We start from the raw sequence: 56,282 nt of genomic DNA on the forward strand, positions 1-56,282 counted from the left end.
GGGTCCGGGTGCACCGGTCGGGCCGGGGCTGCCAGTGGGTCCGGGTGCGCCCGTCGGGCCAGGCGATCCCGTCGGGCCAGGAGGTCCAGTCGGTCCGGGAGGTCCAGGCGGGCCGACGGCGCAGGCCGGCCTCGTAATGGTGTTGTTGTCCATCGTGACCGCGGCCTCACGCGCCAGGGCGCGGCCTTCGATCACGGCGCTGTTGTTCAGCGTGATGGACTGCATGGCCAGGATGGTGCCCTTGAACTGGGTGGTCGTGCCGAGGGTGGCGGAGCTGCCCACCTGCCAGAACACGTTGCAGGCATTTGCTCCGTTGATGAATTCCACGGAACTCGACGAAGCCGTGATCAGGGTCGAGGGGGTCCGGAAGATGAAGACGGAGTTGGGGTCGTTCTGGCCGTCGAGGGTGACCGTCCCGGTGAGTTTCAGGGACGCCGGGTCCGCCGGGGCCGTGTAGACGCCGGGCGCCAGCGTCCGTCCGCCGAGCTCGTCCGAATCGAGAATGGTCCCGGGTCCCCGGCCTGCCGCGTCGTCGTAGGCGACGATGAGGTCGGACTTCGCCTGACCGGCGGCGGCGTTGGGGAATACGCGTCGCACTCCGTTGATGATGCCGGGCGGGAAGCCGGTCACGTCTGTGCCCGGATAGAGCCCCAGGTCGCCGTTGATGACGGTGGGGTTCGTGTTGGTGACCGTCGAACCGGCCAGGACCCCGTAACTGGCGGTGGTCCCCAGCAACACGGGGGATTCTGCGGCATAGGCGTGGGTCGGGACCAGGGCGGCCGCCAGGAGCGATGCGGGGAGCAGGGCGAAGGCTCCCCGTTTGAGCAGATTGAGTTGCAGGATCGAGACGGATGGAGCCCACCGGATGACATCCAATGCCATGGCAGAACCTTTCTTGTCGCTGGTCTGGGCCGCCGGCCTGCTGCCTGTGCCGACTCGCAGGCTCACTCCGGACAGGGGACGCAGATCTGCCCCTGCCGGAGGTGGTGATGCGGCGTCACATGGGAGCATTCCCGCATGTTTCACAGCAATAGACCGACAATCAGACAAATCGCCTGCATGGGTGACATGGCGTGAGGAAGTGAATCCGTCGTACGTCTGCGCGTATTTGTTGCGTCGCCCAAGCGGCCACGAGATCGTCACGGAAGATCAAGAACTGAAGGATCAACGAGTGACGGAGACGTTCAATCCCACCTACTCGCGCAAGTGCGCCTGCCGGGAGCCCGAGGTCGACCCCGACGGCAATCCGGTCCTGGACGACGAGGGCAAGCAGAAGAAGCGCCTCGTCGGCGCCGCCTGCCCGAGGCTCAAGGCAGACAAGAAGCACGGGACGTGGCACCTCTACTTCGAGCTGGAAGCCGGCGAGAACAACACCCGGCGCCGCGTCCGCCGTGGCGGCTTCCCCACCAAGGACAAGGCGAAGAAGAAGGCGGCCGAGCTCTACCGGGAGGCCGTCAAGGGCACGGACGTACTCAGCGACGCCACCGTCGGCGAGGACCTGGAAGCGTGGCTCAAGAGGAAGAAGAGCCTGACCCGCACGACGACCAACGGGTACGAGGACCACGTCCGCCTCTACCTCCAGCCGCACCTGGACCACATCAAGCGACGCGACTGCAAGCTCCGACACGTCGAGGCCATGTACGACGCCATCGAGAAGGAGAACGCTGAGCGCCTGATCCACCATGCGCGAATCGTCGAGTTGCAGGAGGCCCGCGACGCCGCCCTCCGCGAGGGCCGCAAGGGGAAGCGGAAGGTCACCAGCGCGACAACGATGCACCGCCTCAACGCCACACTCAGGTCGTTCCTCGGCAGTGTCGTGAAGCGTGGCGACTACACCACCAACTGGGCCACGATGGTCGAGCTGCCGCCGCCCAAGCGGTCGAAGGCGCTGGTCTGGACACCGGAGCGGGTAACTGACTGGAAGCGCACGGGCCTGAAGCCCAGTCCCGTGATGGTCCGGACCCCGGAGCAGACTGGCGAGTTTCTGGACTTCATCGCCGACGACAGGCCGGCCGCCATGTGGCACGGGTTCATCTTCCGCGGTCGCCGCCGCGGCGAGATGTGCGCGCCGCCCTGGAGTGACGTCAGCCTGAGCGGATCGTGGTTCCGTATCTCCGCACAGACCGTCGAGGTTGCCTACCGGACCTACAACGAGGCACCGAAGCAGGACAGCGTGCGCACCGTCACGCTCGACGCCCGGACCAAGGCACTGTGGATCGCCTGGAGCGAGCCCCAGCAGCAGGAACGCAAGCAGTGGTCCGGAGAGAGGCGCGGGTCGACAGCGGACGGGTCTGGACCCACGAGAACGGCGAGGCGCTTCACCCCGACTGGATCAGCCGGCGGTTCAATCGGCTCGTCGAGCTGTCCGGCCTGCCCCCGAAACGCCCACGCGACACCCGGCACCTGTCCGCGACGCTGGCGCTCCTCAGGAAGGCGGACATCAAGGTCGTTCAGGAGCGGCTGGGGCACAGTTCCCGCCAGATCACCTCGGACACCTACACCAGGGTCCTGCCGCAGCTTCTGACGGCCGAGGCGGAGTCCACGAGCGCGGTCGTCCCCAGGTCGAAGCAGCCCAGCCCGAACCCGGTGGAGAAGAAGGGGCCGTCAGCCGGGCCAAGGCCAGAAGCCCGAGCCGGGTTGCGGCCAGTCGCCAGGGGCCGAGGTCACGGCCGGAAGATCGAATGTGACGCGGGACACGGCTGCTGGTGGGCCGAACGAGGGAACCGAACGCGCCGCGTGACCCGCGTCCAAACTTTGTCCAAGCAGATGTGATTTCCTGCTATGGACGGGCCGCCAAGGCCTTCCGCACCCGGCCACCAAGCGTGCTGGTCAGAACGTCTTTCTATGGCGGGGCGGGTGGGACTCGAACCCATTTCAGTGACGCGTCTCACCTGCGACGATGTAAAAGGGCCGGACAAATCCATCCGATTCCCTCCGGCCGCGTCCCTGCTCGATCCCGCTCGATCGAGGACCGTGCAGCGTTCGCTGCACCGTTGTCGCCGCGCTCCCCGCGCCCGCGGATCTCAGGTCGACTCCGCCCGCCTGCGGCTCGCCATCACTCTGTCGGCCTGTTGTAGGCCGTCCACGCACCCGCCAGGTACCCGGCGGGCGGTCACGCTACGTAATGCATTTGCCGCTGGGACGCCGACTCGCTCCCGGTCACCAGCGGCGTGCTCGTCAGTGCGCGCCGGTCTCCGGTTCGGGCCGGGGCAGTTCGTCCAGGTCGAGGGTGAAGGTGCGACCGTCGGCCAGGTCGATGGGGAGCTTGCCGGCGGCTGCACCTCACTGATGGGGCGGTCAGGAGCATCCGCACCGCTCGCGGCAGCTGCCGTTGCTGTCCGTCGTCGCCTTTTCCAGAGGGAGCCCAGCCACCGATGCACCGGCGGCCGGCAAGACGGGCACAACCACGTCCCGAAAGAAGAAGTCGACCACCCCACGGCCCTGCCGCACAGGCTGAGAATCAAGTCAGCCATACTCCTCCGCACGTGAGCGAGGACGTTCACATGTACGCCGACACCCGGGCGCGCGGGTGCACTCGAAGCGGGTAGCGACAGGGGTCAGGCGGGTGCCTTGTGACCCGTGAGGATTTCGAGCGCGCGCAGGACGTGTTCGGGCCCGTCCTCTGCGGCAAGTTCTTTGGCGATCTGTTCGGTCTTGCTGCGGTGGACGGGGCCGTGGACGGCACGGATGATCGCATGGGCGAAGCGATCGACGGTCAGTTCGGCCAACGGCACGATCTCCGGCGCGACTCCGAGGGCTTGGAGGCGGCCGGACCAAAACGGTTGATCGTGAGCGATGGGTACGGGCACGGTCGGCACCCCTGCACGCAAACCCGCCACCGTGGTGCCGGTGCCGGCATGGTGGACGACCGCGGCGGTGCGCGGGAACAGCCACTGGTGGTCCACTTCCGAGACAGTGAGCACGTCGTCACCGTGCGCTTGGACGCCGGCCCAGCCGCTCTGCACGATGCCGCGGACGCGGGCACGGCGCAGTGCGGCGATCGCGATGTCGCCGAGTCGCTGCGCTCGGGCGGGCTGCATGCTGCCGAATCCGATGTAGACGGGCGGGAGGCCGGCGTCGAGGAAGTCGACGAGGGTGTCGTCGGGTTGCCAGTGCTGGGGGGGGTATGCGGCCACCAGAAACCGGTCATCTGCTGCCAGCGGGGCCATTCGGCGGGGCGAGGCGCGAGGCGGGGGCTGAATCCGTACCAGACCGGGACTCACCACAGGCTCGCGTCACGAAGCGGGTCTCGGGCCCGGGGCAGGCCCAGCCGTCGGCGTACGCGCCGGGCGAGCAAGGCGCATTCCGCCGTGGCCAGCTTCATGAAGGTGTGGGACGCCGCGAGGTTGCCGAGTCGGCCCCTGTGGCCTCAGAGCCCGCGGACCGCTCTCGTCCCACATCCGTCGTAACTCCTCGCGGAACTGCAGCCGTTCGGCGGCCAGCCCGCCCCTTTGTGGATACGGCATGCCTCGGTGATATCGCAGGGCGACGAGCCGTCAGCCCCTACGACTCCACGAGTTCAACCTCAGTAGGTGACGCTCGACGCTCTGGAAATCAACGGATCGCCGCTCGGGGTCTTATCTGCAGGCCATTTACAGTCAGTGCACCTTTGCATTCACCGGCATTCCCATTGCAGCAATTAAACGGCTTCGACCTGCGAAGTCGACCGTTCCCGGCCTCGAGTTGATTGACCCATGAATGAGCGAAACATAACCTTCCCCACGTCGGAACGCCAGGCGGTGCCTGTCGAGAAACGACTCCTCACCCCCCCAGCTCGTCCACCTTGTGACGGGCCGCAGCGCCCCTGCAACGCCACCGGCTCGCGGCCTCCCCCGACAGGCTGTGGGCCACGACGGGCCGTTCAGGCGGCGAGCGCGGGGGGCGCTTCGCGAGCCAGCCAACCTACAAAACAGGGGGTTTCATGATTGTCGTGACGGGTGCAACCGGGAACGTCGGTACGGAGCTCGTACGGATCCTCGTCGGAGTCGGCGAGCGGGTGACGGCCGTCTCTCGTCGCGTAGCTCAACTACCGTACGGTGTGCGGCATGTGGAGGCGGATCTCGCCGATCCGCCGAGCCTTGCCGCCGCGCTCGAAGGTGCAGAGGCGTTGTTCCTTCTCGTGGCCGGGGAGGATCCGGAGGGTATTCTCGGCCTCGCCAAGGCGGCTGGGGTGCGGCGCGTCGTCCTGCTGTCCTCCCAGGGCGCCGGGACGCGGCCCGAGGTCTACCGCCACCCCGTCGCGTTCGAGGACGCCGTACGCGGATCGGGTCTCGACTGGACGATCCTGCGGTCCGGTGGGCTGAACTCGAACGCCTTCGCCTGGGCCGGGTCCATCCGTACGGAACGAACGGCCGCCGCGCCGTTCGGCGATGTCGGGCTGCCCACCGTCGACCCGGCGGACGTGGCCGAGGTCGCGGCCGTGGTCCTGCGCGAGGGCGGCCACGCGGGCAGCACGTACGACCTCACCGGCCCCGCTCCGGTCACCCCGCGCGAGCGGGCCGAGGCGATCGGCGAGGCCCTGGGCACTCCCGTGCGGTTCATCGAGCAGACCCGCGCCGAGGCCCGCGCGCAGATGCTGTCCTTCATGCCCGAACCGGTGGTGGAGGGCACCCTCGCCATCCTCGGCGAACCGCTGCCCGCCGAACAGGAGACGAGCCCCGCCGTCGAGCGCATCCTCGGTCGGGCGCCGCGCCCCTTCGCCGACTGGGCCGCACGCACCGCCCCTGCATTTCAGTGAACTACCGCTGGAACTTGCACACTTGAAAGGCTCCGCCACCTTGCCCGTTCAGTCCGTGCTCGACTCCACCATGTTCCACCGGGAGCTCGGCGCCGGAGCGCCGATGGTCTTCCTGCACGGCAACCCCACCTCCTCCCACCTGTGGCGGGACGTCCTCCCCGCCGTCGGCGAACCGGGCCGACTGCTGGCCCCGGACCTGATCGGCATGGGCGAGTCGGGCAAGCCCGACATCGCCTACACCTTCGCCGACCAGGCCCGCTACCTGGACGCCTGGTTCGACGCGCTCGCCCTCGACGAGGTGGTCCTGGTCGGGCACGACTGGGGCGGCGCCCTCGCCTTCGACTGGGCCGCCCGGCATCCCGGACGCGTGCGTGGCATCGCGTTCACCGAGACCATCGTCAAGCCGATGGCCTGGGAGGAGTTCCCCGATGGCGGTCGCCCGCTGTTCGAGGCGATCAAGACGCCCGAGGTCGGCGAGGCCCTGATCCTGGACGACAACGCCTTCATCGAGCAGGCACTGCCCGGCACCGTCGCCACCCCGCTCGCCCCTGACGACCTGGACGTCTACCGCCGCCCGTACCCCACCCGGGAGAGCCGCCGCCCGCTGCTGCAGTGGCCGCGCTCGATGCCACTGGGCGGCGAACCCGCCGACGTCGTGGCCAGGATCCGGGCCTACGACACGTGGCTGGCGGCCAGCCCTGACGTGCCCAAACTGCTCCTCACCTTCGCGGCCGGCCCCGGAGCCATGATGGGCCCGGCGATCGTCGACTGGTGCGCGGCGAACATCGCCGGCCTGGAGATCGAGCACCACGACGCGGTCGCCGGCCACCACACCCCGGAGGACCAGCCCCGGACGATCGGCGCAGCCATCGCCGCCTGGGCCGACCGGCACGGGCTCCGCCGAGGCGGACGAACCACAGCACGACGAAGACCCCGAGACTGCTGCAGAGGAGCCATCGCATGACCGCACAGCGCAAGATCACGGCCGGGCTGTTCATCTCCCTGGACGGCGTCGTGGAGGCGCCGGACACCTGGCACTTCCCGTACATGAACGACGAGATGGAAGCCGCCGTCGGCGAGATGTTCGCCGGGGCCGACACGCTGCTGCTGGGCCGGAAGACCTACGAGTCGTTCGCCGCTGCCTGGCCGCAGCGGAGTGGCGAGATGGCCGACGGCATCAACGGCATCCGCAAGCTGGTCGCGTCCACCACCCTGACCGGGACCGACTGGAACAACTCCAGCCTCGTCGAGGGCGATGTCGTCACCGCGGTCAAGGACCTCAAGCAGCAGCCGGGCGGGACCGTCAACCTGACCGGCAGCATCGGCCTGACCCGCACCCTGCTGGTGGCCGGGCTCGTCGACGAACTGCGGCTGCTGGTCCACCCGATCGTGCTGGGTACCGGGCTGCGCCTGTTCCCGGAAGGTACCGCCCAGGTGCCGCTCCGGCTCGCCCGCTCGGCCACCTTCTCCACCGGCGTGCTGGACCTCACCTACCAGCCGGCCTGACCCGAACAGGCCGCCGGCGTCCGGGACTTCACCGTCCCGGACGCCGGACACGACATCACACTCAGGAGAACAGCTCGGCGAGCAGCTCGGGGCCGAGGGCGATGGGGGCAGGGCGGTAGGCCGGGGGCTCGGTGCCCATCAGCTCGCGGACCAGGAAGTCCCAGCTGCGCTTGCGGACGTAGGTGATGCAGTCGATGAGCGTGTGCTCGGCGCCGGGGACGATGAGCAGCTCGAAGTCCTTGTCGGCGGCGGCGAGCCGGTCGGCAAGCCGCAGGGTGTGGGCCGGGTGGACCTGGTCGTCCATCTCGCCGTGGACGAGCAGCAGCTTGCCGACCAGCCGGTCCGCGAGGTCCGCATTGGAGGTGCGGGCCCATGCCTCGGGGTTGTCCGCGCCGTCGTATGCCTCCACGAAGCCGAGGTTGAAGTGGGGGGCGTCGTGCGAGCCGGAGAGGGCGACACCGGCCTTGAACACCTCGGGGAAGTCCAGCATCGCCCGCGCCGCGGCGAACCCGCCGCCGGAGTGGCCGAACACGCCGATCCGGTCCGGGTCCATCCACGGCCGGGTCTCGGCCAGTTGCCGCAGCGCCGCGGCGTGGTCGGCCAGGCAGCCCGCATCGGCCAGCCGACCGTAGGAGGCGTCGTGGAATGCCTTGCTCCGCCCCGGGGTGCCGCGCCCGTCCAGCGCCACCACCACGAAGCCCAGCGCCGCGAGGGGTTCGGCGTCCATGCCCATCCCGCCGGGGTCGAAGCACGGGGCGACGCGGTTGACCTGCGGGCCGGGGTAGACGTTGTCCACCACGGCGTAGCGCTTGGCGGGGTCGAACCCGCGCGGCCGGTACAGCACGCCGTAGATGTCGGTCACCCCGTCGGCCGCCTTGACGCGGAACCGCTCCGGCGGCGTCCAGCCCGTGGCGGTGAGCTTGCCGATGTCGGCGCGCTCCAACTCGACCAGCACCCGCCCGGTCCAGTCGCGGACGCGGGTCACCGGCGGGGTGTCGACCGTGGACGCGGAGTCGATGAAGTACTCCTGGACGTCCGGGACGGTGGCGACGTGGTCCGACGGGTCGTCGGTGACCTTGGCGAAGCCGGAGCCGTCCAGACCGACACGGCACACCGTGCGGCGGTACGGGTCCTCGTCGACCAGCCCGGCTGCGGTGAAATACACCACCCGCTCGGCCTCGTCGACGCGCAGGATCTGCTGCACCGCCCACGGCCCGGAGGTGATCCGGCCAAGCGGCTCGCCGGTGCGCAGGTCGTAGCGGTACAGATGGCCCCAGCCGTCCCGCTGCGAGTACCAGAGCACCTCGTCGGCGAGCACCTTGACGATCGGCGGCTCGTACAGCCACTGGTTCGGCTCGACCCGGGTGTCGCCGGTCTCGCTGAGCACGGTGGTGACCTCGCCGGTCGCCGGGTCCAGCCGGTGCAGGGAGAGCGTGTGCAGGTCGCGGGGGCGGGCCAGGTAGTACACCGCCGAGCCGTCCTGGGACCACCACGCCCACTTGGTGGTGATCGGCGACATCTGCGGCATGAGCAGCGGCTCGGCCTGGGCGCGGACGACCGTGCCCGTGGCGACGTCCAGCACGACCAGTTCGGCCTGCGGCATGTGCTCGTCGCCGGGGTAGGCGTACCGCTGGGTGTGCAGGACGGGCGCACCGCCGTCGGCGGGACTGGCCTGTACGAGGTGGGTCTGCCGGACGGCGCGCTCGTCGGTCCGGTGCGCCAGCACCTTCGTCGAGTCGGGCGACCAGGCCACCGCAGGCGGCAGGTACGGCAGGCCGATCTTGCGCAGCAGAGTGGCGTTGCTCGTACTGTCCGGGCCGGTGCCGTACTGGTGGTCGGGCGCGCCGTCGGTGGTCAGGGCCCACTCGCGGCCGTCGGACAGGGAGCGTGCCCACAGGTCGTGTCCCCGCCGGGAGACCGCGAGCTTCCCGTCGGGAGACGGCACGTCGAGCGGGCTGCCCGGTGGCGTGAACTCCGCGGGCTCGCAGGTGTAGTCGTCGAGGCGGCAGCGCCAGTACGCACCGAACGCGCCGAACTCCACGGCGTTCCCTGCCGGTTGGATAGCGGGGAACGGCAGGGCCTCGGGGTCGACCTGCTGCCCGGAGGCGGCAGCCAGCGTGGCGGCGAGCCGGGCGTGGTCGAAGGCCGGCGCGCGGGTACCCGCTGCCGGGTCGACCAGGACGAACCGCCAGCCGGCGCCGTTGCCCACCGCGTACCAGAACCGGTCGCCGCCGTCGATCCACTGCGGCCTGACCTTGTCGCCGACGACGAGCTCGCCGGGGCGGGCGGGCCGCCGCAGGAGCTGCTCCGCGGCCTGGTAGTCCTGCGTGGTGCTCATTCTTCTCGTCCTTCCTGAGTGCCGTATCCGGGCATGGCGAGGCCACGGTGGTGCCGGCACGGCGGGGGTGTTGCGGGTCCGGGGAGGGCTCGGTGGAGGGCTCTGGCCGTCACGCGAGCCGGGCGACGTGATGCCGCGTCAGAGACTGCGTCAGAGGCTGCGGGCGAAGATGTCGCCGTGGGTGGTGGTGGCACGGATGGTCAGGGCGGGCGCGCCGTCGGTGTTCTGAAGGGCGTTGTGGATCCGGCCCAGCGTGGTGCCGGCGTCGAGGCCGACGGAGACTCCGTGGGCGGCGCCGACGGTCACGTCGCCGGACACGGTGCGCAGCGTCACCACGCCGTGCACCGCTTCGGCGATGTGGATGTCGCCCTTCTCGGTGGTGATCTCGCCGGGGCCGCCGAGACGGCCGACCGTGATGTCACCGGCGAGGAGGGCGAGGCGGGCGCTCGCGGTCTCGTCGAGCTTGACGGCGCCGTTCGAGCTTTCGAAGGTGACGTCGCCGAGCCGTCCTTCGCCGAGGAGTTCGGCGCTCGCCGACGTCGCCTGGACGTGGGAGCCGGCGGGCACCCGGACGGTCACCTCGACCGAACCGGAGCTGCCGAGGACCCGGTTCTTCGCGTCCGGCGCCTCGACCCGCAGGACGCCGTCGGCGTAGGCGATCCCGGTCTCCTCGGCCGCCTTCACGTCGCGGCTCTTCGAGGCGTCCAGGGGCAGGACCTCGACCGTGGTGTCGGTGCGGTCGGCGGCGATGGTCCGGATCCGTCCGGCGGGGATGTCGAGGACGACGGAGACCAGGGTGGGGGTGTCGAATTTCTGCATGGCGCTCTCCCGCATTCCGCTGTTTCTGATGATGGAAACGCTACGTTGCCTTCAATGTATCTACAACATCAAGGTTGCGGATTTTTTCTATCAATGCAGGTCAAGGCAGCTTTATTGTTGCAATGAAAATGGACCTCAATGCAACGAGAGCCTTGCGTTCGTTGCATTGAATGGACGGCGAACGCTAGGTTCGACGCCTCAGGGACACGTGAAGGGAGACCGCGATGCCGGGAGGCAGGCTCACTCAGCAGGAACGCCGGCGGATCGCGCTGGGGCTGGCCGACGGCCTCGCCTACGCGGAGATCGCCCGGCGTCTCGACCGTCCGCCCTCGACCGTCACGCGCGAGGTGATGCGCAACGGTGGTCCCACCGCCTACCGCGCCGACCTGGCCCACCGCGCCACCGAACGCCGGGCCCGCCGCCGAAGGCAGGGCCCGCCGCAGAGAACGCAAGTGCGCCCACCCGTCCACGGACGCGAAAGGGAAGCCGTCCGGGAGTACGAGGAGACGTTCACCAACGTCCTCGTGGCCACGGGCCTGCCCGCCATGATGGCCCGTGTCATGGCCGGTCTCACCCTCGCCGAGGCCGGCAGCCTCACCGCAGCCGAACTCGCCCGGCATCTCCAGGTCAGCCCGGCATCCGTCTCCAAAGCGGTGGCATTCCTCGACAGCCACGGCCTCATCGGCCGGGAACGCGGTGAACGCCGCCACGAGCGCTACACCGTCGACGACGAGGTCTGGTTCCGGACGATCACGGCGACCGCCCGTTCCACCGCCCAGCTCGTCGAAACCGCAAAGCAAGGCGTCGGTGTCCTCGGCGCCCATAGCCGGGCCGCCGCGCGCCTCGGGGACATCGCCCGCGTCCTCGACTTCGTCTCCGAGAGCCTCAATCGGACCGCGATGGAGGCCCGTGAGATCCTCCGCGGGCATGCCGAAACGACATCGGACGGCGCGACCTGACGGGCAGGGCGGAGGTCAGCTCCCGGCGGGGGGAATCCACTCCGCGAGCTGGACCACGACGCCGTTGGGGTCGGTGAGCTCCAGCAGCTGCTCGCCCCAAGGCTCGTGGTGCAGGGGGGCGGTGATGTTGGCGCCTTCCCGCCGCAGCCGCGCGTACTCGGCGGCGACATCGGTGACGGCGAAGGACACCAGCACCCCGACCGGACCCCGGCCGGGCGGCAGTTCGAGGTCTCGCTGCCGTAACAGGATGTCCGGGGCGGCGTCGTCGCGGCCGAGGGCCAGGGACTCCTCGTCCGCGAGCACCTCCCGGTAGCCGAGGTGCGTGGTGAAGAACCGGCCGGAGGCGGCCGGATCGGCGACGCTCAGCGTCACGGTGGAAGCGACGATGTTCATCGCGATCGGTACCCCCTGGTGGTGGGAACGGGCATCTCTGCGTTGCTCCTTGGTCTGCTTGCTCCGGGAACGGATCAAGCATCCCGACACCGTGAAGGGGGAACAACAGCCGATCACGCAACGGTCGTTAACCCGGTGGTTGACGATCCCGCGGCCGACCAGGACGGCCCGGGGCTCACTTGGCCCAGTTCCGTGAAGATCATCTGTTCATTGCGACGGGGTGTCCGGTTGTGCGACGCTGACCGCTGCTCGAACGGGGTCGAGCTGCTGCTCAACGGGGTAGGTACGCGTGGAACTGCGGGACATCGAGATCTTCCTGACGCTCGCCGAGGAGCTCCACTTCGGGCGGACGGCGGCGCGGTTGCACGTCTCGGTAGCCCGGGTCAGTCAGGCCATCAAGAAGCAGGAGCGCGGCATCGGCGCGGAGCTGTTCCTGCGCGACAGCCGCAACGTACAGCTCACGCCCGCCGGCGCCCAGCTGCGGATGGACCTCGCGCCGATCTACCGGGGGCTGCAGAAGAGCCTGGAACGCGCCAGGCTGGCCGCCCAGGGCAAGACCGACGTGCTGCGGATCGGCATGATCCCCGGCAACGCCTACGACCTCCGCCACTACTGGGAGACCTTCCGCACCCGCCATCCGCAATGGGGTCTGAGAATCCGTCACGCTCCGTTCTACGAGCCCTTCGCGGGCCTGCGCCGGGGCGACATGGACATCCTGGTCGCCTGGCTTCCCGTCCTGGAACCCGACCTGGTCACCGGCCCCTCGCTGTTCACCGACACCAGGTTGCTGGCCGTCGGGCTGGACCACGAACTCGCCGGACGGTCCTCGGCGGTCCTGGAGATGCTCGGCGACTACCCGCACGCCGCGGTCCCCGATCTCCCCGCCTACTGGTCCGACGCCTACACCCCACCGCACACCCCCAAGGGGCGCAACATCGTGCGCGGTCCCAGAGTCGAGACCACCGACGACATCTTCGGGTTGATCACCGCCGGAGAGGCCGTCATCCCCTTCCCAGCGCACGTGCGGCGGTTCTGGGCCCGCCCGGACGTCTCCTGGCTGCCCATCCCCGACATGCACTCCCTGACCTACGGGCTCGTCTGGCGCGGCGAGACCGAGACCGACCTGATCCGCGCCTTCGCCGCCGTCGTACGCGACCTCGGCGGGTTCCGGCAGGACGCGCCCGAGGTGTGAAAATCCCAGGTCAGCGCACCCGTCCCCGGGCCTTCAGGCGGGCGGCCGGGACCTCCGGCGCGTCCAGGCGGTCTCCGTCGTCCTTCACCTCGCCGAAGCGGTCGCTCGTCATCCACTCCTCGCGGGCCTTGCGGATCTCCTCGTCCGTGCGGCCCACGAAGTTCCACTACGCCTCCCACCAACGCCAGATCTCCGCAGGTCAACGGCTTGCACAGAGCGCAGAGGTCAGCAAAGGGTCAGAATGAGCGTCTCGACGTTCCCGTGGGCTCCCCAACCCTGGAGTGCGGGGTCCATCAGGCGAATCCCACCACCTCGTGGTTCGACGACGCCGGGCTTCCTTCGGACCCCGACACCACCAGGGCACTCGTGGCCGGGCCGCGAGCGCACCGGTAAGGACGCCGGCGGGGATTTCAGTCACCAGCGCAGGCAGGAATACCGCATGGATCGTATGACGGCCCGCTTGCACGCCCTCCGCAGAGCACGACCACTGAGGAGGGGCACCCATGACCGGACCTCAGGCGCTCACCACTGCTCCGACCCCCTGCTGGACCTCGCCCCGTGCCGCTCCCCCGCCCTGCTCGTCGAAGATCAGTACGAGGAACGCCGACGGCCTGCGGCACCATGGCGTTCCGGGACTGACGCGTCGGGAACTCGCCCTCCTGATGACCCCAGGCCCCCGTAACCGCCTGGTGGAATTCGGCGCGGTCCAGCGCAAGCTATGCCGGCGCGTCTGCACCGTGCCGGGCAGTACCCTGCCGGCGTAGAGGTGGTCCTGCTGATACCAGGAAGTCCGGGCGCACCTGTCCGGAGTCAGCCGATCGCGTTCCGGCGGCAGAATTTCGGCGACTACGAGATCCCCTCGCTGCACCTGAAGGAGGGATTGGAGCCCACGGGCCGCACGGGTTTCGGGCTGCATGTGCGCGGCTGACCGCCGACGACGGACAGGACGAGCCGGGGCGCGAACCCGAGAACAGCACGAGGGCCGTGGCGCTCGGCCTGGACCGAGCTGACCCGGCCGGTGAGCGCGGGCGCCGAGTCGGTCGGCCACGTCCGCCTGGGGTACGCGCGCCTCGTCCTCCCGGCAGTCCCTGGATGCGCAGATCGGCCTAGTAGTACCACCACCCCGTGGCCATGAGCAGAGCGACGGCGTCGGCGTTGGCCAGGGCCGTCGCGAGGGATCCCTCCGAGGACTGCCGTCGACGCGTCTCCGGCCAGGCGTACAGCTCGCCGAGCGGCGAGTCGCCCTTCGGTTTCTTCGGAGGGACGCTGATCTGGTCAGGGAACTCGTTGGCCGGCCCCCGGTAGCCCTCGTTGACCTCGGCCGTCGCCGCAGGTGGGTCGCCGGACTCCCGGGTGCTTCATGAACGACCGCCTATCAACAGCACCGTCAGCGGGGTGCGCGCCGGTGTTGCCGCAGTGCGGGGGCGTCTGACGCGGGCGGCGGCCCGTACCAGGAACGCGGCCGCGGCTGCGGGCGTGTGGCCGCCGTGCCCGCCGCGGGGCAGCGGGTCAGGCCGCCTTGGCCGGGCGGTAGTCGAGGACGATCGCGCCCGAGCTGAAGGACTGGGTACCCGCGAGCGTCCAGGTCTTCGGGGCGAGGCCGTCCATGAACAGGCGCTTGCCGGTGCCGACGGTCACCGGGTGGAGGAACAACTTGAGTTCGTCGACCATGTCGTGCTCGATCAGCGTGTTGACGAGCGTGGCGCTGCCGTAGACCAGAAGGTCGCCGCCCGGCTCGGCCTTGAGCTTGGCGACCTGTTCGACGACGTCGCCGTCGAGGATCGCGGCGTTCCAGGTCGCCGTCTGCAACGTGGTGGTGGCGACGTACTTGGGGATGTGGTTCATCCGCGCGGTGAACTCGTCCGACTCGTCGCGCGGGGCCCACGCCTTCGCGAAGCTCTCGTACGTCGCGCGTCCCAGCAGCAGGGCGCGGCTCGCGCGCAGTTGGCCGTTCTGGTACTTGGCGTGCTCGTCGTTCCAGAACGGGCCGGTCCAGGCGGGGTCCTCGACCACGCCGTCCATCGTGATGTACATGACCGCAACGACCTTGCTCATGCGGAAGTCTCCGTTTCGCAGCATGGGGGAATCCGCTCCGAGGCCCCGGGGGCCCTTCGGACGCGACCCCTTCAGCGTGCAAGATCGGCGCACGGCGCAACAAGACACGACCGAGCCACGCTACGTTGAGCACGATTAAACGACCAAGGGGTGGGCATGCTGGAACGGATCGAGCTCGAAGCGTTTCTCATACTCGCCGAGGAGCTGCACTTCGGACGCACCGCGGAACGCCTGCACGTCACGACCGGCCGGATCAGCCAGACCATCCGCAAACTCGAACGCCGTGTCGGCGGCCCGCTGTTCGAACGCAACAGCCGCAAGGTGACGCTGACCGCGCTTGGTGAGCATCTGCGCGACGACCTGCGCCCCGCGTACGACCAGATCGCCGCCGGGCTCGCACAGGCGGTCGAGACGACCCGCGGCGTGCGCATCAAGGGTGTGGTGCGCGTCGGCTTCTCCGGGGCGTGGTGCGGCAACCTGCTCGTCAAGGCCGCCGACCTGTTCCGCGTGCGCCATCCGGACAGCGTGGTGGAGATCCAGGAGATCCAGCTCCTCGACCCGCTCGGCCGCATGCGGGCCGGCGAAGTGGACCTGCAGCTCACCGAGTTCCCCATCGTCGAACCCGACATCGTGCAGGGTCCGCTGATGTTCGCCGAGCCGCGCGGACTGCTGGTGCCCGCAGGCCACCCCTTCGCAGCCAAGGACTCCGTCTCGATGGAAGACCTCGCCGACACGACGCTGGTCACGATCGCCTCGGAACACATCCCCGAATACTGGATGGACTACTACTTCCCGCGCAGAACCCCATCCGGCCGGCCCATCCCGCAGGGGCCGGCCACCCGCTTCTGGCCCGAGGTCCTGGTCCACGTCAGCATGGGCGTCGGCGTCAGCACGGTGGCAATGCGCGCCCAGGACTTCCACTCCCGCCCAGGCCTGGCCTTCGTCCCGCTGCACGACGCCCCACCGATCGACTACGGCTTCCTGTGGCCCCGCACCGGCCTGAACCCGGTCGCCTCGACCTACCTCGACATCGTCCACGAGCTCGCCACGCCCATCCGCTGACCGCTCCGTCGGCTGGCTCCGCGCCGACGGCAACCCCGAATTCGACCTCGACGCCCGGAACACCGGACGCGTTCGCGAGTGTCGGCTTTCCCTTCCTCAACGAATCGTGTCCGCCGGGTCGTCTCTGAACAGGGCGAACGCGATTGGTTGAGAAACGACAGGGGCGGGGCATGTCAAAGACGATCGCTGATCTGCCCTCTCGGGTCCATGCCGGCGCTGGCTCGTAGTTCACCGGTGCCGGCAGGTCCCGACCGGGGAACGCTCACTCGGCGGCCTGTTCCACCGCCAGGGCCAGATGCCCGAGTTCCTCGCACACGGCGTCGGTGGCGCGGGGGCGTGGTGAGTGAGGATGCGGGTGAACAGGTAGACCGCCTCGGCTGGGCGAACACATCGAGGCGGATGGCGGTGGCATCGTGGTGCCGGCCGGTCGCGCGGCGAGTGGTGACCAGGACCCGGCCGCCCGGCATGCGGTCCAGGAGCGGGCGGATGTCTCCGAGGTCCTCGACGTTGTCCCGTACGAGCAGCCATCCGTCATGGCCAGTGAGCCGGGCTACCGCGCGTTCGATCTGCAAGTCGGCTGTAACCCGACCAATCCGGGCTGCAGGGCCCGCGCCGGCGAGGCCATCCCCTCGTTGACGAGGGCGGCGAGTTCATTCAGCAGAAGACGCTCCACGTCCTGGTGACGGAGGGCGCCGGACAGCGGCTTCGGCGCCCTCGCCGGCATAGGTGCCGACCGCGCCGTCGGAGAGGAGGCCCGCCAGGCGACCGGGTGAGGGTCACACATATTCGGCGCGGTGTGCGGCGTGTCACATGCAGGAGCCGTGGGATCGCCGTGGGATCATCGTCGTGGCTCCACACCCAAGCTCCGCCTGAAACCCCAGGTCAAGAAGGTCGGGGCCCGGCGAGGCAGGCCAGGGCCGCTCGTTTCGCCGCACCGATGCGAGGCGATCGCCGCACGCGAAAGCGCCCCTCCCGGGGAGTTTTCGCAGGTCAGAACGTTTTTCTATGGTGGGGCGGGTGGGACTCGAACCCACGGCCGACGGATTATGAGTCCGCTGCTCTAACCGGCTGAGCTACCGCCCCGAACGGTGAGGCGCGTACATGTGTGCGCGCCGTCTGCCGCAGCATAGCCGCTCATACGATCTCCTGCTCCGGAAGATCGGCTCTGCTGACCATGAAGACCTCGCCCCGGGGCGCATGGTTCCCCGAGACGCGAAAAAGGACCCCGAAGGGTCCTCTTCCGTTCCGCTCCCCCGACTGGACTCGAACCAGTAACCCTCCGGTTAACAGCCGAATGCTCTGCCAATTGAGCTACAGGGGATCGCGCTCCCCCGACTGGACTCGAACCAGTAACCTGCCGGTTAACAGCCGGCTGCTCTGCCAATTGAGCTACAGGGGATTGCTGCGTTGCACCGAACGGACCCCGTCCGGCTGACCGGGAGGGCGCTCGCTCGCTGCGAGACATACATTAGCGCAAGCAGGGGGGTGCTCCGCCAATCGGTATCCCCAGGGCCTCCAGGGAAGGATCGCAGCCGTGCGGTACAAGCTGACGTTCGTCGTGGGTCTCGCCCTCGGTTACGTGATCGGCACGCGGGCCGGACGCGAGCGCTACGAGCAGATGAAGAAGTCCGCGAAGGAGTTGGCGCAGAACCCCGCCGTGCGCAACGCCGCCGAGTCGGCGGCCCAGACCGGGCGCCAGGTCGCGGGCAAGGCGATGCACGCCGTGGGCGACACGGTGGGCGACCGGCTGCCGTCCTCGGTGACCGACCGGGTGCACGCGCTGCGCAACCGCGGCCGGAGCAACGGCCGCGTCGAGGACGACGACTGGGGCACCAGCAACACCTGAGCCCCCGCAGAGCCCCGTCCGGGCCCCGCGTGCGGCAGAATCACATGTCATGGGGATAGTCGCCGGACTCGACAGTTCTGCCGGATTCACACGCATCGTCGTCTGTGACGCGGACACGGGTGCCGTACTGCGCCAGGGGTACGCCCCTCACCAGGGCGACCCGAAGGCCGCCGAGGTCGATCCGCAGACCTGGCTGCTCTCGCTCGGGGAGGCCGCCACCGGCGGGCTCCTGGAGGGCGTGCAGGCCATCGGCGTCTCCGCCCAGCAGCACGGGCTCGTGCCGCTGGACGCGCAGGGCGCCCTCGTGCGGCCCGCGCTCGTCGGCAACGACAAGCGGGCGCAGGTCGCCGCCGCCGATCTCGCCGAGTCGCTGGGCGGGCGCCAGGCGTGGGCCGAGGCCGTCGGCTGCGTGCCGGGCTCCGGGCAGCCGGTCGCCAAGCTGCGCTGGCTGGCCCGTACGGAACCGGAGAACGCCCAGCGGACCGCGCTGGTCCTGCAGCCGCACGACTGGCTGGTCTGGCAGCTCCTCGGCCGCCCCGCGCGGCGCACCACCGACCGCGGCGCCGCCTCCGGCACCGGCTACTGGTCGGCCCGCACCGGCGCGTACCGCCCCGATCTCGTGGAGCTCGCGCTCGGCCACCAGGCCGTGCTGCCCGAGGTCCTCGGCCCGGCCGAGGCCGCCGGCACCACCCCCGAGGGGCTCCTCATCTCCGCCGGCACGGGCGAGACGATGGCCGCCGCGCTCGGGCTGGGTCTCGGCCACGGCGACGCGGTCGTCTCGCTCGGCGCCTCCGGCTCCGTGATGGCCGTGCACCACGAGGCCCTCGCCGACCCGAGCGGCATGATCACCTCCTTCGCCGACGCCACCGGCATGCACCTGCCCGTCGTCCACACCTCGAACGCCGTACGGGCGCTGCGCGGCACCGCCGAGATGCTGGGCGTGGAGTCGCTCGACGAGCTGTCGGCGCTCGCGCTGAAGTCGACGCCCGGCGCCTCCGGGCTCGTCCTGCTGCCCTATCTGGAGGGCGAGCGGACCCCGAGCCTGCCGCACTCCGCGGGCACGCTCAGCGGGCTGCGGCGCGAGTCGATGAAGCCCGAGCACCTCGCGCGGGCCGCGTTCGAGGGGATGCTCTGCGCGCTCACCGACGCCATGGACGTCCTGCGCGGGCGGGGCGTCGAGGTGCGGCGGGTCTTCCTGCTCGGTGCGGCGGCCGCGCTGCCGGCCGTGCAGGCGCTCGCGCCCGCGCTGTTCGGCGCGCAGGTCGTCGTCCCCCAGCCTGCCGATTACGCGGCGCTCGGTGCGGCCCGGCAGGCCGCCTGGGCCCTCGGGGTCGCGCGGGGCACCCTCTCGCCGTCCGCTCCCCCGGCCTGGCAGGGGGCAGCGGCGCAGGTCCTGGAAGCCGGCGAAGAGCTGGCGGTGGGGCAGGCCGTGCGGCAGCAGTACGTGGCCACCCGGGAGCAGATCCATCCCGGGGCATTCGGTGCGTAGTTCAGGGTCCCAAACCCCCGCTTCGTAAAGTCTTCGCCAGACCTCGGGCCGCGCCCCTAAACCAAGTCGTCTCGCACAGGGGCGCGGGCGATAGTAGGTCAGTGCTCATAAGACTTCTCCGAACCCACCTGCGGCCCTACCGAAAACCCATCGCGCTGCTCGTCCTGCTCCAGTTCCTGCAGACCTGCGCGAGCCTCTACCTGCCGACCCTGAACGCCGACATCATCGACAACGGTGTCGTCAACGGGGACACCGGCTACATCCTGCGTTCCGGCGCGCTGATGGTCGGTGTCTCCGTCGTGCAGGTCGTGTGCAACATCGGCGCCGTCTACTACGGCGCGCGGACGGCGTCCGCCCTGGGCCGGGACGTCCGCGGCGCGATCTTCGACCGGGTGCAGTCCTTCTCCGCCCGGGAGCTCGGGCACTTCGGCGCGCCCTCGCTGATCACCCGTACGACCAATGACGTGCAGCAGGTCCAGATGCTCGTCCTGATGGCGTTCACCCTGATGGTCTCGGCGCCGATCATGTGTGTCGGCGGCATCGTGATGGCGCTCGGCCAGGACGTGCCGCTGTCGGCCGTGCTGCTCGCGGTGGTGCCGGTCCTCGGTGTCTCCGTGACCCTGATCGTGCGGAGGATGCGGCCGCTCTTCCGGACGATGCAGGAGCGCCTCGACACCGTGAACCGGGTGCTGCGCGAGCAGATCACCGGCAACCGCGTCATCCGCGCCTTCGTGAAGGACGGGTACGAGGAGGAGCGGTTCCGCAGGGCCAACGCCGATCTGACGGACGTGTCGATGGCGACCGGGCGGCTGATGGCGCTGATGTTCCCGGTCGTGATGACCGTCGTGAACGTCTCCAGCGTGGCCGTCGTCTGGTTCGGCGCGCACCGCATCGACAGCGGCGGGATGGAGATCGGCGCGCTGACCGCCTTCCTCGCCTATCTGATGCAGATCGTGATGTCCGTCATGATGGCCACCTTCATGTTCATGATGGTGCCGCGTGCCGAGGTGTGCGCCGAGCGCATCGAGGAGGTCCTCGCGACCGAGTCCAGCGTCGTGCCGCCGGCCGAGCCGGTGACGGAGCTCGACCGGCGCGGGCACCTGGAGGTCAGGAGCGCGGACTTCCGGTACCCGGGCGCAGAGGAGTCGGTCCTGAAGGACGTCGGGCTCGTCGCCCGGCCCGGGGAGACCACCGCGATCATCGGGTCCACCGGCAGCGGCAAGTCGACGCTCCTCGGGCTCGTCCCGCGGCTCTTCGACGCCACCGGCGGCGAGGTCCTCGTCGACGGCGTCGACGTGCGGAAGCTCGACCCCGTGCTGATGGCGAAGACCGTGAGCCTGGTGCCGCAGAAGCCGTACCTGTTCTCCGGGACGGTGGCGACGAACCTGCGGTACGGGAAGCCCGACGCGAGCGACGAGGAGCTCTGGCACGCCCTGGAGGTGGCCCAGGCCGCCGACTTCGTGCGCAAGCTGGAGAACGGCCTCAACGCCCCGATCGCGCAGGGCGGCACGAACGTCTCCGGCGGTCAGCGGCAGCGGCTCGCCATCGCGCGGACGCTGGTGCAGAAGCCGGAGATCTATCTCTTCGACGATTCGTTCTCGGCGCTCGACTACGAGACGGACGCCCTGCTGCGCGAGGCGCTCCGGCGGGAGACGGCGGACTCGACGGTGGTGATCGTCGCCCAGCGGGTGGCGACCATCCGGGACGCCGACCGGATCGTCGTCCTCGACGAGGGACGGGTCGTCGGCACGGGCCGGCACCGGGAGCTGATGGCGGAGAACAAGACGTACCGGGAGATCGTGCTCTCCCAGCTGACCGAGGCGGAGGCAGCCTGATGGCCGGTCCTGGCGGACGCATGATGGCCGGTGGCGGCCCCGACCAGCGGTCGATGGACTTCAAGAACTCGGGCAAGCGGCTGCTCGGGCAGCTGGCGCCCGAGCGCGCCACGCTCTGGGTGATGCTGCTCGCGGGCGTGCTGTCGGTGGCGGCCTCCGTGGTCGGGCCGAAGATCCTCGGCAAGGCGACCGACCTCGTCTTCGCGGGGGTCGTCGGGCGGCGGTTCGAGGGCGGCACGAAGGCGGAGGCGATCGAGCGGCTCCGCGCGGGGGGCGACTCCGGCATGGCCGACATGCTGTCCGGGGTCGACTTCACCCCCGGGCAGGGCATCGACTTCGGCGCGGTCGGCGAGGTCCTGCTCTGGGCCCTCGCGATCTACGTGGCGGCGGGCCTGCTGATGCTGGTCTCCACCCGCCTGTCGATCAAGGTGATCAACCGGACGGTCTTCCGCATGCGCGAGGACGTCCAGACGAAGCTGGCACGGCTGCCGCTGTCGTACTTCGACAAGGCGAAGCGCGGCGAGGTGCTGTCCCGGGCGACCAACGACATCGACAACATCTCGCAGACGCTCCAGCAGTCGATGGGCCAGCTGATCAACTCGCTGCTCACGATCGTCGGCGTCCTCGCGATGATGTTCTGGATCTCGCCGCTGCTCGCCCTGGTGGCGCTGGTGACGGTGCCGGTCTCGGTCTTCGTCGCGGCGAAGATCGGCAAGCGCTCGCAGCCGCACTTCGTGCAGCAGTGGAAGTCCACGGGCACGCTCAACGCGCACGTCGAGGAGATGTACACCGGGCACAACCTGGTGAAGGTCTTCGGCCGGCAGGAGGAGTCCGCGAAGGACTTCCGCGAGCAGAACGAGGCGCTGTACGAGGCCGGGTTCAAGGCGCAGTTCAACAGCGGTGTGATGCAGCCGGTGATGTTCTTCGTCTCGAACATCAACTACGTCCTGGTGGCCGTCGTCGGCGGTCTGCGGGTGGCGAGCGGCACGCTCTCCATCGGTGACGTGCAGGCCTTCATCCAGTACTCGCGCCAGTTCTCGATGCCGCTGACGCAGGTCGCGTCGATGGCGAACCTCGTGCAGTCGGGCGTGGCCTCGGCGGAGCGGATCTTCGAGCTCCTCGACGCGGAGGAGCAGGAGCCGGACGCGCCGAGGAACGAGGAGCCGCAGGACCTCGGGCCGACGGAGCTCAAGGGCAGGGTCGCCCTGGAGGACGTCTCCTTCCGCTACGAGGCCGACAAGCCGCTCATCGAGGACCTGTCGCTCTCGGTGGAGCCGGGCCAGACGGTCGCGATCGTCGGCCCGACGGGCGCCGGCAAGACGACCCTGGTGAACCTGCTGATGCGGTTCTACGAGGTCACGGGCGGCCGGATCACGCTGGACGGGACGGACATCGCGAAGATGTCCCGCGAGGACCTGCGGAAGGGCATCGGCATGGTCCTCCAGGACACCTGGCTCTTCGGCGGCACCATCGCGGACAACATCGCCTACGGCACCACGCGGAAGGTGAGCCGGGAGGAGATCGAGGAGGCGGCGCGGGCCGCGCACGTCGACCGGTTCGTCCGTACGCTCCCCGAGGGGTACGACACGGTCATCGACGACGACGGGGCCGGGGTCAGCGCGGGTGAGAAGCAGCTGATCACCATCGCCCGGGCGTTCCTGTCGGACCCGGTGATCCTGGTCCTCGACGAGGCCACCAGCTCGGTCGACACCCGCACCGAGGTGCTGATCCAGAAGGCGATGGCCCGACTGGCCCACGGGCGTACGTCGTTCGTCATCGCGCACCGGCTCTCCACGATCCGGGACGCGGACGTGATCCTGGTGATGGAGAGCGGCTCGATCGTCGAACAGGGCACGCACGAGGAGCTGTTGCTGTCCGGCGGGGCCTATGCCCGGCTGTACGCGGCGCAGTTCGCGCAGGCGGTCGCCGAGGTCGACTGACCCGGCTCCGACCGGGGTGTGACCCGTGCCGCAAGATATGCGGCATGGGTCACACAACCGAGAGTTCCTGGGTGCCTTCGGTCACCCTGTTGGTCGGCATCGGAAACGCGGACATAGCGGCGCTGCTGCTCGGCGCGGACGGCCGGGTCCGCGGAGACGCGGACATGGTCTTCGAGGGGCAGCCCGTTCACCCGTCCGGCGCGGTGAAGCACACGAAGAAGTCGCTGTCCCTCGCACTGCACGAGGTGGAGCCGGAGGTCCAGCGCATCGTGATCGCCGGTCCGGCGACCTCCGGCTCGCTGGCCGCGATGGCCCCGGACAGGGCGGTGGTCGTCGCCTGGCTGATCGCGCGTCCCGACGACGCGGAGGCCGTCGTGTACGGCGAGTTCTTCCGCGAGTCGGGCGGCTGGAAGTTCACCGGGATCGGCAAGGGGTACGCCTCCGGGCTCGCGGAGCTCGTCACGGCGTACGGGGTCGAGGTCGAGAAGGAAGTGGAGCAGCCGGTCGCGGTTCCTGCCAACGGGCCCGTCCCGCTGACCGGCGTGGCCAAGGCGCCGGGCCAGACGCCGAGTCGGTCACTGGCCCAGTCACCGTGGCAGGCACTCGCGGCCCCGAGCGCGCCCGCCCGAAAGGCCGGGGAAGCCGGCGGCACGCCCGCCCCGACGGCGTCGCCCGCCCCCACCACCGCCCCCGTCCCCACACCGTGGCCCGCCCCCACACCGTCGCCCGTCCCCACCGCGTACCCGCCCGTCGAGCGGCCGTACGAGCTCGTCGAGGGCTGGGAGTTCGGGCCGCTCTTCGAGCCCTTCACGGCCTCCGGCAAGGGCGGCGAGGTGGTCACCGTGGACGGCCGCGTCCCGCCCGGTCCCGTCCTGGTCGAGGCCGCGCACGAGGGCGAGGACTATTTCGGCGTCTTCTCGCTGAACAAGTTCAACAAGGACGACGACTACCTCTTCAACACCACCCTCCCGCACTTCACGGGGAGTTCGGTCATCCGGGCCCCCGGGGACCGCTCTCTGCGGCTGCGCGTCCATGCGAACAGCCGCAACCGCTGGGCCCTGCGCGTGAGCCCCGTCGCCTCCGCCCGACACCTGACGGGCACGCTGCGCGGGTACGGCCCCGAGGCCCTGCTGTTCACGGGCGGCGCGGCCGACCTCCGGGTGCACTTCGAAGGCAAGGAGGACGGCAGCGGGTACGCCGGTATGTGGTACCACGAGGTCGCCGGGCGCACGACGCTCCTGACCCACCCCACCCTGATCGTGAATGCCACCGGTCCGCTGGTGCACACCGTCCCGATCCCGCAGGGGCCGCTGCTGCTGCTCTTCAGTGCGGACGGGCCGTGGACGCTCACGGTGCGGGAGATCGGCTAGTCGAGGTAGCCGCGCAGCTGGTCCGCGTAGGCGTGGTCCCGCAGTTTACCGAGGGTCTTGGACTCGATCTGGCGGATGCGTTCGCGTGTCACGCCGAAGATGCGTCCTATCTCCTCCAGGGTGCGGGGCCTGCCGTCGTCGAGGCCGTAGCGGAGCTGGACGACCTTCCGTTCACGTTCGCCGAGGGTGGAGAGCACGTCCTCCAGGTGGCGGCGGAGCAGCAGGAAGGCCGCGGACTCGACGGGTGAGGCGGCGTCGCCGTCCTCGATGAGGTCGCCGAGGGCGACGTCGTCCTCCTCGCCGACGGGGGCGTGCAGGGAGACCGGTTCCTGGGCGAGGCGGAGGACCTCGCCGACCCGTTCGGGGGCCAGGTCGAGCTGGGCGGCGACCTCTTCCGCGGTGGGTTCGTAGCCGCGTTCCTGGAGCATGCGGCGCTGGACGCGGATGACCCGGTTGATGAGTTCGACGACGTGCACGGGGACGCGGATGGTCCGGGCCTGGTCGGCGAGGGCCCGGGACATGGCCTGGCGGATCCACCAGGTCGCGTACGTGGAGAACTTGTAGCCGCGCGCGTAGTCGAACTTCTCGACGGCCCGGATGAGGCCGAGGTTCCCCTCCTGGACGAGGTCGAGCATGGTGAGGCCGCGGCCGACGTACCGCTTGGCGACGGAGACGACGAGGCGGAGGTTGGCCTCGATGAGCTTGCGCTTGGCGATGCGGCCGAGGACGACGAGCCGGTCCAGGTCGCTCGCGAGGCGGCTGTCGAGGTCGGGGGTGGTGGTGAGTTTCTCCTCGGCGAAGAGTCCGGCCTCGACGCGCCGGGCCAGTTCGACCTCCTCCTCGGCGCTGAGGAGCGGGATGCGGCCGATCTCGCGGAGGTACTGGCGGAACAGGTCGGAGGAGGGTCCGTTGCCGCCGAGGTCGGCGCGGCGGCGCTGCGGCGGGACCTCCGGGACCTCGGGGAGTTCGGCCGGCTCGTCCTGTTCGGTGGTCTGGATCTCGGTCTGCACGGCGGGCGACCTCCAGGAGGGGCGGAACGACACCGTCATCCAGTGTGGGGTACGACACATCGCCGCCACGAGGGGCGTGCGGTGACTTTTTGAGTTCGGACCGTGACCGACGGTCAGAGTGCGTCGGCGCCGTTGTTCCGCAGGGACTGGCCGTACTGGGTGAGCACCCACAGTTCGTTCTGCACGGCCGCGAGCTGTTCCGGGTCGCCGTGGGCGCCGAGCCGGGCCAGGGTGCCCTGGACGTCGCGGATGCGGCGGTCGACGGCGCGGAGCCGGACCTGGACGAGCTGGGCGCCTGCGTAGACCTCGTCGATCGTCTTGGCGAAGATCGTCTCGACGGCGAGTTCGGTGACGAGGGCCCGGACGGTGTCGTTGGGGGCGGCCTCGCGGACGGTGTCGAGGTAGTCGGAGGGCGCGCCGGTGGCACCGCCGGCGTCCTGGACGCACTGGCGGACGGCCGCGTAGGGCGGGGCGGTGAACTCGTCGATGCCGTACGCGTCGAAGGCCGGCGAGACCAGTTCGGGGCGCTGGAGGGCGAGCTTGAGGAGCTCGCGCTCGGTGCGGTGGGCGGGGCTGCGCAGGTTGAGCGCGGGCCCGGAGGGTGCGGCCTGCGGGGCCGGGGTGTCGTAGCCGCGCTGCCCGGGCTGCTGCTGCGCGGGGCCCTTGCCGCCGCGGTCGCGCGCCCAGCGGGCGAGCTGGGCGACGCGCTTGACGACGAACTGGGTGTCGAGGATGCCGAGCATGCCGGCGAGCTGGACGGCGACCTCGTGCTGGGCGCCGATGTTCTTGATGCGGGCGACGACGGGGGCGGCCTCGTCGAGTGCGGCGGCGCGGCCGGCCGGGGTCTCCAGGTCGTACCGCTTCACGATCTGGCGGAGCGCGAACTCGAAGAGCGGGGTGCGGGGCTCGGCGAGTTCGGCGACGGCCGCGTCGCCCTTGGCGAGCCGCAGGTCGCAGGGGTCCATGCCGTCGGGGGCGATGGCGATGTACGTCTCGGCGGCGAACTTCTGGTCGTCCTCGAAGGCGCGCAGGGCGGCCTTCTGGCCTGCGGCGTCGCCGTCGAAGGTGAAGATGACGCGGGCCGAGCCGTTGTCCATCAGGAGGCGGCGGAGGATCTTGATGTGGTCGCCGCCGAAGGCGGTGCCGCAGGTGGCGATGGCGGTGGTGACGCCGGCGAGGTGGCAGGCCATGACGTCGGTGTAGCCCTCGACGACGACGGCCCGGCTGACCTTCGCGATGTCCTTCTTGGCCAGGTCGATGCCGTAGAGCACCTGGGACTTCTTGTAGATCGGCGTCTCGGGCGTGTTGAGGTACTTGGGGCCGTTGTCGTCGTCGCGGAGCTTGCGCGCGCCGAAGCCGACGACGTCGCCGCCGACGTCCCTGATGGGCCACATGAGGCGGCCGCGGAAGCGGTCGATGGGGCCGCGGCGGCCGTCCTGGGAGAGGCCGGAGACGATCAGTTCCTTGTCGGAGAAGCCCTTGCCGCGCAGGAAGCGGGTGAGGTGGTCCCAGCCGGCCGGCGAGTAGCCGACGCCGAAGTGGGCGGCGGCGGCCTGGTCGAAGCCGCGCTCGGCGAGGAACTTGCGGCCGATCTCGGCCTCGGGCGAGTCGAGTTGGTCGATGTAGAACTGGGTGGCGACCTTGTGCGCCTCGACGAGGCGGATGCGCTCCCCGCGCTGGTGGCCGGGGTTGTAGCCGCCTTCCTCGTACCGCAGGGTGATGCCCGCCTTCGCGGCGAGGCGCTCGACCGTCTCCGAGAAGGAGAGGTGGTCGATCTTCATCACGAAGGCGATGGTGTCGCCGCCCTCCTGGCAGCCGAAGCAGTGGAACAGTCCCTTGCTGGGGCTGACCTGGAAGGAGGGCGACTTCTCGTCGTGGAAGGGGCAGAGACCTTTGAGGTTTCCGCCGCCCGCGTTGCGCAGCTGGAGGTACTCGGACACGACGGCGTCGATCGGGACCGCGTCCCGTACCGCCTTCACGTCGTCATCGTTGATCCTGCCTGCCACGCATGAAGTCTACGGGTGGGCGGAGGTGATCAGATCAGGTTCTCCAGGGGTACGGAGGGGTCGGCGAGGGCCTCGGGGTCCACGGCCGCCCGGGAACGGATGAGCTGCTGGATCGGCTCTGTGACGTCCCACACATTCACGTTCATGCCCGCGAGGACCCGGCCCTCCTTCAGCCAGAAGGCGATGAACTCGCGCTTGCCGGTGTCGCCGCGGACCACGACCTGGTCGTACGTGCCCGGGGGCGCCCAGCCGGAGTACTCCATGCCCAGCTCGTACTGGTCGGAGAAGAAGTAGGGCACCCGGTCGTAGGAGACGAGCTGCCCGAGCATGGCGCGGGCGGCGGCCGGGCCGCCGTTGAGGGCGTTGGCCCAGTGCTCGACGCGGAGCCGGGTGTGGAGCGATGGGTGGTGGGCGGCGGCCACGTCCCCCGCGGCGTAGATGTCGGGGTCGGAGGTGCGCAGCGACTCGTCGACGGCGATGCCGCCGCCGTCGGCCCGGTCGACGAGGGCGAGCCCGGAGTTCTCGGCGAGGGCGGTACGGGGCGCGGCGCCGATCGCGGCGAGCACGGCGTGCGCGGGGTGCTCCTCGCCGTCGTCGGTGCGGACGGCGAGGACCATGCCGTCCTGGCCGACGATCTCGGTGAGCTTCACGCCGAAGTGGAAGCGGACGCCGTGGTCGCTGTGGAGGTCGGCGAAGAGCTGGCCGAGCTCGGGGCCGAGGACGCGGTGGAGCGGGGTGGGCTCGTACTCGACGACGGTGACCTCGGCGCCGTAGCCGCGGGCCGCGGCGGCGACCTCCAGGCCGATCCAGCCGGCGCCGGCGATCACCAGGTGGCCGTTGTCCCGGCCGAGGGCGGCGAGGACCTGGCGGAGCCGGTCGGCGTGGGCGAGCCGGCGCAGGTGGTGGACGCCGGCGAGCTCGGTGCCGGGGACGTCGAGGCGGCGCGGCTCGGCGCCGGTGGCGAGGAGCAGCTTGTCGTAGCGGATGACGGTGCCGTCGCCGAGGCGGACCGTGCGGGCCTCGCGGTCGACGGCGGTGACGGCCTGGCCGAGGTGGAGCTCGATGTCGTGCGCCGCGTACCAGGCGGCCTCGTGGACGAAGACCGAGTCCCGCTCCTTGGCGCCGGTGAGGTAGCCCTTGGAGAGGGGTGGGCGCTCGTAGGGGTGGTCGCGCTCGTCGCCGATGAGGATCACCCGGCCGTTGAACCCCTCGGAGCGCAGTGTCTCCGCCGCCTTGGCCCCTGCCAGTCCTCCGCCCACGATGACAAAGGTCTGATCTGCGTCGACCACGTCGATTCCTCCTCGTTGCGACCGGTTCCAACCTACGCCCCCGGGCGTTCGTCCGGCCGTACCGCCTCGGGGCGTGCATGCGAGCGTCCCGCACGGAGCCGGGTGACGGAAGAGGACCTACGCGTGGTGGGGGCGGAGGCGGCGGTGGAGGGCCCGGGCGGCGGCGTCGGTGAGGTTGGCGATCTGGTCGACGATGACGCGCTTGCGGGCCCGGTCGTCGCGCGCGGCGTCGAAGGCGGCCCGGAACTGCGGTTCGAGGCCGTCGGGGGCGCGGGCGACGAGGGCCTCGGCGAGCTCGGCGACGACGACGCGCTGGTCGGCGCGGAGGACCTCCTGCTCGGCACGCTGCATCACGTACCGGTCGGCGACGGCCTTGAGGACGGCGCATTCGTTGCGCGCCTCGCGGGGGACGACGAGCTCGGCGGCGTAACGGGTCAGGCGGCCGGAGCCGTACGCCTCCCGGGTGGCACCTTCGGCGGCGAGACAGAAGCGGCCGATGAGCTGGCTGGTGGCGTCCTTGAGGCGGGCCTGGGCGACCGCCGAGCCGTCGTAGCCGTGGGGCCACCACTCCTGGTCGACGAGCCGGTCGAGGGCCTCGGCGAGCTCCTGCGGGTCGGTGTCCTCGGGGACGTACCGCCCGATGGCGACGGTCCAGATGTCGGCGCGCTCGGGCTCGGCGAGGAGCATGTTGGGGTCGATGTGTCCGGCGTGCAGGCCGTCCTCGAAGTCGTGGACCGAGTAGGCCACGTCGTCGGACCAGTCCATGACCTGGGCCTCGAAGCACTTGCGGTGGGCGGGGGCGCCCTGCCGGATCCATGCGAAGACGGGCAGGTCGTCCTCGTACACGCCGAACTTGGGCGAGCCGGGGTCCTCGGGGTGGCCGCCGCGCGGCCAGGGGTACTTGGTGGCGGCGTCGAGCGCGGCGCGGGTGAGGTTGAGGCCGACGCTGACGAGCTCCCCGTCGGCCTCCTTCACGAAGCGCTTGGGCTCGATGCGGGTGAGGAGGCGGAGCGACTGGGCGTTCCCCTCGAAGCCGCCGCAGTCCTTGGCGACGTCGTTGAGCGCCTGCTCGCCGTTGTGCCCGAAGGGCGGGTGGCCCATGTCGTGGGAGAGGCAGGCGGCCTCGACGAGGTCGGGGTCGCAGCCGAGGGCGGCGCCGAGCTCACGCCCGACCTGGGCGCACTCCAGGGAGTGGGTGAGCCGGGTACGGGGGCTGGCGTCCCAGGCGTGGCTGCGGGTGCCGGGGGTGACGACCTGGGTCTTGCCGGCGAGCCTGCGCAGCGCGGCGGAGTGCAGCACGCGGGCGCGGTCGCGCTGGAAGGCGGTGCGGCCCGGGCGTTTGTCGGGCTCGGCGGCCCAGCGCTCGGTCGCGGAGGAGTCGTAGCCGGGGGTGTCGGTGGTGTCGGTAATGCCTGTGCCGTCCTTGGTGTCTGCGATGCCTTCCATGGTTCGAAGGTAACCGGAGGGACCGACAGAAGAGGTCAGATGGCGGCGAGTTCCCGCACGGGGGTGGTGGTGCGGGCCGTGCGGGCCTGTTCGTAGCGGTGCAGGACCAGGCGGGCGAGGGCCGGGTGGGCGCCGAGCGGGGCGGCGGCGAGCCAGGGGGCGTGGGCGGCGGCGCGGGTCGCGAAGAGGCCGGGGGCGGTGAAGCAGGAGGCGACGGCGACGCGGTGGCGGCCTCGGGCGGCGAGCGCGCGGACGGCCTCGGGGACGGTGGGGGTGGCGGCGGAGGCGTACGCGGGGACGACCGGGACCCCGCCGAGCCGCTCGCCGAGGAGGGCGGCGATCCGGCGGATCTCGGCGCCGGACCGGGGGTCGCGGGAGCCGGCGGAGGCGAGGACGACTCCGGTGGAGCGGGAGGTGCCGTCCTCGGGGGTCCAGCCGGCCTCGGTGAGCCGGCCGGCGAGGGCCTCGACGAGGAGCGGGTGCGCGCCGAGCGGCTCGGCGACCCGGGCCCGGAGGGCGGGTGCGGCGGCGAGGGCGGCGGGCAGGTCGTGGGTGACGTGGTGGCCGGGGGCGAAGAGCAGGGGGACGAGGACGGCGTCCCGGCCTTCGGCGGCGAGGTCCGCGAGGGTCTCGTCGAGCAGCGGGGCGTTCAGTTCTATGTGGGCGAGGCGCACGTCGAGCCCGGGGCGCAGCTCGCGGACCCGGTCGAGGAGGCGGCCGAGGGTGGCCCGGGCGCGGGGGTCGCGGCTGCCGTGGCCGACGGCGACGAGGGTGGGAGCGTTCATGGGCGGGCGTACCTCCTCGTCGTGCTTCCGCTGCCGACGGCCGCCCGGATGCACCTGGCCGAGCTGCGCCGCGAGCTGCTCGGTGATCCTGCCGAGCAGCTCGGCGGCGCTGTCGAACGTGCTGTCCGAATCCGTCATGCACCGATCCTGGGGGCGGCACGTTGCCTGCCCGTTGCGTCGGGGTCACGAGTTCTTTCCGTGACCTCACGCGGGCGGCCCCGGCGGTGTCAGGCGTCCAGCCAGACCCGGAGCGGGCCCGTTTCCTCGAAGCCTGCGGCGAGGGCGGGGGCGAGGTCGTCGCCGGCCTCGTAGCCGACGACGGGGCGGGTGGCGTCCGCGAGGGTCAGGCAGCCCGCCCAGACCTGGGCCGGGTCGGTGTCTCCGGTGGTGAAGAGGTTGGAGACGCCCGTCACCGCGCCGCTGTCGCTGAGGACCGCGCCGCCGAGGATCCGGCCGTCGGGGCCGTGGCCCACGACGATCGTCGTGGCCTCGTCGGCGAGGAGTTCGGGGCGGAAGAGCTCCGCCTCCTCGTCGCCGTCGCTCCACGCGAGGGCCCAGGCGGTGAGTTCCTCAGGGGTGCGGACTGGGCGCCAGTCGCCGGTGGCGGCGGGGACGGGCAGGCCGGCGGGCCGGGCGATCCACTGCGCCTCGAAGAGGAGGCGGAAGCCCTCGGCGGCCAGGTCGAGGCGGCCGAAGCTGTCCTTGACGGAGGCTCCGGGGGTGCTGCGGTCGATGCCGGTCAGGACGTCCTTCACGTCCGCGTCCTCGGTGAGCGTCACCGCGTCCGGGTAGTACAGCGGGGTGCGGCGGTCGTTCGTCCAGGCGCGGGGGCCGAAGGTGCCGGGGTGTCCGTGGGCGCGGCACATGGCCTCGCACCACTCGGCGTTGTTGCGGACGGCATCGATGATCATGGGCGGATCGTAGGGGTGTTCCCCGATTCCTGCTTCCTCATTCTTTTCGTGTTCCGTTCTGCGGAATATATTTTCCGCCATGAGAATGTCCCCGCCCTCTCTCCCCCGGCGCACCGCCGCCGAGTTCATCGGCACCGCCGCCCTCGTCGCCGTCGTCGTCGGCTCCGGCATCCGCGCCGACGCCCTCAGCCAGGACATCGGCGTCCGCCTGCTCGCCAACGCCGCCGCCTCCGCCCTCGGCCTCGGTCTGCTCATCGCCCTCATCGGCCCGCTCTCCGGGGCCCACTTCAACCCCGTCGTGACCCTGTCGGAGTGGTGGTCCCGCCGCCACGACCGCGGCGGGCGCGAGGCCCTCGCCTACATCGGCGCCCAGCTCGCCGGGGCCGTCACCGGCGCCCTGCTCGCCGAGGCGATGTTCGGGCGGGCGCCCGGCGCCTGGGCCACCGAGCCCCGCGCCGCGCTCCACCTCCTCCTCGGCGAGGCCGTCGCCACCGCCGGGCTCGTCCTCGTCGTGCAGGGCCTGCGCCGCATCGGCCGCCCCGGTCTCGCCCCGGTCGCGGTCGCCGGGTACATCGGTGCGGCGATCTGGTTCACCTCGTCCGGCTCCTTCGCCAATCCGGCCGCCACCCTCGGCCGCTCCTTCTCCGACTCCTTCACCGGGATCGCCCCCGGGTCGGTGCCCGCCTTCGCCGCCGCCCAGCTCCTCGGCATGGTCATCGGCCTGGGGCTCTCCGGTGTGCTCTACGGAACACTCCGGGCGTCCGGCGAACCGAACGCCTCCGAAGCGCGTCGGACGGGGTGACAGACCGCCACCGATCGACGCCCCCACGGAGGTTTCCGCATGACGGCACGGCTCACCCGGTCGATACCCCGCACCACCCGGGCGCGCCGCCGCACCGTCCAGGCCGTCATGCTGGGAGCGGTCCTCGCGCTCGCCCCCGTCACCTGGATGCACACCGCCGCAGCCGGGAAGATCCGTACCACCGCCGACGTGCCCGCCCGGGACGTCGCCGTCGTGTTCGGCGCCGGGCTGTGGAAGGGGCGCCCCACCCCGTATCTCGCGCACCGGCTCGACACGGCCGCCGAGCTGTACCGCGAGGGCAAGGTCCGGGTCCTGCTCGTCACCGGCGACAACAGCAGGACCGCATACGACGAGCCCAGCGCCATGCGCGCCTACCTCACCGAGCGCGGGGTGCCCGACGGCCGGATCGTCAGCGACTACGCGGGCTTCGACACCTGGGACTCCTGCGTGCGGGCCAAGAAGGTCTTCGGCGTCGACCGGGCCGTCCTCGTCACCCAGGACTTCCACATCAAGCGGGCCGTCGCGCTGTGCGGCCGGGCGGGCGTCGACGCGTACGGGGTCGGGGTCGCCGAACCCCGCGACGGCACCTGGTACTACGGCACCACCCGGGAGCTCTTCGCGGCGGGCAAGGCCGCCCTCGACGCGGGCCTGCGCCCCGATCCGCACTTCCTCGGGCCCGAGGAGACCGGCGTCACCGAGGCCCTCGCCTCACCCGTGACGGCTCCCCCGGCGGAGGGCATGGCACCGCGCCCGTAATACGGGGCGCCGCCCCGCGTAACACGCCTGACCCACGCTGGCGGCATGTCCGACGCCACCGCCGTCCCGACCCACTGCCCCTACTGCGCCCTGCAGTGCGGCATGTCGCTCCGCCCCACCGGCACCCCGGAGCTGCCCGCCGAGGTGGTCGAGCGGACCGACTTCCCCGTGAACCGGGGCGCCCTGTGCGGCAAGGGCCGCACCGCCCCCTCCGTACTCTCCTCCCGGGTCCGGCTCACCGAGCCCCTGGTCCGATGCCCTGACACGGGGGATCTGCGGCCCGCGACCTGGGAGGAGGCGCTCGCCGCCGTCGCCGACGGACTGCGTCGAACCCGCGCCGACCACGGTGCCGATGCCGTGGGGGTCTTCGGCGGCGGCGGGCTCACCAACGAGAAGGCCTACACGCTGGGGAAGTTCGCCCGGCTCGTGCTCGGCACCTCGCAGATCGACTACAACGGGCGCTTCTGCATGTCGTCCGCCGCCGCCGCGCACCAGCGGGCCTTCGGCCTCGACCGGGGACTCCCCTTCCCCCTGGACGACATCCCGAGGACCGGCTGTGTGATCCTCGTCGGCTCCAACCTCGCCGAGACCATGCCGCCCGCCCTGCGGTACCTCACCGAGCTGCGGGAGAACGGCGGGAAGCTGATCGTCGTCGACCCGCGCCGCACCCGCACCGCCGAGCAGGCCGACCTCCACCTCGCGCCGCGCCCCGGCACCGACCTCGCGCTCGCCCTCGGCATGCTCCACCTCGTGGTGGCCGAAGGACGCGTGGACGAGGAGTTCGTGGCGGCGCGCACCGACGGCTGGGCCGCGGCCCGGGCCGGGGCCATGTCCCACTGGCCCGAGCAGGTCGAGCGGATCACCGGCGTGTCCGTGCCGGAGCTGCGGGAGGCGGTCGCGATGTTCTGCGACGCCGGCAGCGGCATGGTGCTGACCGCCCGCGGCCCCGAGCAGCAGTCCAAGGGCACCGACACCGTCGGCGCCTGGATCAACCTCTGTCTCGCCACCGGCAGGGCGGGCCGGCCGCTGAGCGGCTACGGCTGTCTCACCGGCCAGGGCAACGGCCAGGGCGGCCGCGAGCACGGCCAGAAGGCCGACCAGCTGCCCGGCTACCGCAAACTCGACGACCCGGCCGCCCGCGCGCACGTCGCCGGGGTGTGGGGCGTGGACCCCGAGGTGCTGCCGGGTCCGGGGCGGAGCGCGTACGAGCTCCTCGACGCGCTCGGCGGCGAGGTGAAGTCCCTGCTCCTCATGGGCTCCAACCCGGTCGTCTCCGCGCCCCGCGCCGCACACGTCGAGGGGCGGCTGCGCTCGCTGGACTTCCTCGCCGTCGCCGACGTCGTCCTCTCCGAGACCGCCGCGCTCGCCGACGTCGTCCTGCCCGTCACCCAGTGGGCCGAGGAGACCGGCACCATGACCAATCTGGAGGGCAGGGTGCTGCTCCGGCGCCGCGCCCTCACCCCGCCCGCCGGGGTCCGCAGCGACCTGGAGGTGCTGCACGGGCTCGCCGGGCTGCTCGGCTGGGAGAAGGGCTTCCCGACGGATGCCGAGGAGGTCTTCGAGGAGCTGCGCCGGGCCTCCGCCGGCGGCCCCGCCGACTACGCGGGCATCGACTACCGGCGCATCGAGGAGGAGCAGGGCGTCTTCTGGCCCTGCCCCGACGAGGACCACGGCGGTACGCCCCGGCTCTTCCTCGACCGGTTCGCGACCCCCGACGGGCGGGCCCGGTTCGTGCCGGTGGTGCACCGGCCGGCGGCGGAGGAGACCGACGCCGGGTACCCGGTCGTCCTCACCACGGGCCGGGTGGTGTCCCAGTACCAGTCGGGCGCCCAGACCCGGCGGGTCGACGAGCTGAACGCGGCGGCGCCCGGGCCCTTCGTCGAGCTGCACCCGCGGCTCGCCGAGCGGCTCGGGGTGGCCGAGGGCGAGCGGCTCGCGGTGGTCTCGCGGCGGGGCCGGGCCGTCGCCCCGGCCAGGATCACGACGGCGATCCGGCCGGACACCGTCTTCATGCCGTTCCACTGGGCGGGCGAGGGCCGGGCGAACACGCTCGTCAATCCGGCGCTCGACCCGGTCTCCCGGATGCCCGAGTTCAAGGTGTGCGCGGTACGCCTGGAGCGGGACGCCTAGGCCCTGTCCGGAACCAGTCGCCGGTGGGGATGAGCGGGCCGAGTGCCGTCTCGGGGGCCGCGAGGTAGGTCCAGGCCCGGACGGACCCGCCGTCGCGGAGCCGGACCGCCTCGACGGCGGCCCGCTCGTACCCGGCGTCGCCCTCCATCCGGTCCAGCGCGCCGAGCAGTTCGCCGTACGCCTCGGGCGCCGCCGTCACGAGGGTGCCCGCGACCGTGCCCGCGCCGGGCACCGCGTACGGGTAGCCGGGGCCGTCGTAGAGGAGGGCGCCCGGGAGCCGGGCCTCCTCCTCCGCGGCCGTCCGGCCGAGGAGGAGCCGGTCGTGGTTGTACGCGCCGGGGCGCAGCGTCCCGTACACGAAGAACGGCAGGGGTATGAGGCCGGCCGGCGCGGTCACGGGTGCGCCACCTCCCTGCCGAGCCACGCCAGATAGGCGGAGGAGGCCCGGACGACGGGGGTGGCCATGATCTCCGGCGTCTCGTAGTCGTGGGCGGCGAGGAGATAGGCCTCCAGGTCCTCGTAGCGGGCCTCGGTGGTCTTGAACACCACCTGCCACTCCTCGGCGGTCTCGATGGCCCGCTGCCAGTGGTAGACGGAGGTGACGGGACCGGAGACCTGGGCGCAGGCGGCGAGCCGGGCCTCGACGGCGCCGCGCGCGAGCGTCTCGGCCTTCTCGGGGCTGTCGGTGGTCGTGAGGACGGTGAGGGCGAGAGTGGTCACGCCCTCACCGTACTGAGCCTTCACGCTCCGGCGAACTGGGCTTCGTACAGCCGGGCGTACGCGCCTCCGGCGGCGAGCAGCTCCTCGTGGGTGCCCTGCTCGGCGATCGAGCCGCTCTCCATGACCAGGATCGTGTCCGCGTCCCGGATCGTGGAGAGCCGGTGGGCGACGACGAAGCTGGTGCGGCCCGCGCGGAGGGACGACATGGCCTGCTGGACGAGGAGCTCGGTGCGGGTGTCGACGGAGCTGGTGGCCTCGTCGAGGACGAGGATCACCGGCTCGGACAGGAACGCCCTGGCGAGCGTGACCAGCTGCTTCTCGCCGGCGCTGAGGCCTCCCCCGTCCTCGTCGAGGACGGTGTCGTACCCGTCGGGGAGGGTCCGGACGAAGCGGTCGGCGTGCGCGGCCCTGGCGGCCTCGACGATCCGCTCCCGGGAGACCTCGCCGGGCAGTCCGTAGGCGATGTTGTCGGCGATGGTGCCGCCGAAGAGCCAGGTGTCCTGGAGGACCATGCCGATCCCGGCCCGCAGCTCCTCGCGGGACATCTTCGCGATGTCCGTGCCGTCCAGGGTGATCCGGCCGCCGGTGACCTCGTGGAACCGCATGAGGAGGTTGACGAGGGTCGTCTTGCCGGCGCCCGTCGGGCCGACGATCGCGACCGTCCGGCCCGGTTCGACGGTGAGCGACAGGTCCTCGACGAGCGGCTTGTCGGGCTCGTAGCGGAAGGCGACCTTCTCGAAGGAGACCCGGCCCCTGACCTGGGCGGGGCGCTGCGGCTCCGCCGGATCCGGGGTCTCCTCGTCGGCGTCGAGGAGGTCGAAGACCCGCTCGGCGGAGGCCACCCCGGACTGGAGGAGGTTGGCCATGGCGGCGACCTGGTTGATCGGGCCGTTGAAGTCGTACGAGTACTGGATGAAGGCCTGGACGTCTCCGACGGTCAGGGTGCCGCTCGCCACCCGCAGGCCGCCGACCACCGCGAGGACCACGTAGTTGAGGTTGCCGACGAAGGTCAGCGCGGGCTGGATGAAGCCGGACACGAACTGGGCGCGGAAGCTCGCCCGGTACAGCTCCTCGCCGATCTCGTCGAAGCGCTGCACGGCCTCGGTGCGCCGGCCGAAGGCGACGACCTCGGTGTGGCCGGTGATCATCTCCTCGACGTGGCTGCCGAGCCGGCCGGTGACGGCCCACTGCTTCACGAACTGCGGCTGGGCGCGCCGTCCGACGAAGGCGGCGACGACGACCGAGACGGGCACGGTGGCGAGGGCGACGAGGGCGAGGACCGGGGAGATCCAGAACATCATCGCGAGGACGCCGATGAGGCTGAGCAGGGCCCGGGTCATCTGGCTGAAGGCCTGCTGGAGGGTCTGGGTGATGTTGTCGATGTCGTTCGTGGTGCGGGAGAGGACCTCGCCGCGCGGCTGCCGGTCGAAGTACGTGAGGGGCAGCCGGGCCAGCTTGTGCTGGGCCTGCTCGCGCAGGCGCCGGCCGGCCCGCTGGACGACGGTGGTGGCGATCCGCAGCTGGAACCAGGTGAACAGGGACGAGGCGGCGACGATCACGACGGAGAGGGCCAGGATCCGGCCGACGGCCGCGAAGTCGACGCCGGCCGGGCCGGCGGCGCCGGTGATGACGAGGTCGGTGGCGCGGCCGAGGAGGAGGGGGCTGAGGACGCCGAGGGCGACGGCCGTGGCGCCGACGGCGAGGACGGCGAGCAGTAAGGCCTTGTCGGGGGCGAGGGTGCGCAGGAGGCGGAGGCCGGAGGCGCGGAAGGCCAGGGAGCGTTCGAGGGCGGGGGTGGCGAGGCCGGGGCCTGCGGTGCGCTCCTTGGCCGGGGGGCCGCTGCGGGCGGGGGCGGTGCGGTGCGGGGCGGTGCCGGCAGGGGTGGCGCCGTCGGAGGTGGCGCGGTCGGAGGTGGCGCCGCCTGATGTGGTGCGGTCGGAGGGGGTGCGGTCGGGGTCGGTGCCGTCGTTCTCGGTCCGGGTCTCCGTGGCCGTACTCATGCGGCTTCCTCCTCGGTGAGCTGGGAGAGGACGATCTCCCGGTAGGTGGCGCTGTCCCGCATGAGGGACTCGTGGGTGCCGGTGCCGGCGGTCCGGCCCCGGTCGAGGACGACGATCCGGTCGGCGTGGCGGATGGTGGAGACGCGCTGGGCGACGATCACCACGGTCGCGTCGGCCGTCTCCCGGCGGAGCGCTTCGCGGAGCCGGGCGTCGGTGCGGGCGTCGAGGGCGGAGAAGGAGTCGTCGAAGAGGTAGAGGCGGGGGCGGGCGACGAGGACCCGGGCGATGGCGAGCCGCTGCCGCTGGCCGCCGGAGAAGTTGCCGCCGCCCTGGGTGACCGGGGCGTCCAGGCCCTCGTCGAGGGCCCGCACGAAGTCGGCGGCCTGGGCGGTCTCCAGGGCGTGCCAGAGCTCCTCGTCGCTCGCGTCGGGTTTCCCGTACCGCAGGTTCGTCGCCACCGTCCCCGAGAAGAGATAGGGCTTCTGCGACACCAGGCCCACCGTCCGCGCCATCAGGGCGGGGTCGAGTTCGCGGACGTCGACGCCGTCGACGAGGACCTCGCCGCCGGTGGCGTCGAAGAGCCGGGGCACGAGCCCGAGGAGCGTCGACTTGCCGCTGCCGGTGGAGCCGATGATCGCGGTGGTCTCCCCGGGGCGTGCGACGAGGCCGACGTCCTTGAGGACCGGCTCCTCTGCGCCCGGGTACCGGAAGTCGACGCCCGTGAGGTCGAGGCGTCCGGTGCCCTGGAGGACGCGGACGGGCTCGGCCGGCGGGGTGACGGAGAGCGGGGTGTCGAGGACCTCGCGGATGCGCTCGGCGCCGACCTCGGCACGCGGCATGTGCATGAGGAGGAAGAGGACCATCATCACGGACATGGAGGTCTGGAGCAGGTAGCCGAGGAAGGCGACGAGCCCGCCGGGCTGGAGGTCGCCGCTGTCGATGCGGTGCGCGCCGACGTACACGAGGAGGACGGTCGTCAGCTGCCAGACGATGAGCACCGTCGGGAACATGAGCGCCTGGAGCCGGCCGGCCCGGAGGCCGACGGTGAGGAGTTCGTCGTTGGCGGCGCCGAAGCGTTCCCGCTCGTGCCGGTCGCGGACGAAGGCGCGGACCACGCGGACGCCGGTGATCTGTTCGCGCAGCACGCGGTTGACCCGGTCGACGCGCTCCTGCATGCCGCGGAAGAGGGGCCGCATCCGCAGGACGACGGTGCCGACGGCGCCGGTCATGACGGGCACGAAGAGAAGCAGGACGAGGGCGAGCGGCACGTCCTGGCGCAGCGCCATGGCGAGTCCGCCGGCGCAGAGCAGGGGCGCGGCGACCAGCATCGTCAGGACGAGGACGGTGAACGTCTGGACCTGCTGGACGTCGTTGGTCGTGCGGGTGATGAGGGAGGCGGTGCCGAAGCGGCCCCGCTCCTGGGCGGAGAAGTCCTGGACGCGGCGGAAGACCTCGGAGCGCAGGTCGCGGGCGACTCCCATGGCGATCCTGGCGCCGGTGTAGGTGGCGGCGGCGGCCGCCACGGCCTGGAGGAGGGTGACGCCGAGCATCGTGGCGCCCCCGCCGAGGACACGGTCGGCGTCCCCGCGGAGGACGCCCTCGTCGATGACTCCGGCGTTGAGGGCGGGCAGGGCGAGCGAGGCGAGGGACTGGACGAGCTGGAGGAGCACGAGGAGGGCGAGGAGGGCCCGGTAGGGCCTGAGGCGGGGAGCGAGGAGTCCGAGCAGCATGGTGACGGTTCCTCACGCGGCGTACGGGCGGGTGGACTTGGCTTCCTTGAGCGCGAGCGCCCACCAGGCGAGCTGGTCGAGGAGGACCTTGGCCGCGCCCTCGGCGCCGGCGGGGTCCTTGTGGCGTCCCTCGTCGTCGAAGAGTCCCCAGGCGGAGTGGAAGGAGACGGTGTCGCGAACGGTGACGGCGTGCAGCTCGGCGAAGACCTGGCGGAGCTGCTCGACGGCCCGCAGGCCGCCGGAGATGCCGCCGTAGGAGACAAAGCCGACGGGCTTGGCCTGCCACTCGGTGAAGTGCCAGTCCATGAGGTTCTTGAGGGAGGCGGGGAAGGAGTGGTTGTACTCGGGGGTGAGGACGACGAAGGCGTCGGCGGCGGCAAGGACCGGGGAGACCTTGGCGAGTTCGGCGCGGACGGCCGGGGAGGGGTTGCGGGAGAGGGAGGTGGGGAGGTCGATCTCGGCGAGGTCGACGACCGTCACGGCGAAGTCCTCGCGCTCGGCGAGCCGGGAGCGGAGCCAGTCGGTGATGACGGGGGCGAAGCGGCCTTCGCGGTCGCTCGCGACGATCAGGGCGAGGTTCAGCGGGGCGGAGGAGGAGGCGGTGGGCGCGGCGGCGGAACCGGCGGCCCGGGCGGAAGAGACGGTGGTCGAGGTGGAGTTCGTGAGGTCCATGTCGATGATCGTGGTACCTCAAGCTTGGTTGAGGTCAAGCGTCTTTTCTCAGGTCGTACGGTGAAGGCATGACGACACCTCCCACGCACATCGAGATCGACGGGGTCCCGGCGGGCGACCCCGAGCTCCTGGCGACCCTCATGAGCGGCTTCGGCCACTTCACGGCGATGCAGGTGCGGGACGGGCGCGTGAAGGGGCTCGGCCTCCACCTCGAACGGCTCGACCGCTCCACCCGCGAGCTCTTCGGCGAGGAACTGCCCGGCGAGCGGGTCCGCGCCCTGCTCGCCGGAGCCGTGGAGGCCTCCGGACGACGGGACTCCTCGGCCCGGGTGTACGTGTACGACGGCGTCCGCCTCGCGGTCGTCGTCCGCGAGCCCGCCGCGGACGGGCCCGGGGCGCCGCAGCGCCTGATGAGCGTCGACTACCTGCGCCCCGCGCCGCACATCAAGCACCTGGGCGGCTTCGGCCAGAGCTACCACCGGGAGGCGGCCCAGCGAGCCGGCTACGAGGAGGCGCTGCTGACCTCCCCGTACGGCGACATCGCCGAAGGGGCGATCACCAACATCGCCTTCTGGGACGGGAGTTCGGTGGTCTGGCCCTCGGCGCCCTGCCTGACGGGCATCACGATGACTCTCCTGGAACCGCTGCTCGGCTCGGTGCGGCGGCCGGTGTCGCTCGCGGACCTGGGCGGCTACCGCGCGGCCTTCGTGACCAACTCCCGGGGAATCGCACCGGTTTCGGGCATCGACACGGTCGACCTCGCGGTGGACGAGGACCTGATGAAGAGGGTCTACTCGGCGTACGAGTCGGTGGAGTGGGACACGCTGTAGGAGGCGAGGCCAGGATGGTCGCGAGATACGTCGTCTCGCCGCGGGGCGGCCGCCGCACCTATCCCGACATCACGTCCGCGCTCCGCGCCGCGGAGGTACGCGGACGACCGGCGCTGATCGAGATCGCACCCGGCCACTACGAGGAGGCGCTCACCGTCAGGGGCGAGGTCCGGCTGGCCGCGGCCGAGGGCCCGGGCTCGGTCCTGGTGAGCCGGCCGCGCGGCGCCGTCCTCGACGCCTTCGGCGCGGTCTCCGTCCACGGCCTCACCCTGGCCGGCCGCGACGCCGGCGTGGACATCGTCGGCTGCCACACGGGGACGCTGACGCTCGACCGCACGGAGGTCCGGGCCCACGACGGCGTCGCCGTGCACGCCCGGCCGCGCACCTCCGTCACCCTGCGGGACAGCGTCGTCCTGTACGGCCGCACCGTCTTCACGGGCTCGGCCGGACTGGTCGAGCGGTGCCGGTTCACCGACGCCGCCGACAACGCGATCGCCGCGATCGAGGGCGCCCGTGTCACGGTCCGGGGCAGCCGGATCGAGGGCAGCCGGATCCACGGGGTGCGCGTCTGCGACGCGTACGCCGAGGTCGTCGGCTGCGAGCTGACCGGCACCGGGAAGGCAGCGCTCGTGGCGGACACCCGGGGCGAGCTCGCCGTGGCGGAGTGCGCGATCAGCGCCGTGCACGCGGAGGGGATCATGTTCGTCGAGCAGTCCCGGGGCTCCGTGGACCGCACCCGCGTCACCGACGCCCTGCACGGGATCGTCACGAAGAGCGGCGCCGGACCGGTGGTGCGCGGCTCCGTGTTCGCCGACTGCCGCGACACCGGCATCAACGTCCAGGACGCGGGCCTCGGGACGTTCGAGCACTGCCGGGTCCTCGGCGCGCGCAACGTCGCGGTGTTCTCGACCAAGGGCGGCGCGCCCGAGGTGCGGGACTGCCGCGTCGAGGGAGGCAACGTCGGCGTCGCCGTGACGGAAGGCGGCCGGGGCCGCTTCACCCGGGTCGCGGCCGAGGACCTGACGGGCACCGCGCTGCGGGTCTACGACGAGGGCGGGGCCGTGTTCTCGCAGGTACGCGTGGAGCGCTGCCCGGCCGGCCTGGAGGCCCGGGGGAACGGCGGCACGACGGCCGAGGTCACCGACGCGGTGTTCCGCGACATCGGCCTGGGGGCGGTGGCCATCGACGGCCAGTCGCGCGTCACCCTCCGGAACGTGACGGCGGAGCGCGGCGGCATGGTGGGCTTCGCCGTCGCCGGCGAGGCCCTGCTCCAGATAACCGACAGCCGCGCCACGGAGGTGGGCAGCGGCGGGATCGGCGCCCTCGGCAGCGGGCGGCTCGTCGCACGGAACGTCACCGTGACCGGCTCGGAGGGCCTGGGCCTGTTCGGCACCGGCTCCGCCTACCTGGACGTCGTCGACAGCACGTTCACCGACTGCGCGGTGGCGGGCGCGAGCTTCGACGAGAAGGCCGCCGGCCGACTGGCGGGCTGCACGGTGGACAGCACGGACGGGGCGAGCGGTACGGGCGCGGTGGCCGTCCGGCACAACGGCCTCGTCGACCTGACCTCGCTGCGGACGTCGCTCCCGGTCGTCCGGCACAAGGAGAAGCCGGCCACGCCCCCGCAGATCCTCCAGGTCTTCAACGGCCCGGTCTTCAACGGCCCCGTCCACGATGTCCAACTGGCCTGGAACAACGGCCACGTCGTCCAGCAGCAGACCGAAGGGGACAGTACTCACCCATGAACGACCCACAGAACGTCCACCATCACGACGGACCGGTCTTCAACTCCGGCGTCTCCCACGCCCAGTTCGCCTGGAACAACGAGACGGTCACCCAGAACCAGCAGAGCAACGGCAGCACGGTCGCCCCCGGCTACGAGGCGCTCGCCGAGCTGGTGACCGGTCTGCTCGGGCAGCTGCCACAGGCGGGCCTCGCCGACCGGGACCGCGAGGACGCAGAGGCGGCGGCGCAGGAGGTCCTCACGGAGATCACCCGGACGGACGCCCCGGAGGAGGGCCGGCTGCGCCGCGCGCTCGCCGGGCTCAGGGGGGCACTGGCCCCGGTCGCGACGGGTGTCGTGGCCGGGACGACGGTCGGGGCGCAGGAGTGGGCGCTGGCGGCGATCACGAGCCTCACCGGCGCCCTGTGACCCGAAGGGGTCCCGGGGCGCGCGAGGTCCGGCTTGTCCGCGGGGCGTGGGAGGTCCGGCTCGTCCGCGGGGCCCGCGCGAGGTCCGGCGGGCCCGGCGCGTCCGCGGGCACGAGGCTCGACACGCCGGGTCACCCGTTCGGCACGAGCTGTCAGCTGACGCCGCATAGCCAGCCCTGACCTGCGTAAACGTCGGAAATCCAGCCGACACACCGCACCGGACGGCGCAATCCTGATGCCCCATCAGCAGGCGGGGGGCGCGGGGCGGCTCTTATCTCGGTCACAGAAGGTCCGTTCCGGGAAGTCCCTCCCGGGAGGACCCCCGGCATGACCGGCTCGACCGCTCGCGCGCCTCCGGAGGACCCCATGCGCACCCTTGCCCGCCTGTTCACCGGTACCGCGCTGACGGTCGCCGCGATCGGGGCGTTCGCGGCGCCCGCTGCGTACGCCGACAACGAGAACGACCGCGAGAACAACAACGACCACAGCTTCCAGTCGCTGGAGATCTATCCGGCCTCCGCCTCCCCGGGGACGCACGTCACCGTCAACACCCTGGCCTGCGGAAAGCACGGCCACGGCGTCGGTGACGCGAACTCGCTGGGCGCCGGTGAGTTCCAGCTGGAGCCGAGCACGCACAAGGAGGTCGTGGTCGGCCAGTTCCGGGTGCCCGAGCACGTCAAGGCCGGCACCTACGGCATCAGCGTCGCCTGTGACAACGGCAAGACGGCCCGGGGAGACCTGACCGTCAAGCACCGGAATCCGAGCGGCCATGTCCAGACCGGCGTCGGCGGCAGCATCGGCCCCGACTCCACCCAGGTCACGGCGGGCGCGGCGGTGCTGGCCGCGGCTGCCGTGGGCGGTGTCTGGCTCCTGCGGCGCCGGGCGAGCGGCGCGCAGGGGCACTGAGACCCCGCCCGCCCTGCTCCCGCCGCGCGCCCGCACGGGCCCGGCGGGGGCAGGGCCACATCACGAACCGACCGAGGGAATCCAAGGGAATCCAGGTGAGCAACAGGAGCAAGGGCTGGGGGATAGCCGTGGCCGCCTGCGTCGGGCTCTGGCTCGTCCAGAACGGCTCGCAGGACGTCACCCCGCCCGTACCGTCCGCCGCCCAGGCGTTCGCGGCCGGGCCGAGCGTGCACACCGACGCCGCCGCGGACCCGCTGCCGCCCTCGGCGCCCGTACGGCTCCGGATCCCCGAGACCGACGTGGACACCCCGATGACACGGCTCGGCCTGGCGGCGGACGGCTCGCTCGACGTGCCGCCCGAGGGGGACCGCAATCTGGCCGGCTGGTACGGGGACGGCATCGCGCCCGGCGCCAAGGGCACGGCGATCGTCGCGGGTCACGTCGACAACGCCCAGGGGCCGGCCGTCTTCTACACGCTGGGCGCCCTGAAGAAGGGCCACCGGATCGAGGTGGACCGGCAGGACGGCCGTACCGCCGTCTTCACGGTCGACGCGGTCGAGGTGTACGCGAACGAGGACTTCCCGGACAAGAAGGTGTACGGGGAGACGGACCGCGCCGAGATCCGGGTCATCACCTGCGGCGGCGGCTTCTCGAAGAAGAACGGCTACCAGGGGAACGTGGTCGCCTACGGCCACCTCATCGGGGTGAGGTGACGGACGTCCGTCACGCCCACTGGTCGAAGGCGAGCTTCGCGACCAGCGAGAAGACCACGACCAGCAGCACGCCGCGGACGAACTCGGCCCCCTTGCTCAGCGCCATCCGCGCCCCGACCATGCCGCCCACCAGGTTGAAGACGGCCATGACGGCCGCCAGCTGCCAGTACACGCTGCCCTGGTAGGCGAACATGGCGAGCGCGCCCGCGTTGGTGCAGACGTTGACGATCTTCGCGGTGGCGGAGGCGGTCACCAGGTCCAGGTGGAGCACGGCGGTCAGCGCGAGGACGAGGAAGGTGCCGGTGCCCGGCCCGAACAGGCCGTCGTAGAAGCCGATGCCGCCGCCGACGACCACGATCGCGGTCACGATCCGGGCCCGGGTCAGCGGCGCCCGCTCCGCCCCCTCGGCCTTCGCGCCGAAGGAGGGCCGCAGCATCACGAAGGCCGCCACGGCGACCAGCACCACCATGATCACCGGGCGCAGGACGTCACTGCTGATCCCGGCGGCGAAGAAGGCCCCGACCATGGAACCCGTGAGCGCCGCGAGCCCGATCCGTACCGCCGTCCGGACCTGGACGGGCGCCCTGCGGACGTAGGTGACGGCCGCCCCGGTGGTGCCCACGATCGCGACGGCCTTGTTGGTGCCGAGGATGTGCGCGGCCGGGGCGTGCGGCAGCCCGAGCAGGAGAGCGGGGAGCATGAGCAGTCCCCCGCCGCCCACCACGGCGTCGATCCAGCCCGCCACGAGCGCGGCGAGGCAGAGCAGGACGAGGGTGGTCAGCGTGATCTCGGGCATGGCCGAGAGCCTAGGGAGACGATCGTTGCCCCGTCCATCAATCCTGTGATCGTTGAGCAAGCTCTGAGCTTGCGGCGCCCGGTTCGCGGTCGGGCGCGGGCGGGGCGGCCGGGGCGACGGCTGCCGTGAGCAGGGTCGCGGCGAGCGCCCCGACGCCGAGGAGTGCGGCGGCGAGACGGCGCCGGGCCTGCTCCAACGGAACGTGGGGCGCGCTGTGTCTAGCCATGGTCGAAGTCCTCGCTGTGGATGCGGGAGGCGGGCACCCCGGCCCGGCTCAGGGAGTCGGTCGCGGCCCGGGCCATCGCGGGCGGGCCGCACAGGTACACGTCGTGGGCGGTGAGGTCCGGTACGAGCTCGCGCAGGGCGAGCGGCGCGAGGGGGTCGAAGGAGCCGTCCGAGGGGCCGAGGAGGTAGTGGAGGGCGGCCTGCCGTTCACGGGCGATGGCCTCCAGCTCCTCGCGCAGGACGAGGCCGCCCGCGTCGGAGGCCCGGTAGAGGAGGGTGATGTCGCCGGGGCCGCCGGGCAGGGTCTCGAAGAGGGCGCGCAGCGGGGTGATGCCGACCCCGCCCGCGAGCAGCAGGACCTTGCGGCGGGTGCGGCGGTGGGCGGTGAGCGCGCCGAACGGTCCTGAGGCGAGGACCCGTGTCCCGGGGCGGAGGCGCCGGATCCGGCGGGTGTGGTCGCCGAGCGCCTTGACGGTGATCCGCAGGGTGTCGTCGCGGACGGGCGCGGAGAGGGAGAAGGGCAGGGCCGTCGCCCAGAGCCCGCGCCGGAGGAAGCGCCAGCGGAAGAACTGGCCGGGTTCGGCGCGCAGCCGGGCCACTCCCCTGCCCTGGACGAGGACGGAGACGACGCCGGGGCCCTCGTCGCGGACCTCGGCGACCCGCAGCTCGTGCCGGAGGGCGGCGCGGACGGGGACGACGATCCGGTACCAGACGAGGAGGACGCCGACGGTCGCGTGGGCCATCGACCAGAGCCAGACGACGAGGAGGCTCCCGGCGACGTCGGGTCCCGCGAGCTGGTGGACGAAGCCGAGCGCGGCGGCGAGGAGGGCGCTCAGGTGGACGGCCCGCCAGGTCTCGTGCCGGACGCGGCGGCGGACGGCCCGGGCGGAGGTGACGCCGACGGCGACGAGGAGGGCGGTGCCGGCGGTGGCGGCGGCGATCGCCCCGTAGGAGAGGAGGTCCCCGGTGGCGGTGACGAGGTCGGTGTGGGTGTGCACCGCGTACCCGCAGAGCGCGAGGACGGCGTGGGCGCCGATGAGACCGAGGACGTACCGGCCGCCGCGCGAGTGCCAGCGGGCGAGCCGGTCGGCGCCGACCCCGTGCTCGACGGCCGGGACGCGGGCCATGAGCAGGAGGAGGACGAGGACGCCGTACCCGGCGAGGAGCCCGGTGAGGTGGGCGCCGGTCGCGAAGAAGGCGTCGAGGCGGGCGGAGGGCCGGGCCTGGAGGCCCCAGAGGAGCGCGACCGCTCCGGCGCCGGCGACGATCCCGGTCCGCAGCCGGTCGGGGGCGAGCCGCAGGGCGGGGACCGGGGCGGGGGCGCGGGCCGGGGCGGAGGCGGGGACGCGCGCGGACGTCGGCGGCACGGCGGCGGGAGCGGGGGCCGGCTGGCTGGGGAGCGGCACGTAGAGAGGGTGGTGGCTGGCCTCGGTGGTCACATCCGGCACCCTAGGTCCGCCCGTATACGGGAATCCGCGGCTCGGCCCCGTCCCCGGGATCCTTAAGGCGGGCTTGAGCCGAGGCTCACTGCGGGTTAATCCCGCCGGGCCCTCACAGCGCTCGGGACCGGGGGCGGAGATCAGCGTTCCGTACGGGAAACAGTCGGGATGCCGCCGGGTAACACCGGCCGCGCACGCTTCCCGGTATGAGTACACGGATCGTGGTGGTCGGGGGCGGAACGGCGGGCGCCCGGCTCGCCCAGCGCCTGCCCGTCACCCTCCTCGGCGAGGAGTCGCACGCCCCGTACAACCGGGTGCTGCTCGCCGACGTCCTCGCCGGGCGGTACGCCCCCGAGGTCATCGCCCTGCCCGGGGCCCAGGAGCCGGCACGGCTCGGGGTGCGGGCGGTGCGGATCGACCGGGCGGCGAGGACGGTGGAGTGCGCGGACGGCTCCCTCGTCGGCTACGACCGGCTGGTCCTGGCGACGGGCTCCAACCCGGTGCTGCCGCCGCTGCGCGGACTGCGCGGGGCGGCGCTGCCGGAGGGCGTCCACCCCTTCCGTACGCTCGACGACTGCCTGGAGCTGCGCTCCGTCGTCCGGCCCGGAGTGCGGGCGGTGGTCATCGGCGGCGGACTCCTCGGGGTCTCGGCGGCCCGGGCGCTCGCGGCGCTGGGCGCGGAGGTCGTCCTGACCCAGCAGGGCGAGCGCCTGATGGAACGCCAACTCGACGTCCAGGCCTCGGCCTTGCTGCGCGAGCACATGGAGTCCCTCGGTGTCGAGGTGCACACGGAGTGCCGGGTGAGCGGCCTGCGGCAGCGGGACGGGGCGGTGACGGCGGTCGAACTGGCCGACGGCTACGTCCTCGACGCCCAGGTCGTGGTCCTGGCCTGCGGGGTCCGGCCCCGCACGGCCCTGGCCCGGGAGGCGGGACTCGACGTCGGCCGGGGCGTCCTGGTCGACGACGAACTCCGCACCTCCGACCCCTTCATCCACGCGATCGGCGACTGCGCGGAGCACGCGGGGCGGGTGTACGGCCTGGCCGGACCGGCACTGGAACAGGCCGACGTCCTGGCGGACCTGCTGCGGTCGGAGACGACCGCGACGGACGCCCCGCTCCCCCGCTACACCGGCACCCGCGCCCTCACCCGTCTCACCCTCGGCGGCGCGCAGCCGCTCGATCTCGCCGCCTTCGGGGAGGCGACGGCCCGACCGGGCGACGACGTCGTCCAGTTGACCGACGCGACCCGAGGCGCCTACCGCAAGGTCGTCGTCCGCGGTGACCGGCTCGTCGGGGGCGTCCTCCTCGGCGATCTGGCCGCGGTCGGCGCGCTCGCCCGGGCCTGGGAGGGCGATGAAGCCCTCCCCGACGAGGCCCCCCTGCTGCACCTGCTCACCCACGACGGAGGCTCCTGACATGAGCGCTGACATGACGACCGCGTCCACCCCCACGATCGTCCTGGTCGGCCACGGAATGGTCGGCCAGCGTTTCCTGGAGGCGCTCGCCGACCGTGGCGTCACCGAGCGGGCCCGGATCGTGGTCCTCTGCGAGGAGCCGCGCCCGGCCTACGACCGCGTCCAGCTGACCTCGTACTTCTCCGGCAAGACCCCGGACGACCTGTCGATGGTCGAGGCCGGTTTCCTGGAGAAGCACGGCATCGAGCTGTACCTCGGCGACCCGGCGGAGTCGGTGGACCGGGCGGCCCGTACGGTCACCGCCCGCTCCGGGCAGGTCTTCGCGTACGACACGCTCGTCCTCGCCACCGGCTCGTACCCCTTCGTCCCGCCGGTCCCCGGCAAGGACGCCCGCGGCTGCTTCGTCTACCGCACGATCGAGGACCTGCTCGCGATCGAGGAGTACGCGAAGACGGCGACGACCGGTGCGGTCGTCGGCGGCGGACTGCTCGGCCTGGAGGCGGCGGGCGCGCTCAAGGGGCTCGGCCTGGAGACCCACGTCGTGGAGTTCGCGCCGCGTCTGATGCCGGTGCAGGTCGACGAGGGCGGCGGCGCCGCCCTGCTCCGCACGATCGAGCGCATGGGCCTGAGCGTCCACGTCGGGACGGGTACGCAGGAGGTCGTGACGGCGGACGGCGCCGTGACCGGGATGAAGCTCTCGGACGGCTCCGAACTGGCCACGGACATGGTCGTGTTCTCCGCGGGCGTACGGCCCCGGGACCAGCTGGCCCGCGACTGCGGCCTGGACGTCGGCGAGCGCGGCGGCATCGCGGTCGACGAGCGGTGCCGTACGTCCGACCCGGCGGTCTTCGCGATCGGCGAGTGCGCGCTCGCCTCGGACGGCCGGGTCTACGGCCTGGTGGCGCCGGGCTACGAGATGGCGCAGACGGTGGCGGCGACGATCGCCGACGAGGCCGGGGACGGCGCGGGCTTCACCGGCGCCGACATGTCGACCAAGCTGAAGCTCCTCGGTGTGGACGTGGCCTCCTTCGGCGACGCGCACGGCGCGACCGAGGGCTGCCTCGACGTCGTCTACTCCGACTCCCGCTCGGGCGTCTACAAGAAGCTGGTGATCGACGGCGAGGGCCGTCTCCTCGGCGGCGTCCTGGTCGGCGACGCCGAGCAGTACGGACTCCTCCGGCCGCTCACCGGCTCCGTACCGCCCGTCTCCGCCGAGCAGTTGGTGCTCCCGGCGGGCGCGGGTGCACCGGTGGCCCTCGGCCCCTCGGCACTGCCGGACGACGCGGTCATCTGCTCCTGCCACAACGTCACGAAGCACGCGATCGGCGAGTGCTCCTCGCTGGCCGAGGTGAAGAAGTGCACCAAGGCCGGTACGGGCTGCGGCAGTTGCGTGAAGGTGATCGAGAAGCTGCTGCCGGCCGCCACCGACAAGGGCCTGTGCCGCGACTTCTCGTACACCCGCAGCGAGCTGTACGAGATCGCCCGCACGCTCCGGATCACCTCCTTCGCCGCGCTGCTCGACTCGCACGGCCGGGACGAGGCGAAGGGCGGGGAGGGCTGCGAGGTCTGCAAGCCGACCGTCGGATCCATCCTGGCCTCCCTCAACAACGGCTACATCCTCGACGGCGAGCAGGCCTCCCTCCAGGACACCAACGACCACTTCCTCGCCAACATGCAGCGCAACGGCTCGTACTCGGTCGTGCCGCGCATCCCCGGCGGCGAGATCACCCCGGACGGGCTGATCGTGATCGGCGAGGTGGCCAGGGACTTCGGGCTCTACACGAAGATCACGGGCGGCCAGCGGATCGACATGTTCGGCGCCCGGGTCGAGCAGCTGCCGGCGATCTGGACCCGGCTCGTCGACGCGGGCTTCGAGTCGGGACACGCCTACGGCAAGTCGCTGCGCACCGTGAAGTCCTGTGTGGGGCAGACCTGGTGCCGCTACGGCGTGCAGGACTCGGTGAAGATGGCGATCCAGCTGGAGCTGCGCTACCGGGGCCTGCGCTCCCCGCACAAGCTCAAGTCGGCGGTCTCGGGCTGCGCCCGTGAGTGCGCGGAGGCCCAGTCGAAGGACTTCGGGATCATCGCGACGGCGAACGGCTGGAACCTGTACGTCGGCGGGAACGGCGGTGCTACCCCGCGCCACGCGGACCTGCTCGCGCAGGACCTCTCGGACGCCGAACTCGTCCGCCTGATCGACCGGTTCCTGATGTTCTACATCCGGACGGCGGACCGTCTGGAGCGGACGTCGACCTGGCTGGAGCGCCTTGAGGGCGGGCTCGACCACCTCAAGGACGTGGTGGTGCACGACTCGCTCGGGCTCTGCGACGAGCTGGAGGCCCTGATGGCGGCCCACGTCGCGGACTACCAGGACGAGTGGGCGCAGACGCTGGACGACCCGGACCGGCTGCGGCGCTTCGTCTCCTTCGTGAACGCGCCGGAGGCACCGGACCCGTCGGTCCGGTTCATGCCGGAGCGCGACCAGATCAAGCCCGATCTCACGTTCCTCACCCTGGAAGGGGTCACCTCCCGATGACGACGCTCACCTCGACGACGCTCACCACGACGATGCTCGAACTCTCCCCCTCCCCCGACTCCTGGATGACGGTCTGCGAGGAGTCCCGGCTGACCCCGGGCCGGGGCGTGGCGGCGCTGCTGCCGGACGGCCGGCAGGCGGCGGTCTTCCGGGACCGGGCGGGACGGATGTACGCGATCGACAACCGCGACCCGTTCACCGGGGCGCAGGTGCTGTCCCGGGGGCTGATCGGCTCGGTGGACGGGCGGCCGTTCGTGGCCTCGCCGCTCCTGAAGCAGCGCTTCGACCTGGAGACGGGCCGCTGCCTGGACGACGACGAGGTCACGGTGGCGGTCTATCCGGTCCGGTCGATTTAACTTGACCGAGCGTTCCAGATAGGCATACGTTCTCCCTGTGGCCAGGACCAAGGAATTCGATCCCGACGCCGCGCTCCAGGCCGCTCTCGACCTGTTCTGGGCGCGCGGCTACGAGGCGACGACGATGTCGGACCTCGTGGAGCACCTCGGTGTCGGCCGCGCCAGCATCTACGCGACCTTCGGGAACAAGCACGACCTGTACATGAAGGCGATGGACCGCTACCTGGAGACCCGCGACCCGGAGCTCGTCGAGGAGCTGTCCACGCCGGGCCCGGCCCTGCCGGCCGTGCGTGCGCTCGTCCGTCGCTTCGCCGCCGAGGCGGCGACGGAGGGCGAGCGGCTGAACGGCTGCTTCGTCACCAACTCGGCGGCGGAGCTGGCCCCGCACGACACGGCCGTCGCACGCCGGGTCGAGCTCAGCTGGGAGCAGGTCGAGACGCTCCTGTACGGGGCGCTCACCCGGGCCCGCGCCGGGGGCGAGCTCCCGGCGGACCGGGACCCGCGCGCCCTGGCCCGGATGCTGCTGGTCCTGCTCCAGGGGATCAGGGTGGTGGGCAAGGCCTCGACGGACCCGGGCAGGGTCCTGGACGCGGCGGAGCAGGCACTGGGACTGCTGGACTGAGGAACGGGCGCCCGCAGGGGCGCCCTTTCTTCGGGGCTCATATTGGAATGTACGGTCAAGTACAGCACGTCTCAGGGGGGACAAGTCATGCACGCGACGAGGACGGCGAAGACAGCGGCGAGGAAGCCGGAAGGGGCGAGGGAGCCGGAGGGCACGAGCGACCGAAGGCCCCGCACCCGCGGCGGGTTCCTCCTGCTCGGCGGCGTGCAGATGACGCTCATCTTCACGCTCGCCGCTCTCGCCGTCCCCCTCCCCCGCATCGGCGCCGAGTTCCGGCTCGACCGCGCCGACCTGATCCTGCTGAGCGCCGCCTACGGACTGACCTTCGCCGGACTGCTCCTGCTCGGCGGCCGACTCGCCGACCGCTTCGGCGGACGCCGGACCCTCACCGCCGGGCTCGTGGTCTTCGGCGCCGCCTCCGCGGCCGCGCCCCTCGCCCCCGGGTACGAGGCGCTGCTCGCCGCCCGCTTCGGGCAGGGCGTCGGCGCGGCGCTCGTCGCCCCGGCCGCGATGGCCGTGCTCCGGGCACTGTTCCCGGCGCCGGCCGCGTACGGCAGGGCGATGGCCACCTGGGGCGGGCTCTCCGTGCTCGGCGCGACCGCCGGGAACCTGCTCTCGGGGGTGATCTCGGCCGCCTCCTCCTGGCGCGGCACCTTCGCCGTACCGGTCGCCGTGACCCTCGCCGCGCTGCTCCTCGCGCCCCGGCTGCTGCCCGCGACCCCGCCCGGCACGGTGCGGACCCTGGACCCGCCCGGCGCGGGCCGGACCCTGGACCTGCCCGGCGCGCTGCTCGCGACCGCCGGGATCACGCTCGCCAGCTTCGGGCTCGTCCTCACCGACGCCCACCCCTGGGGCTCCGCCCCGGTCCTCGTCCCCCTGCTCACCGGTCTCGCCCTCCTCGCCGCCTTCGCGGCGGTGGAACGGCGGACGGCCGACCCGCTCCTGCCGCCGGACTTCCTGCGCGACGGCCGCCGCCTCCTGGGGCTCGCGGCGATCGGGCTCACGGCCGCCGGGACGGCGACGGTCTTCGTCCTGCTGTCCCTCGCCCTCCAGGAAGGCCGCGGCTGGTCCGCGCTCCTCACCTCCGCCGCCTTCGTGCCCTTCGCGGTCGCCCTGCTCGGCTCGGGCCGCCTCGCGGGCCCGCTGATCGGGCGGTTCGGCCCCGGCCGGGTGACCGGCGCCGGGCTCGGCGCGGCCGCCGCCGGGCTCGCGCTGCTCGCCGCGACCGGCTTCGACGGCTCGATCCCGTACGCGTACGGGCTGCTGCCCGGCCTCCTGCTGCTGCCGGCCGGTGGCGCCCTGTCCTTCGCGGGCGCCGCCGTCCTCGCCACCGACGGCGTCCCTGCGCACCGCGCGGGGCTCGCGGGCGGCGTCCTGAACACGGCGATGGAGCTCGGGCCGACCGTGCTCTTCGCCGCACTGCTCACCCTCGGCGGCGACGCGGTGTCGCTGGCGGCCGCGGCCGTCCTCTTCACCGCCCTCGCGGTCACCACGATCCGTACCAAGTAGACGCATTCACAGGGGAGTCCATCACCATGTCCGCACGCTTCACCGACCGCACCGTCCTCGTCACCGGCGCCGGTTCCGGCCTCGGCCGGGCCATCGCCCTCGCCTTCGCCGCCGAGGGCGCGAGGGTCGTCGCCGCCGGCCGGACCGCCGGGCCGCTCGACGCGACGGTCGCCCTGATCGAGGCCGCCGGGGGCACCGCGGCCGCGGTCACGGCCGACGTGTCCGGCGCGGAGTCCACGCGCGAGCTGGTCCGCCGCACGGTCGAGCTCTTCGGGGGTCTCGACGTCGCCGTCAACAACGCCGGGGTCTTCCGGGGCGGTCACAGCGCGGCCGACTTCCCCCTGGAGGACTGGCAGACGCTGCTCGACATCAACGTGACGGGGGTGCTGCACGCCCTCCAGGCCGAGGTGGCGCACATGCGGGCGCACGGCGGCGGGGCGATCGTGAACATCTCGTCGAACCTGGGTCCGCACGTCCGGATCCCGGGAGTCTTCGGCTACCAGGTCTCGAAGGCGGCCGTCTCGGCCCTCACCCGGGCCGCGGCCCTGGACCACATCGCCGACGGGGTCCGGATCAACGCGGTCAGCCCGGGCGCCTCGGAGTCCTCGATGTCGCTCCTGCCGGGCGAGACCGAGGCCGAGCGGGAGGTCCGGATGAAGGAGCAGTCTCCGCTGGGCCGGATCTCGTCGGCCGCCGAGGTCGCGGCGGCCGTCCTGTACCTCGCCTCGGACGCCGCGGGCTCCGCCGTCGGCACCGACCTGGTGATCGACGGCGGGGTCTCCGCCTGACGTACGAGCGACGCGGGGGCCGGTCGGGGCTCAGCCCTGGGCGGCCTTCGGGTCCATCCAGAAGACCTCCCAGTGGTGGCCGTCCGGGTCCGCGAAGGAGCGGCCGTACATGAAGCCCATGTCCATCGGCTCCTTCGCCGGGGAGCCGCCGGCGGCGAGGGCCGCGTCGGCCAGCTCGTCGGCCTTCTCCTTGCTCTCGGCGCTCAGCGTGATGAGCACCTCGGTGGCCTTCGTGGCGTCGGAGATGTCCTTGCCCGGGGCGGTGAAGCTCTTGAACTTCTCCTCGGTGAGCAGCATCGCGAAGATCGTGTCGCTGATGACGACACACGCGGCGGTCTCGTCGGTGAAGTTCGGGTTGATGGAGTAGCCGAGCTTCTCGTAGAAGGCCTTGCTGGTGTCGAGGTCCTTCACGGGCAGGTTCACGAAGATCATCTGCGGGGCCATGACGTGCTCTCTTCCGTCGGGCGGCCGGGGTGCTCGGTGCGTTCCGGCGCTGTCGAGAGGTAAGACGGGCGTCCCGCCCGGAACTCATCGCTCTCCCGGGAAATTCTCCGAAGGTTTCCTCGGTCAGGCCACCGAGCGCAGCTCGAACGCCGCCAACGGGACGAATCCCCCGCCCCCGCCGTCGGTCGCCGCGTCCGGCCCGGCCAGCCGCCGCAGCATCGCGACGGCGATCCGCTCGCCCTGCGCCTTGGCCCGCTCGGCCGTCGGGCCCTGGTGGAGGCCGTCGACGGTGGCGTGCCAGAGCTGCGTCCAGCGCCCGAAGTGAGCGGCGGTGAGCGGGCGCGCGGAGTGGAGGGCGGCGTGCGGCGCGAAGGCGTCCCGGCCGTAGTCGGCGGTGCGGAAGAGGGCGCGCTCCCAGAAGTCGGTGATCCTCGGCAGATGGACCTCCAGGTCCGTGCCGGCGATCTCGGTGAAGAAGGGACCGATCAGCGGGTCCGCGAAGGCGGCCGTGTAGAAGCGGCGCAGGATGACGTCGAGGTCGTCGCGGTCGCCGATGTCCCGGGTGGTGGAGCGCATGCCTCCCAGTCTGCCCGCCCGGCCCCCGTTCCCCCAGTGCCGAACGTCCCGGGCACCCCGTACTCCCCTCACGCCCCCGTCCTCCCTCGGCGCAGCCCTTCGCCCCGTCCCCGCCTCTTCCACGTCATCGCTTGTTGATGCACCGTCAACGCGGGACTCCTAGGTTCCGGAAGCGCGC

Annotated in this window: 50 protein-coding genes, 3 tRNA genes and 1 pseudogene; 27 read left to right on the forward strand and 27 right to left on the reverse strand. The window is 71.9% G+C overall.

From position 1 onward, the window contains the following. Window positions 1-882, reverse strand: an 882-nt coding sequence (locus tag SGA01_RS20635) for an ice-binding family protein (RefSeq protein WP_141297929.1), incomplete at its 3' end; no start/stop codon positions are given. Between the two features lie 160 nt (window positions 883-1,042). Then, entirely contained in the window at window positions 1,043-1,684 is a 642-nt protein-coding gene (locus tag SGA01_RS42940; RefSeq protein WP_167534148.1) for a hypothetical protein, read from the reverse strand. 569 nt (window positions 1,685-2,253) lie between these two features. Here SGA01_RS42940 and SGA01_RS42945 point away from each other — a divergent pair. Further along, window positions 2,254-2,772 carry a tyrosine-type recombinase/integrase gene (locus tag SGA01_RS42945; RefSeq protein ID WP_167534149.1) on the forward strand — a complete coding sequence of 173 codons (519 nt, stop codon included), beginning with the start codon at window positions 2,254-2,256 and terminating at the stop codon, window positions 2,770-2,772. A 785-nt stretch (window positions 2,773-3,557) separates the two neighbouring features. On the opposite strand, the gene SGA01_RS20650 is transcribed toward SGA01_RS42945, so the two are convergent. Then, complete coding sequence (locus tag SGA01_RS20650) at window positions 3,558-4,169, reverse strand: glycosyltransferase (protein WP_218037843.1); 612 nt, start codon at window positions 4,167-4,169, stop codon at window positions 3,558-3,560. A gap of 752 nt (window positions 4,170-4,921) precedes the next feature. On the opposite strand from SGA01_RS20650, the gene SGA01_RS20655 reads away from it, so the two are divergent. From SGA01_RS20655 to SGA01_RS20665, 3 genes are read left to right on the forward strand one after another with little or no spacing between them, the layout of a single operon-like run. Further along, window positions 4,922-5,737 carry an NAD(P)H-binding protein gene (locus tag SGA01_RS20655; RefSeq protein WP_141297930.1) on the forward strand — a complete coding sequence of 272 codons (816 nt, stop codon included), beginning with the start codon at window positions 4,922-4,924 and terminating at the stop codon, window positions 5,735-5,737. Between the two features lie 40 nt (window positions 5,738-5,777). After that, window positions 5,778-6,701 carry a haloalkane dehalogenase gene (locus SGA01_RS20660; protein WP_141297931.1) on the forward strand — a complete coding sequence of 308 codons (924 nt, stop codon included), beginning with the start codon at window positions 5,778-5,780 and terminating at the stop codon, window positions 6,699-6,701. Further along, complete coding sequence (locus SGA01_RS20665; protein ID WP_141297932.1) at window positions 6,698-7,243, forward strand: dihydrofolate reductase family protein; 546 nt, start codon at window positions 6,698-6,700, stop codon at window positions 7,241-7,243. The genes SGA01_RS20660 and SGA01_RS20665 overlap by 4 nt, the downstream gene beginning before the upstream one ends. Window positions 7,244-7,304: 61 nt before the next feature. Here SGA01_RS20665 and SGA01_RS20670 read toward each other — a convergent pair whose 3' ends face one another. Both SGA01_RS20670 and SGA01_RS20675 read right to left on the reverse strand, forming a co-directional pair. Next, entirely contained in the window at window positions 7,305-9,581 is a 2,277-nt protein-coding gene (locus tag SGA01_RS20670) for a S9 family peptidase (RefSeq protein WP_141297933.1), read from the reverse strand. 150 nt (window positions 9,582-9,731) lie between these two features. Beyond that, window positions 9,732-10,400, reverse strand: a complete 669-nt coding sequence (locus tag SGA01_RS20675; RefSeq protein WP_141297934.1) for a DUF4097 family beta strand repeat-containing protein — start codon at window positions 10,398-10,400, stop codon at window positions 9,732-9,734. Window positions 10,401-10,624: 224 nt separating this feature from the next. On the opposite strand from SGA01_RS20675, the gene SGA01_RS20680 reads away from it, so the two are divergent. Then, window positions 10,625-11,359 carry a helix-turn-helix domain-containing protein gene (locus SGA01_RS20680; protein WP_141297935.1) on the forward strand — a complete coding sequence of 245 codons (735 nt, stop codon included), beginning with the start codon at window positions 10,625-10,627 and terminating at the stop codon, window positions 11,357-11,359. Window positions 11,360-11,374: 15 nt separating this feature from the next. On the opposite strand, the gene SGA01_RS20685 is transcribed toward SGA01_RS20680, so the two are convergent. After that, a complete protein-coding gene (locus tag SGA01_RS20685) occupies window positions 11,375-11,752 on the reverse strand; it encodes a VOC family protein (RefSeq protein ID WP_141297936.1) in 378 nt (125 codons plus the stop codon). A gap of 289 nt (window positions 11,753-12,041) precedes the next feature. On the opposite strand from SGA01_RS20685, the gene SGA01_RS20690 reads away from it, so the two are divergent. After that, window positions 12,042-12,944 carry a LysR family transcriptional regulator gene (locus tag SGA01_RS20690; RefSeq protein WP_141297937.1) on the forward strand — a complete coding sequence of 301 codons (903 nt, stop codon included), beginning with the start codon at window positions 12,042-12,044 and terminating at the stop codon, window positions 12,942-12,944. Between the two features lie 10 nt (window positions 12,945-12,954). Here the strand turns inward: SGA01_RS20690 and SGA01_RS20695 are convergent, their stop codons facing one another. Continuing rightward, window positions 12,955-13,101 (reverse strand): pirin, encoded by a 147-nt coding sequence (locus SGA01_RS20695; protein WP_141297938.1) that lies wholly within the window; start codon window positions 13,099-13,101, stop codon window positions 12,955-12,957. Window positions 13,102-13,752: 651 nt separating this feature from the next. On the opposite strand from SGA01_RS20695, the pseudogene SGA01_RS42160 reads away from it, so the two are divergent. Continuing rightward, window positions 13,753-13,872, forward strand: a pseudogene (locus tag SGA01_RS42160) (NAD(P)H-dependent oxidoreductase); the annotation flags it as partial. Between the two features lie 581 nt (window positions 13,873-14,453). Here the strand turns inward: SGA01_RS42160 and SGA01_RS20710 are convergent. Further along, entirely contained in the window at window positions 14,454-14,999 is a 546-nt protein-coding gene (locus SGA01_RS20710; RefSeq protein ID WP_141297939.1) for a dihydrofolate reductase family protein, read from the reverse strand. 156 nt (window positions 15,000-15,155) lie between these two features. Between SGA01_RS20710 and SGA01_RS20715 the strand changes: the two genes are divergently transcribed. After that, window positions 15,156-16,061: a LysR family transcriptional regulator gene (locus SGA01_RS20715; protein WP_141297940.1), complete on the forward strand. Its 906-nt coding sequence runs from the start codon at window positions 15,156-15,158 to the stop codon at window positions 16,059-16,061. Window positions 16,062-17,067: 1,006 nt separating this feature from the next. Here SGA01_RS20715 and SGA01_RS20720 read toward each other — a convergent pair. From SGA01_RS20720 to SGA01_RS20730, 3 genes are all read right to left on the reverse strand, one after another. Continuing rightward, window positions 17,068-17,144: transfer RNA gene (locus SGA01_RS20720), tRNA-Ile, on the reverse strand. A gap of 165 nt (window positions 17,145-17,309) precedes the next feature. Further along, window positions 17,310-17,382, reverse strand: a tRNA-Asn gene (locus SGA01_RS20725). Between the two features lie 5 nt (window positions 17,383-17,387). Continuing rightward, window positions 17,388-17,460 (reverse strand) — tRNA-Asn (locus SGA01_RS20730). A 135-nt stretch (window positions 17,461-17,595) separates the two neighbouring features. On the opposite strand from SGA01_RS20730, the gene SGA01_RS20735 reads away from it, so the two are divergent. From SGA01_RS20735 to SGA01_RS20755, 5 genes are all read left to right on the forward strand, one after another. After that, complete coding sequence (locus tag SGA01_RS20735) at window positions 17,596-17,907, forward strand: YtxH domain-containing protein (protein WP_141297941.1); 312 nt, start codon at window positions 17,596-17,598, stop codon at window positions 17,905-17,907. A gap of 49 nt (window positions 17,908-17,956) precedes the next feature. Next, window positions 17,957-19,396 (forward strand): FGGY family carbohydrate kinase, encoded by a 1,440-nt coding sequence (locus tag SGA01_RS20740; protein ID WP_141297942.1) that lies wholly within the window; start codon window positions 17,957-17,959, stop codon window positions 19,394-19,396. Between the two features lie 101 nt (window positions 19,397-19,497). Further along, entirely contained in the window at window positions 19,498-21,231 is a 1,734-nt protein-coding gene (locus SGA01_RS20745; protein ID WP_141297943.1) for an ABC transporter ATP-binding protein, read from the forward strand. Further along, window positions 21,231-23,171: an ABC transporter ATP-binding protein gene (locus SGA01_RS20750; RefSeq protein ID WP_141297944.1), complete on the forward strand. Its 1,941-nt coding sequence runs from the start codon at window positions 21,231-21,233 to the stop codon at window positions 23,169-23,171. Before SGA01_RS20745 ends, SGA01_RS20750 begins: the two co-directional genes overlap by 1 nt. 44 nt (window positions 23,172-23,215) lie before the next feature. Next, the gene (locus tag SGA01_RS20755; RefSeq protein ID WP_229917539.1) at window positions 23,216-24,541 is read left to right on the forward strand and encodes a TerD family protein; all 1,326 of its coding nucleotides are present in this window, start codon (window positions 23,216-23,218) and stop codon (window positions 24,539-24,541) included. Here SGA01_RS20755 and SGA01_RS20760 read toward each other — a convergent pair. The 6 genes from SGA01_RS20760 to SGA01_RS20785 all read right to left on the reverse strand — a co-directional run bounded on the left by SGA01_RS20760 (window position 24,538) and on the right by SGA01_RS20785 (window position 31,988). Beyond that, the gene (locus SGA01_RS20760) at window positions 24,538-25,551 is read right to left on the reverse strand and encodes an RNA polymerase sigma factor (RefSeq protein ID WP_174867400.1); all 1,014 of its coding nucleotides are present in this window, start codon (window positions 25,549-25,551) and stop codon (window positions 24,538-24,540) included. The two genes, SGA01_RS20755 and SGA01_RS20760, sit on opposite strands and share 4 nt — an antisense overlap. Before the next feature lie 113 nt (window positions 25,552-25,664). Then, the gene (gene dnaG / locus SGA01_RS20765; RefSeq protein ID WP_141297945.1) at window positions 25,665-27,557 is read right to left on the reverse strand and encodes a DNA primase; all 1,893 of its coding nucleotides are present in this window, start codon (window positions 27,555-27,557) and stop codon (window positions 25,665-25,667) included. Window positions 27,558-27,586: 29 nt separating this feature from the next. Continuing rightward, entirely contained in the window at window positions 27,587-28,846 is a 1,260-nt protein-coding gene (locus SGA01_RS20770; RefSeq protein ID WP_141297946.1) for an NAD(P)/FAD-dependent oxidoreductase, read from the reverse strand. Window positions 28,847-28,963: 117 nt separating this feature from the next. Continuing rightward, window positions 28,964-30,292 carry a deoxyguanosinetriphosphate triphosphohydrolase gene (locus tag SGA01_RS20775; protein WP_174867402.1) on the reverse strand — a complete coding sequence of 443 codons (1,329 nt, stop codon included), beginning with the start codon at window positions 30,290-30,292 and terminating at the stop codon, window positions 28,964-28,966. A 35-nt stretch (window positions 30,293-30,327) separates the two neighbouring features. Beyond that, window positions 30,328-31,215, reverse strand: a complete 888-nt coding sequence (locus tag SGA01_RS20780; RefSeq protein WP_141297947.1) for a sirohydrochlorin chelatase — start codon at window positions 31,213-31,215, stop codon at window positions 30,328-30,330. Between the two features lie 89 nt (window positions 31,216-31,304). After that, a complete protein-coding gene (locus SGA01_RS20785) occupies window positions 31,305-31,988 on the reverse strand; it encodes a hypothetical protein (RefSeq protein WP_141297948.1) in 684 nt (227 codons plus the stop codon). Window positions 31,989-32,067: 79 nt separating this feature from the next. Here SGA01_RS20785 and SGA01_RS20790 point away from each other — a divergent pair, with 79 nt between their 5' ends. From SGA01_RS20790 to SGA01_RS20800, 3 genes are read left to right on the forward strand one after another with little or no spacing between them, the layout of a single operon-like run. Further along, entirely contained in the window at window positions 32,068-32,790 is a 723-nt protein-coding gene (locus SGA01_RS20790) for an aquaporin (protein WP_141297949.1), read from the forward strand. 39 nt (window positions 32,791-32,829) lie between these two features. Then, the gene (locus SGA01_RS20795) at window positions 32,830-33,546 is read left to right on the forward strand and encodes a SanA/YdcF family protein (RefSeq protein WP_055643588.1); all 717 of its coding nucleotides are present in this window, start codon (window positions 32,830-32,832) and stop codon (window positions 33,544-33,546) included. 45 nt (window positions 33,547-33,591) lie between these two features. Beyond that, the gene (locus SGA01_RS20800; RefSeq protein ID WP_141297950.1) at window positions 33,592-35,676 is read left to right on the forward strand and encodes a molybdopterin oxidoreductase family protein; all 2,085 of its coding nucleotides are present in this window, start codon (window positions 33,592-33,594) and stop codon (window positions 35,674-35,676) included. Here the strand turns inward: SGA01_RS20800 and SGA01_RS20805 are convergent. Genes SGA01_RS20805 through SGA01_RS20825 form a run of 5 tightly spaced genes read right to left on the reverse strand, consistent with a single transcriptional unit; the run spans window position 35,639 to window position 40,798 of the window. Continuing rightward, window positions 35,639-36,073, reverse strand: a complete 435-nt coding sequence (locus SGA01_RS20805; RefSeq protein WP_229917537.1) for a gamma-glutamylcyclotransferase family protein — start codon at window positions 36,071-36,073, stop codon at window positions 35,639-35,641. The genes SGA01_RS20800 and SGA01_RS20805 overlap by 38 nt on opposite strands. Next, window positions 36,070-36,396, reverse strand: a complete 327-nt coding sequence (cutA, locus tag SGA01_RS20810; protein WP_055646302.1) for a divalent-cation tolerance protein CutA — start codon at window positions 36,394-36,396, stop codon at window positions 36,070-36,072. Before cutA ends, SGA01_RS20805 begins: the two co-directional genes overlap by 4 nt. Before the next feature lie 20 nt (window positions 36,397-36,416). Next, complete coding sequence (locus SGA01_RS20815) at window positions 36,417-38,396, reverse strand: ABC transporter ATP-binding protein (RefSeq protein ID WP_229917535.1); 1,980 nt, start codon at window positions 38,394-38,396, stop codon at window positions 36,417-36,419. Beyond that, window positions 38,393-40,126, reverse strand: coding sequence for an ABC transporter ATP-binding protein (locus SGA01_RS20820; RefSeq protein WP_141297951.1), 1,734 nt, complete (start codon window positions 40,124-40,126; stop codon window positions 38,393-38,395). Before SGA01_RS20820 ends, SGA01_RS20815 begins: the two co-directional genes overlap by 4 nt. Before the next feature lie 12 nt (window positions 40,127-40,138). Beyond that, complete coding sequence (locus SGA01_RS20825; RefSeq protein WP_141297952.1) at window positions 40,139-40,798, reverse strand: NADPH-dependent FMN reductase; 660 nt, start codon at window positions 40,796-40,798, stop codon at window positions 40,139-40,141. Window positions 40,799-40,866: 68 nt separating this feature from the next. Between SGA01_RS20825 and SGA01_RS20830 the strand changes: the two genes are divergently transcribed. From SGA01_RS20830 to SGA01_RS20850, 5 genes are all read left to right on the forward strand, one after another. Continuing rightward, window positions 40,867-41,628, forward strand: coding sequence for an aminotransferase class IV (locus SGA01_RS20830; protein ID WP_141297953.1), 762 nt, complete (start codon window positions 40,867-40,869; stop codon window positions 41,626-41,628). A 14-nt stretch (window positions 41,629-41,642) separates the two neighbouring features. Continuing rightward, window positions 41,643-43,373, forward strand: coding sequence for a right-handed parallel beta-helix repeat-containing protein (locus tag SGA01_RS20835; protein ID WP_141297954.1), 1,731 nt, complete (start codon window positions 41,643-41,645; stop codon window positions 43,371-43,373). Then, the gene (locus SGA01_RS20840) at window positions 43,370-43,780 is read left to right on the forward strand and encodes a hypothetical protein (protein WP_141297955.1); all 411 of its coding nucleotides are present in this window, start codon (window positions 43,370-43,372) and stop codon (window positions 43,778-43,780) included. The genes SGA01_RS20835 and SGA01_RS20840 overlap by 4 nt, the downstream gene beginning before the upstream one ends. A 365-nt stretch (window positions 43,781-44,145) precedes the next feature. Then, window positions 44,146-44,685, forward strand: coding sequence for a GVDTG sorting domain-containing protein (locus tag SGA01_RS20845; RefSeq protein ID WP_141298037.1), 540 nt, complete (start codon window positions 44,146-44,148; stop codon window positions 44,683-44,685). A gap of 95 nt (window positions 44,686-44,780) precedes the next feature. Then, window positions 44,781-45,398 (forward strand): class F sortase, encoded by a 618-nt coding sequence (locus SGA01_RS20850; protein ID WP_141297956.1) that lies wholly within the window; start codon window positions 44,781-44,783, stop codon window positions 45,396-45,398. Window positions 45,399-45,408: 10 nt separating this feature from the next. On the opposite strand, the gene SGA01_RS20855 is transcribed toward SGA01_RS20850, so the two are convergent. Genes SGA01_RS20855 through SGA01_RS20865 form a run of 3 tightly spaced genes read right to left on the reverse strand, consistent with a single transcriptional unit; the run spans window position 45,409 to window position 47,720 of the window. After that, the gene (locus tag SGA01_RS20855) at window positions 45,409-46,194 is read right to left on the reverse strand and encodes a sulfite exporter TauE/SafE family protein (protein ID WP_141297957.1); all 786 of its coding nucleotides are present in this window, start codon (window positions 46,192-46,194) and stop codon (window positions 45,409-45,411) included. Between the two features lie 37 nt (window positions 46,195-46,231). Further along, complete coding sequence (locus SGA01_RS20860) at window positions 46,232-46,420, reverse strand: hypothetical protein (RefSeq protein ID WP_141297958.1); 189 nt, start codon at window positions 46,418-46,420, stop codon at window positions 46,232-46,234. Next, the gene (locus SGA01_RS20865) at window positions 46,413-47,720 is read right to left on the reverse strand and encodes a ferredoxin reductase family protein (protein WP_141298038.1); all 1,308 of its coding nucleotides are present in this window, start codon (window positions 47,718-47,720) and stop codon (window positions 46,413-46,415) included. The genes SGA01_RS20860 and SGA01_RS20865 overlap by 8 nt, the downstream gene beginning before the upstream one ends. A 344-nt stretch (window positions 47,721-48,064) precedes the next feature. On the opposite strand from SGA01_RS20865, the gene SGA01_RS20870 reads away from it, so the two are divergent. Genes SGA01_RS20870 through SGA01_RS20895 form a run of 6 tightly spaced genes read left to right on the forward strand, consistent with a single transcriptional unit; the run spans window position 48,065 to window position 55,084 of the window. Then, window positions 48,065-49,273 (forward strand): NAD(P)/FAD-dependent oxidoreductase, encoded by a 1,209-nt coding sequence (locus SGA01_RS20870; protein WP_141297959.1) that lies wholly within the window; start codon window positions 48,065-48,067, stop codon window positions 49,271-49,273. A 1-nt stretch (window position 49,274) separates the two neighbouring features. Beyond that, window positions 49,275-51,809, forward strand: coding sequence for a nitrite reductase large subunit NirB (nirB, locus tag SGA01_RS20875; protein WP_229917532.1), 2,535 nt, complete (start codon window positions 49,275-49,277; stop codon window positions 51,807-51,809). Beyond that, window positions 51,806-52,165, forward strand: a complete 360-nt coding sequence (gene nirD, locus SGA01_RS20880; protein ID WP_141297960.1) for a nitrite reductase small subunit NirD — start codon at window positions 51,806-51,808, stop codon at window positions 52,163-52,165. The genes nirB and nirD overlap by 4 nt, the downstream gene beginning before the upstream one ends. A 37-nt stretch (window positions 52,166-52,202) precedes the next feature. After that, the gene (locus tag SGA01_RS20885; protein ID WP_141297961.1) at window positions 52,203-52,787 is read left to right on the forward strand and encodes a TetR/AcrR family transcriptional regulator; all 585 of its coding nucleotides are present in this window, start codon (window positions 52,203-52,205) and stop codon (window positions 52,785-52,787) included. 42 nt (window positions 52,788-52,829) lie between these two features. Continuing rightward, complete coding sequence (locus tag SGA01_RS20890; protein WP_255325231.1) at window positions 52,830-54,296, forward strand: MFS transporter; 1,467 nt, start codon at window positions 52,830-52,832, stop codon at window positions 54,294-54,296. A gap of 26 nt (window positions 54,297-54,322) precedes the next feature. Beyond that, on the forward strand, window positions 54,323-55,084 hold the full coding sequence (locus SGA01_RS20895) for an SDR family NAD(P)-dependent oxidoreductase (protein WP_141297963.1): 762 nt from the start codon (window positions 54,323-54,325) through the stop codon (window positions 55,082-55,084). Between the two features lie 30 nt (window positions 55,085-55,114). On the opposite strand, the gene SGA01_RS20900 is transcribed toward SGA01_RS20895, so the two are convergent. Both SGA01_RS20900 and SGA01_RS20905 read right to left on the reverse strand, forming a co-directional pair. Next, on the reverse strand, window positions 55,115-55,528 hold the full coding sequence (locus SGA01_RS20900; protein WP_141297964.1) for a VOC family protein: 414 nt from the start codon (window positions 55,526-55,528) through the stop codon (window positions 55,115-55,117). A 123-nt stretch (window positions 55,529-55,651) separates the two neighbouring features. Continuing rightward, window positions 55,652-56,104, reverse strand: coding sequence for a group III truncated hemoglobin (locus tag SGA01_RS20905; RefSeq protein WP_055643574.1), 453 nt, complete (start codon window positions 56,102-56,104; stop codon window positions 55,652-55,654). Between the last annotated feature and the right edge of the window lie 178 nt (window positions 56,105-56,282).

The sequence above is a fragment of the Streptomyces gardneri genome (assembly GCF_006539185.1).
Lineage (GTDB): Bacteria > Actinomycetota > Actinomycetes > Streptomycetales > Streptomycetaceae > Streptomyces > Streptomyces gardneri.

Bases quoted from the DNA above. Each gene is read 5' to 3' on its own strand.
- SGA01_RS42940 (WP_167534148.1), bottom strand. From the start codon at position 1,684: ATGGTGGATCAGGCGCTCAGCGTTCTCCTTCTCGATGGCGTCGTACAT.
- SGA01_RS20650 (WP_218037843.1), bottom strand. From the start codon at position 4,169: ATGGCCCCGCTGGCAGCAGATGACCGGTTTCTGGTGGCCGCATACCCC.
- SGA01_RS20655 (WP_141297930.1), top strand. From the start codon at position 4,922: ATGATTGTCGTGACGGGTGCAACCGGGAACGTCGGTACGGAGCTCGTA.
- SGA01_RS20665 (WP_141297932.1), top strand. From the start codon at position 6,698: ATGACCGCACAGCGCAAGATCACGGCCGGGCTGTTCATCTCCCTGGAC.
- SGA01_RS20670 (WP_141297933.1), bottom strand. From the start codon at position 9,581: ATGAGCACCACGCAGGACTACCAGGCCGCGGAGCAGCTCCTGCGGCGG.
- SGA01_RS20675 (WP_141297934.1), bottom strand. From the start codon at position 10,400: ATGCAGAAATTCGACACCCCCACCCTGGTCTCCGTCGTCCTCGACATC.
- SGA01_RS20680 (WP_141297935.1), top strand. From the start codon at position 10,625: ATGCCGGGAGGCAGGCTCACTCAGCAGGAACGCCGGCGGATCGCGCTG.
- SGA01_RS20685 (WP_141297936.1), bottom strand. From the start codon at position 11,752: ATGAACATCGTCGCTTCCACCGTGACGCTGAGCGTCGCCGATCCGGCC.
- SGA01_RS20710 (WP_141297939.1), bottom strand. From the start codon at position 14,999: ATGAGCAAGGTCGTTGCGGTCATGTACATCACGATGGACGGCGTGGTC.
- SGA01_RS20715 (WP_141297940.1), top strand. From the start codon at position 15,156: ATGCTGGAACGGATCGAGCTCGAAGCGTTTCTCATACTCGCCGAGGAG.
- SGA01_RS20740 (WP_141297942.1), top strand. From the start codon at position 17,957: ATGGGGATAGTCGCCGGACTCGACAGTTCTGCCGGATTCACACGCATC.
- SGA01_RS20750 (WP_141297944.1), top strand. From the start codon at position 21,231: ATGGCCGGTCCTGGCGGACGCATGATGGCCGGTGGCGGCCCCGACCAG.
- SGA01_RS20755 (WP_229917539.1), top strand. From the start codon at position 23,216: ATGGGTCACACAACCGAGAGTTCCTGGGTGCCTTCGGTCACCCTGTTG.
- SGA01_RS20775 (WP_174867402.1), bottom strand. From the start codon at position 30,292: ATGGAAGGCATCGCAGACACCAAGGACGGCACAGGCATTACCGACACC.
- SGA01_RS20780 (WP_141297947.1), bottom strand. From the start codon at position 31,215: ATGACGGATTCGGACAGCACGTTCGACAGCGCCGCCGAGCTGCTCGGC.
- SGA01_RS20785 (WP_141297948.1), bottom strand. From the start codon at position 31,988: ATGATCATCGATGCCGTCCGCAACAACGCCGAGTGGTGCGAGGCCATG.
- SGA01_RS20790 (WP_141297949.1), top strand. From the start codon at position 32,068: ATGAGAATGTCCCCGCCCTCTCTCCCCCGGCGCACCGCCGCCGAGTTC.
- SGA01_RS20795 (WP_055643588.1), top strand. From the start codon at position 32,830: ATGACGGCACGGCTCACCCGGTCGATACCCCGCACCACCCGGGCGCGC.
- SGA01_RS20800 (WP_141297950.1), top strand. From the start codon at position 33,592: ATGTCCGACGCCACCGCCGTCCCGACCCACTGCCCCTACTGCGCCCTG.
- SGA01_RS20815 (WP_229917535.1), bottom strand. From the start codon at position 38,396: ATGAGTACGGCCACGGAGACCCGGACCGAGAACGACGGCACCGACCCC.
- SGA01_RS20820 (WP_141297951.1), bottom strand. From the start codon at position 40,126: ATGCTGCTCGGACTCCTCGCTCCCCGCCTCAGGCCCTACCGGGCCCTC.
- SGA01_RS20825 (WP_141297952.1), bottom strand. From the start codon at position 40,798: ATGGACCTCACGAACTCCACCTCGACCACCGTCTCTTCCGCCCGGGCC.
- SGA01_RS20830 (WP_141297953.1), top strand. From the start codon at position 40,867: ATGACGACACCTCCCACGCACATCGAGATCGACGGGGTCCCGGCGGGC.
- SGA01_RS20835 (WP_141297954.1), top strand. From the start codon at position 41,643: ATGGTCGCGAGATACGTCGTCTCGCCGCGGGGCGGCCGCCGCACCTAT.
- SGA01_RS20840 (WP_141297955.1), top strand. From the start codon at position 43,370: ATGAACGACCCACAGAACGTCCACCATCACGACGGACCGGTCTTCAAC.
- SGA01_RS20845 (WP_141298037.1), top strand. From the start codon at position 44,146: ATGCGCACCCTTGCCCGCCTGTTCACCGGTACCGCGCTGACGGTCGCC.
- SGA01_RS20855 (WP_141297957.1), bottom strand. From the start codon at position 46,194: ATGCCCGAGATCACGCTGACCACCCTCGTCCTGCTCTGCCTCGCCGCG.
- SGA01_RS20860 (WP_141297958.1), bottom strand. From the start codon at position 46,420: ATGGCTAGACACAGCGCGCCCCACGTTCCGTTGGAGCAGGCCCGGCGC.
- SGA01_RS20870 (WP_141297959.1), top strand. From the start codon at position 48,065: ATGAGTACACGGATCGTGGTGGTCGGGGGCGGAACGGCGGGCGCCCGG.
- nirB (WP_229917532.1), top strand. From the start codon at position 49,275: ATGAGCGCTGACATGACGACCGCGTCCACCCCCACGATCGTCCTGGTC.
- nirD (WP_141297960.1), top strand. From the start codon at position 51,806: ATGACGACGCTCACCTCGACGACGCTCACCACGACGATGCTCGAACTC.
- SGA01_RS20895 (WP_141297963.1), top strand. From the start codon at position 54,323: ATGTCCGCACGCTTCACCGACCGCACCGTCCTCGTCACCGGCGCCGGT.
- SGA01_RS20900 (WP_141297964.1), bottom strand. From the start codon at position 55,528: ATGGCCCCGCAGATGATCTTCGTGAACCTGCCCGTGAAGGACCTCGAC.
- SGA01_RS20905 (WP_055643574.1), bottom strand. From the start codon at position 56,104: ATGCGCTCCACCACCCGGGACATCGGCGACCGCGACGACCTCGACGTC.